The organism is Synechococcus sp. HJ21-Hayes (assembly GCF_024345835.1).
Lineage (GTDB): Bacteria > Cyanobacteriota > Cyanobacteriia > PCC-6307 > Cyanobiaceae > Vulcanococcus.
This window is the reverse complement of the sequence record NZ_JAGQBW010000001.1, coordinates 217193-271149: the sequence shown is the minus strand read 5'-3', so window position 1 is coordinate 271149 and position 53957 is coordinate 217193. Positions and strand designations below refer to the sequence as shown.

Below are 53957 nucleotides of genomic sequence, written 5' to 3'. Positions count from 1 at the left end.
CGGCGATCTCCTCCTGCTTGGCATACCCAGTCACGCCGATCACAAACTGCCGGAAAGCGTTGTGGCTCACCCCCCGTGCCAGGGCGCTCAGTGAGTCGATCGCCATGCGAGATGGCTTGAACTGGCTGATCTCAGTCTTGATGATCTGCAGGTGATCCTCCAAACCCGTGGACTCGGGATAAGCGCAGATGATCTTGAGCAGGCCATCGCGCTCCATCTGCTCGAAATCAATGCCCCAGCTGGTGGCATTGCGCAGGAGCTGAGCGCGCGATTCCTCGTAGGCGAAAAGGATCGCCCGCTCCTTGTTGGCGCAGGCGTTCTCCACGAACTTGCTCACCAACAGCGTCTTACCAGTGCCGGTGGCGCCAGTGGCCAGGATGATCGAATCCTTGAAGAAGCCACCACCGCACATCTCATCCAGCCGCGGCACACCGGAGCTCACCCGCACGTTGGAACTGCGCTGGGTGAGGCGCATCGCCCCCAGCGGGAAGATGCTGATGCCGTGGGCGCCCATTGTGAAGGGGAATTCCCCCTTCATATGCGTAGTACCCCGCAACTTGAGGATCTCGCAGGTTCGCCGCCGGCGCTCGCCCTCCAGCACATTGCGTAGGATCACCACGTTATCAGACACAAATTCCTCGACGCCATAGCGAGCAATCGGGCCGTACTCATCGATGCGCTCCGTGGTCATCAAGGTGGTAACACCGATCTCCTTGAGACGCGCAATCAACCTGAAAATTTCGCGGCGCACCACAGAAACAGCATCGTATTGCTGAAACACAGCCGTGATCGAATCGATCGCCACTCGTCGGGCCTTATATTTGCGAATAGCATAATTAATGCGTTCAATCAATCCAGACAGATCAAAGCTACCGGCCACGTCCTGCCCCTCGGGATCAGGCGAAGCGTCGAGAATAAAGAGCTTATCCTGCTCAACCATCTCCTGCAGGTTCCAGCCAAAACTGGAGGCATTGCGCAGAATATCGAGGGGAGATTCCTCGAAGGTCACGAAGATGCCCGGCTCGTCGAACTGACGAATGCCGTTGTATAGAAAATTCAGTGAGAAAACCGTTTTCCCGGTGCCGGAGGTGCCGCTGATCAGGGTTGAGCGTCCAATCGGCAAGCCGCCCTGGCAGATGTCGTCGAAGCCCTCAATCCCCGTGGGGAGCTTCTGCACGGACATCAGTGCATGGGATGGGGAGCTGGGGTCCTGCATGGATCGGATAGTCCTGAGGGGAAGTTAATCGAGATGTGGTTTTCTAACTGGATTCAGCAGGAGTTCAAGGCAACTCGCCGGCCTCCATGTCCGTGGCGAAACCTTCATCGTTCAACTCCTCGTAGAGGAGATCCAGGCCGATCAGAACGCGCTCGCGATCGGAGAGATCACCGATGATGCGGCGCACCGGCGGCGGCAGAATCTTGGCGAGGGTGGGTGTGGCCAGGATCTTGTCCTCCTCGGCCAACTGCGGGCTTTTGAGCACATCGATCACCTTCAGGGCATACACCCCCTGGAACTCGGTATCGAGGATGTTGCGCAACGTCTTGAGCGCCCGCATGGAGTTGGGGGTATTCCCCGCCACGTAGAGCTTGAGGATGTAGGTCTTGCGCGGACTCATCTAATTCACCTCCTGGGCGTAGTCCTGGTTGGCAGCGGCGGTGGCTTGGCTGGGCTCTGCCACCGATCCCGGGCCTGAAAGCGGCAGATCGGGGGGAACCGATCGGCGGTACATCTCGCAAAGATGGGCAAGCACGTCGAGCAGGGCCAGGCGGTAGTCCTGGAGAAAGTCATTCTTGTGCCCTTCCAGCTTGAGTTGCTTCCAGAAACCGTCAATCAAATCCACGTGAATCTCCACCACCTTGTTCACCGGCAGATCACTGAAGAACGCGGAATGCACAAAGCTCTCGATCGCCTGGTTGGCAGCGGCCGGATCCTTGAAGTAGCTGATCAGCAGATCGCGGTAACTGCGCTCCAGTGACGCCAGCAACTCCTGGCGCTCCCCCTGGGGAAGGCTGCGCAGAAACAGCGATGGATCGCGCTTGTAAAAAACGCCCAAGTAACCCAGCCGGCCTTTGAGGCGGTTGGGCAGCCGCCAGTTTTCCGGCGTGGCCACCCCCCCGGAGCTGGCGGCGGACTCCCCAGCCGAGCTGGCCTGGGGTCCCTGGCGCAGAAAGCGGGACACCGCGGCATCCACGCTGTAGGTGATCTGCTCGAGCTGGTCCTCGGGCAGATGCACCTCGGCCTCGTGGTACTCGATGCGGCCGCTCACCTCACCCACAACGACGGCCGGCAGGATCAAGCCCTGGCGCCGCAGTCCGTCGTAGATCTCGGGGGGATAGGCGCCCTGCTGCACCAGAACCACATCAAAGGTGTCGCGCCGCTCCTCCAACTCCTGCAGCGGAGCCAGCCGAGAGCCCAGATCTTCCAGCTGATATCGGCCGCCCTTAAGCCACTGTCGGCAGGCCCGCTCCAGGCGCGGGTCTGACAGCAACGAGGCGATGGTGAGAGCCGGCTGAGACATGCGCCGAGAGAAGGCCCCTGGCAGTGCTCACAGTGTTGACGACCAGGACCTTGAAAGGCGAGGATCCTTGTTTGTCTTTCGATTGCCGTGCGGCAGGCCGCAATGACGAGGCCACCTCGTCAGCCTGTCCACGCCCCGGACCTCCATGAGTACAGCCACCCCCACCGGCCCCTACGCGATCGTTGAAGCCTCCGGTACGCAGTTCTGGGTTCAGCCCAACCGCTACTACGACTTCGATCGTCTGAACGCCGACGTTGACAGCACGCTGACCCTGGAGAACGTGCTCCTGGTTAACGACGGCTCGGCCGCCAACGTGGGCCAGCCCTACGTGAAAGGCGCCACCGTGGAACTGCAGGTGATGGCCCATCGCCGCGGCCCCAAGCTGATCGTCTACAAGATGCGCCCCAAGAAGAAAACCCGCCGCAAGAACGGTCATCGCCAGGAACTCACCCGCGTGATGGTGAAGTCCATCACGGTGGGCGGCAAGGCCCTCGGCTGATCTCCCCAGCATTCCTTCCCACCCTTCTCCTTCTGAACCATGGCCCACAAGAAAGGCACAGGCTCCACCCGCAACGGCCGCGACTCCAACTCCAAGCGCCTCGGTGTGAAGCGCTACGGCGGTGAGAGCGTCAGCGCCGGCTCGATCCTGATCCGCCAGCGCGGCACCTCCGTGCTGCCCGGTCTGAACGTGGGTCGCGGCTCCGACGACACCCTCTTCGCCCTCAGCGACGGTGTGGTGAGCTTCGACACCATCAAGCGCGGCCTGCGCACCCGCAAGCGCATCAACATCGCCGTCGGCTGATCAGCCGCATCAACAGGTTCAAGAGCCGGCGGTACCCCCGCCGGCTTTTTTGATGAGGCCTCAGCTCAGGCGCCGATAGGCCCGGGTGGTGATCAGAAAGGGGTGGAACACCTCGAGGAAGCGGGCCTGCAGGGTGAGAAAGAAGCTCTCCACCAGCTCGGGAGCATCGAAGTGGAAGGGGTATTCGCCGTTGAAGCCCTTGAAGAAATACCAGTTGAGCAACGCGATCGCCTCGCTGCCCATGCGCCGCTCGAACAGGCCGAGCTGGGCCGCGGGATCGGCCAGGTGTTCCAACACGTCGAGGCACACGATCGTGTCGAACTGAGCCGGCAGCTGGGGGTCGTCGAGGTCGCGGAAGCAGCGCAGCCGGTCCGAGAGCCCCAGCTGCTGGGCCCGCTCCGTAACGAAGGCACGGTTGTGGGGGTTGAGGTCCACAAACCACACCGCTTCCACCTGGGGCAGAGCTGCTGCCGCCAGGGCATGGCTGCCGATGCCGCCGCCGAAATCGAGCACATGCCCTCTGGCAAACCGGGCCTGCAGCCGCAGGGTGTCGGCGATGTAATCAGCACTGCCCAGGTGCCAGGCCGCCAGTTCCAGCAGGTGGCCGGTGCCCACGGTTTCCTCGTAGAAGGCGCCAGCCTGGTCCGGATCGAAGGCACCGGGATGGATCGAAGCCAGATCGTCGGTGCTGGTGGGCAGACGCTCCGCCAGATCCTCGATGCTGAGATCCAGGAAACGGGCCAGCTGCGCCGAGAGGTCGAACCCATCCGCCAGAAAGCGTTGGGGATCGAGCACAGGAAGGGTGGTCATTCCCGCACCGTAGGCCTCAGGGCAGAGAGGCCGGCCCCGCACTTGCCTCCAGCTCGGCGCCATCGCCCGGCACCTCCAACCAGCGGCGCAGCCAGGCGGTGAGGGCATAGAAGGGCAGCGTGTCCGCTAGGGCCGCCGCCGCCTTGAACAGGTAGCCGCTGGCGATGAAGCTCAGCAACTGCGGCAACACCGGCTCCCCTGGCCGCACCGGCAGCACGTGAGCGCCGTAGTGGCTGATCAACACCACGGCACTGGTGTCCACCAACTGACTCACCAGGGTTGATCCGTTGTTGCGCAGCCATAGAGCCCGGCCAGCGGTGAGGCGTTTCCAGAAATGAAACAACCGCACATCGGTGAACTGGGCAGCCAGGTAGGCCACCATCGAGGCGCCCACGGCGCCAAAAGCCAACCGCCGCACCTCAAAGAAGGTGCCCTCGGGCGCACCGGCCAAGCCCGGCAGCACGCCCCCAAGCCACAGGATCAGCACGATCCAGCCATTAAGCAGCAGCCCCACCCACACCAGCTGGCTGGCTTTCTCCTCCCCCCAGATCTCACTGATCAGGTCGGTGCAGAGGAAAGTCACCGGGTAGGGAAGGGCCCCCACGGCCACCACCACCGGCCAGGAGCCGATGGAGCCCAGGTTCAGGAACCGAGTGAGGCCCAGGATGTTGAGCATCCCCATGGTTCCGAGGAACAGGCCAGCCAACACCAGGAAGGCCAGATCGCGGCGCTGCTGCAAACCCAAGCAAGCTGGTGCGGAGAGCCGTCCCAGGCTGGCGGGGCCGGCAGCGATTGCCAGGCCCAACGGGGTGGATGCAACAGTGCCCGCAGGCACTGCGGCGAACACAGCCATGGCGGGCGGCGGCACAGGGGGCGAACAGGGCCCGGGCGAACCCTGCGGCTTTCTGGTGCTCGACAAGCCCGCGGGCCTCACCTCCCATGGCTGCGTGAGCAAGGTGCGCCGCGCCTATGGCCTCAAGCGGGTGGGCCACGGCGGCACCCTGGATCCGGCCGTGACCGGCGTGCTACCGATCGCCGTGGGCACCGCGACCCGATTGCTGCCCTACCTGGACGGCGGCAAGACCTACCGGGGCGTGGTGCAACTGGGGGTGATCACCAGCACCGACGATCTGGCCGGTGACGTGCGGGAGCATCGGGCCATTCCGGCCCTCACCACCGCTGCGCTGGAGCAGGCCCTCGAGCCCTTCCGCGGGGCCATCCAGCAGCGGCCGCCCCAGGTGTCCGCCGTGCACGTGGACGGGGAACGGGCCTACGCCCGGGTGCGGCGCGGGGAACAACTGGCGCTGCCCCCACGGCCGGTGACGATCGAGCGGCTGGTGCTGCTGGGCTGGGATCCCAGCAGCGGCCAACTGGAGCTGGAGGTGGCCTGCTCGGCCGGTACCTACATCCGCTCCCTCGCCCGCGACCTGGGGGAAAGCCTCGGCTGCGGCGGCTGTCTAGCCCATCTGCGGCGTACCGGGGCCCTGGGGTTCGGCCTGGAGCAGGCCGTGGGCCTTGAGCAGCTGGAGCAGGCACCGCCACCACCACTGGTGGACCCCCTCGAGGCCCTGGCCGCGCTGCCGCGCCACCGGCTGGTGGAGACGGATCTGGCGGGCTGGCGCTGCGGCCAGGCCCAAGCCACGGCCCTGCAGCTGGAGCTGGACACGGCGGTGGTGGTGGTAGGGCCGGATGGCAACCTGGCGGGCATGGCCCGGGCCCTGGCAGGCAACCAGCTGCAGCCCCGCATGGTGTTGCAAGCAGCGGGCTGACCTTCCGACGAGACTTGCGAACCTCCCATGGCCGGCCACAGCAGATGGGCCCAGATCAAGCGAACCAAGGCGGTGGTGGATGCCAAGCGCGGCGCTGTGTTCACCCGCTTGGGGCGTGAGATCAGCGTGGCCGCCCGCGGCGGCGCAGATCCCGCCGCCAACTTCCAGCTGCGCACCGCGATTGAAAAGGCCAAGGCGGCGCGGGTGCCGAGCGCCAACATCGAGCGGGCCATCGCCAAGGGCTCCGGCCAAGGGGGCGGCAGCGACCAGTTCGAGGAAGTGCGCTACGAGGGCTACGGGCCGGGCGGAGTGGCCGTGCTGATCGAATCCCTCACCGATAACCGCAACCGCGCCGCCGCCGAGATCCGGCTGGCCTTCAGCAAAAACGGCGGCAACCTCGGCGAAACCGGCTGCGTGGGCTATCTGTTCGAACACCGCAGCGTGGTGCGGCTGGAGCCAGTGAACCTCTCGGAGGAGGCCCTGCTCGAGGGCCTCCTGACCCTGGAGGCCAGCGGCGGCCCCGTACCCCTGGGCTACGAGCTCGATGCTGAGGAGGCTGAGGTGCTCGGCTCTTTCGAAGCTCTGGAAGCCCTGCAGGATGGCCTGCGGGGCCTGGGCTGGCCCGTGACCAGCTGGGAGCACCGCTGGATCGCCCAAACCCCCTGCCCGGTGACCGACGGGGACACCCTGCGGGCCTGCCTGCGGATGCTCGATGTGCTCGAGGACCTGGACGACGTACGCAGCGTGACCAGCAACCTGGAGGCGGACGAGGCGCTGATGGAGGCCGCCCTCAGCTGAGCGGCAGGGCCGAGGCCGCCGCCGCATCCGCCATCACCGTGAGCCGTGGATGCCCCTGCAGCCAACTGGCCGGCACCTCCACAGAGGGAGGTTCCAGCAGAGCGCGCCGCAACATCTCGGCCTTGGCGCCGCCTGTAACCACCAGCAGAACCCGATCGGCCGCCAGGATCTCGGCCGTGCCCAGGGTGATGGCCCGGGGGGGCACGGCCTGGGGATCACCACCGAAGGCCGCGGCGTTCTGCAGACGGGTGGCATCGCTCAGCTCCAGACAGCGGCAGGGGGCCTGCGCCCCGCAGGGGGGCTCGTTGAAGCCCACATGGCCATTGCTACCCAGGCCCAGCAACTGCAGGCCGATGCCGCCGGCCGCCGCCACGGCAGTTCCATAGCGGTGGGCCTCCGCCTCGGGATCGTCCGCTTGCCCATCGGGCAGCTGCAACCGGCCCGGCACGAGATCCAGCGGCTCCCCCAGGGCCAGGGCCATGGTGGCGGAGAAGGAACCCGGGTGTTCCGGGCCCAGGCCCACGTACTCATCCAGGTTGAAGCTGCGCCACTGGGCCAATAGGACCTGGCGCTCCAGCCCAGGCAAGCCAGCGATACGGCGCCGCAGGGCTGCATACACCGGCTCCATCGTGCGGCCGGTGGCCAGCCCCAGCGGCCTGGACTCGCCCAGGGCCTCGAGCAGACGCGGCGCAACGGCCTCCGCCACGGCATCTTCATCGGGCTCAACCTGGAGGGCGTAGGGGGCGGCCGGAATGCGGAGGGTCAAGGTCCAGAGAATCAGGGTTGGGATCCGCTGGCCAGGGCCATGGAACCCACAGACCCAGAGCCTGGCTGAGGGAGCCCCGCCAGCACCAGCTCGGCGTAGGGACGCACCTGGGTACCCCGGTAGTAGTGCTCCAGGATCTGTCCGTAGCTATCTCCCCGACGGGCCATGGCATAGGCCCCCCACTGGCTCATGCCGATGCCATGGCCATAACCGCGGCCCACGGCCACCAGCTGAATCGCTGGCGGGGATGGGGAGAGCAGCGGTGGCGGTGGTGGCACCTGTAGCCCTCCGGAACCCGCCAACTCCTGGGCCATGACCTCAGCCCCCGGCAGCAGCTCCTGCTCAAAACGCACCCAGGTGCTCTTGAGCCCGAGCCGACTGCGCAGCTGGGCGCCGCTCAGCAGCAGCTGGCCGCTGGGCCCCACCACCCGAGCCTGGCGCACGCGGCCGGTGGGCGTGGTGGAGAGCACCTGGATGGTCTGAACACCGCCGATCTCGGCGAAGGCTTTGGCCAACAGCGCAGCATCGAGGGGCTGGCGCCACTGGCGCACGGGGGCGTCGTCGTCGAAATCGGGCACGCTCACCAGATAGGGCAACTGGCTGGACCAGAGGTCGCCGCTGCTCTCGGTGCTGCCGCCACTGCTGCTGTGGAACACCGCATCGATCAGGACATTGCCATGGGTGAGCACCAAGCCGCGGGTGCCGGCCACCGCCGCGCGGGTGGAGGGGGTTTCCGCCTCCACACCCTTGTACACCTGGCTGGCCACGGTGGCCTTGAGATCGAATGGAGCCGCGGGCTTGCGCCCCTTGAGGGCATAGGTGCGGGCAGCCACCGCCTGAGCGCGCAGAGCCTCAATTGGCCAGCTGGCGGGCATCTCACTGCCCACCACGCTGGGCAGATAACTCTCCAACGGCACATGGTTCACCGCCTGCAGCCGTTCGGCCTTGGGCAGGATCTGGAGCTGACCGCGGTAGCGCCGTTGCTGCAGCCACAGGCTGGGCTCGGCACCTGGGGGCGCCACCGGCTCGATCCACAGTTCCACCCCTGCGTTGATGGCGGGAGCATCGGCTCCACCCGCCGCGGCGAGCGGCTCCGGATCAGCCTCCACCCAGCCACCGTTGAAGCGCAGGCGCAGCACCTGATCCGCCCCCAACTCCTGCAACACCCGACCCTGCCGATCCCGCAACCGCAGCCCGCCGCTGGCGGGGGCCCGCACCGTGAGGTCTGGGGCCTCCTGCAGCAGCACCCTCAACCGCGGTTCGGCCACAGCCTGCGCCTGGCTCTGGGCCCGCAGCTCCGCCGCCAGCGGGGCCAGCAGGCACAGCCCCAGGGTGAGCGAGCGAAGGGGGGAGGGCATCGCGGCGGGGCGGGCACGGCAGGCCATTGTGACGAGCTCACCCCACCCCCGCCAGCCCCGGCGTGGGAGCATCAAGTCAGTGAGCCCTGGGAGACCCACCGGCCGTGCAGGTCACCTTCCTGGGCACCAGCTCCGGGGTTCCCACCCGAGCCCGCAATGTGTCAGCGGTGGCCCTGCGGCTGCCCCAGCGGGCTGAGCTGTGGCTGTTCGACTGCGGCGAGGGCACCCAGCACCAGTTCCTGCGCAGTGACCTGCGGGTGAGCCAGCTGAGCCGAATCTTCGTGACGCACATGCACGGCGACCACGTGTTCGGCCTGCCGGGGCTGCTGGCCAGCCTGGGCCTGGCGGGCACCTGCAGCGGCATCGACCTCTATGGCCCCGATCCCCTGCGGGACTACCTGGAGGGTGTGCTGCGCACCTCCTCCACCCGGATCGGCTACCCCCTGCGCAGTCACCGGGTGAAGGAGGCCGCCCGCACGGGCACCCTGCTGCTGGACGACGACGACCTCACCGTGCGCTGCACGCCCCTCACCCACCGGGTGCCCGCCTACGCCTACCGGGTGGATCAGAAACCGCGCGCCGGCCGCTTCGATGTGGACAAGGCTCGCGACCTAGGCATCCCCCCCGGACCCATCTATGCCGAACTGAAGGCCGGCCACACGGTGACACTGGACGACGGCCGCATCATCAACGGCGCCAGCCTCTGCGGGCCGGAGCGGCCGGGCTGCAGCGTGGTGTACTGCACCGACACGGTGTTCTGCGAGGCGGCAGTGGAGCTGGCGGCCGGGGCCGACCTGCTGATCCACGAGAGCACCTTCGCCCATGCCGAGGCGGAGATGGCCTTCCAACGCCAGCACTCCACCAGCACCATGGCCGCCCAAACCGCCCTGGCCGCCGGAGCCAAGCAATTGGTGCTCACCCACCTGAGCCCCCGCTACATGCCAGGCAACCCCGTGACCCCGGACGATCTGCTGGAGGAGGCCCGGGCGATCTTCCCCAACACGCTGATCGCCAAGGACTTCCTCACCCTCGAGGTGGCCGCGGGCGGGGCCTGAGGCTGCAACAGTTCGTGAGTGCCGCGGCCATTCGCAACCGGCGGGCCCATTGGCCGTGATACAAGGGCTCTGGTGCGGTCTCAGCCGCCACATTGCCGGCTTTTTCAATGGCCTCTTTCTTCTCCTCTGCGCTCCGGACCCTGGCCCGGCTGCTGGTTCTCCCCCTGGCGCTGCTGGTGGGCTTCGCCGGCCCTGCCAACGCCGCTCAGTGGACTGCTGAACAGCTCACCGTGCCCGCCAACGCCGATGGCACAGCGGTGACCTTTAGCGAACAGGAAGTGAAGGCTGGTCGCAAGGTGTTCAACTCCAGCTGTGGCGAATGCCATGCCGGTGGCATCACCAAGACCAACCAAAACGTGGGCCTCGACCCTGAAACCCTTTCCCTGGCCACACCACCCCGCGACAACGTGGAGGCCCTGGTGGACTACATGAAGGACCCCACCAGCTACGACGGCGAGTACAGCATCGCCGACCTGCACCCAAGCATGCGCAGCAGCGACGTGTTCGTGAAAATGCGCGACCTCACCGACGAAGACCTGCGTCTCATGGCCGGTTTCATCCTGGTGGCCCCCAAGGTGCAAGGGCAGCAGTGGGGCGGCGGCAAGATCTACTTCTGATCTCCCCCTCCCACAAGCAAACCGAGAGCCGCGGCCACCACCGCGGCTTTTTTGTGCCCAGATCTCTCAGGCTGGCGGCGGTGCCGTGTTGCCAGGATCCAGGGAGGTGGGCTGCTTGCTGTACCACCACTCCTGCAGGGGGCCTTTGAGCCGCAAGGGGAACAGCGTCAGCACCGTCTGGGTGGGCCTGGAACCCGGCTGCAGCAGCTCCACGGCATAGGAGGGGCAGCGGCGGGAGGCCAGATCGGCCACAAAGCGACGACCGACCCGGCGCCAGCTGGGCTCCTTGCTGCGCCAGGCGAGGCGGCAGCAGGGCCACGGCAGCTCCTCGCGGTCAAACAGGCGACAGCAGGGCCCCAGCACGCGAAAGCTGTACTGGCCACCGGGGCTGGTGTGCTCGCTGCCATGGGCATAGAGCTGATCAACCTGGGGGGCAGCCACGGACACGGGAACGCTGAAAGAGCGGTGGGAGCGACGCGGAGGGAGCGTTGAGTGACAAAAAAGCCACCCCGAAGGGTGGCCGGAAAAACACAGAGGGGAGAGGGATGCACCAGGGCCTCCCGAACCCCGGCTCAATAGAGCTCTTCTTCGGCGTGGGTCTTGATGGTGCAGTCGCTGGTGGGGTAAGCCACGCAGGTGAGCACGAAACCGGCTTCGATCTGGTCGTCGTCCAGGAAGCTCTGGTCGGACTGGTCCACGGTGCCAGCGGTGATCTTGCCGGCGCAGGTGCTGCAGGCACCGGCACGACAGGAGTAGGGGAGGTCGATGCCCTGCTCTTCAGCAGCGTCGAGGATGTACTGATCGTCAGGTACCTCGATGGTCTTGTTGAGGCCTTCGCTCTCGCTGATGAGGGTGACCTTGTAGGAAGCCATGGAAGGGATTGGGGCTCACAGACGCCTGAGGGTTCAGCCCCGGGCCTGTAGGACCGCACCTTCCTACATCCTCCAGGGGGGGTTCCTGTGGATCTGCGGGCTCGACGCCGTGAAGGCCAATCAAAGCCAAGGCACAGATCAGCGTGCCTTATGCAACATCAGACGGACTGGGGCTAGGCACCGGCCCAGTGGATCGTCATCAGGCCCCATTGGCTTTGCTGGGTCGTGAGCTCGGCTCGCCAGCCGTTCTCCGCCAACACCTGGGTGAGCCGTGGGGCCTGATCCACCAGCAAGCCACTCAGCAGGCCAACCCCACGGGCCGCGAGCACCGTGTGAAAAGCCGGGCACAAGGCCTCGATCACCGGCGCCAAGATGTTGCAGAGCAGCAGCTCCGCCGGCTCACCGCCCAGCAGCTCCGAGAGGGTTTCCACCGAGCCCAACTGCACCTGTAGCCGCTCCTTGAAGCCACTCACCATGGCGTTATCGCGGGTGGCCCGCACGGCCAGGGAATCGGTGTCAGCCGCCGCCACCGACGTGGCACCCTCAAGCAGGGCCGCAATGCCGAGGATGCCGCTGCCGCAACCCAGATCCGCCACCCGCTGCCCCTTCAGGTCGAGGGTCTCGAGCGCTTCGAGGCAGAGGCGGGTGGTGGGATGGCTGCCAGTACCAAAGGCGCTGCCGGGATCCATCCGGATCACCAGGCGATCGGCGTGCTCAGCCGGCAACTCCAACCAGGCCGGCAAAATCAGGAGCCGTTCACCCACCGGATCGGCCTGCCAGTGCTGCTTCCAGCTGAGGCTCCAGTCCTCGTCGTCCTGGTGCAGCCAGTGGATCGGGGGCAGGGCAAGGCCAAAGGTGGCGGCCAAGGGGGCCAGAGCCGCCTCCAGCTGGCGCCGCTCGGCCTCGGGCCAATCCGCCTCGGGTAGCCAGGCCACCAGTTGGCGCTGAGCCGGCAGCTCAGGCCTGTGGTGAACGGCCACCCGGGGAATACCGAGGGCATTCAGCTTCCAGATCAGCGATTCCTCCAGCTCAGGCAGGGAGGGAATCTCGAGCCGCCACCAGGAGAGGGTCATCGTGCCAGCACTGCGGATGCCCGCGTCAGAGGGTCACGGGGTGGGCTTCCTGGATGCCGTTGATGGCATGGATGTTGGCCAAGAGACTGGGGGGAATGGGGTCATCCACGCTCAGCACCATCACGGCGTCGCCCCGCACGATGCGCCGGCCCACCTGCATCGAGGCGATGTTCACGTTGTGCTCGCCCAGCACCGAGCCCAGGTGGCCAATGATGCCAGGCATGTCGCGGTGGCGGGTGAACAGCATGTGACGACTGGGTGCCACATTCACCGGGAACTCGTCGATGGTGGTGATGCGCAGTTCGCCATCGGCGAACACGGCACCGGTCACGGTGTGGTTGCCGTTGGCGCCCTTGGAGCTCAGCTGCAGGGAGCCGCCTGCAAAGTCGCGGGCGGCATCATCCTTCACCTCGAGCACATGGATGCCCCGCTCCTTGGCCTCCAGGCCGGCATTCACATAGTTGATGCTGTCGCCGAGGGCGGTGGAGAGCAGGCCCTTGAGTGCCGCGATCACCAGGGGCTGGGCCGGGTGCGTGGCGAACTCGCCCTGGAGGCGCACCTCCAGCTCACTGATCTGGCCGCCCGCCAACTGGCTGAGTAGCTGGCCCAGGGTTTCAGCCAATTGCAGGTGGGGCTTGAGCTGCTCCATCACCTCGGCATTGAGGCCGGGGATGTTCACGGCACTGCGGGCCGGCAGCCCCAGCAACACGTCGCGGATCTGCTCGGCTACGTCGATGGCCACATTCTCTTGGGCCTCTTCGGTGGATGCACCGAGGTGGGGAGTGAGGATCAGCCGCTCGCTGACATTGCGCAGGGGGGAACCGGCCTCGAGGGGCTCGTTGGCGTATACATCGAGGGCAGCGCCTCCGATGGTGCCGTTCTCCACCGCCTCGGCCAGGGCCGCCTCATCGAGGATGCCGCCACGGGCGCAGTTCACGATGCGGGCCGTGGGCTTCATGGTGCGTAGCAGCTCCGCATTCACCAGGTTCTCGGTGTCGGGGGTGCGGGGCAGGTGCAGGCTCACGTAGTCCGCCTCGGCGAACAGGGCCGGCAGCTGCATCAGCCGCACCTGCATCTGCTGGGCCCGCTCCGCCGACACGAACGGGTCGTAGGCCATCACATCCATGCCCATGGCCTTGGCCACGCGGGCCACGTGGGAGCCGATCTTGCCCAGGCCCACCACACCGAGCTTCTTCTTGTAGAGCTCGTTACCCACATATTTCTTGCGGTCCCAGCCGCCGGCCATGGTGCTCACGTGAGCGTGGGGCACGTGGCGCGACAGCGACAGCATCAGTGCCAGGGCATGCTCCGCCGCGGCGATGGTGTTCCCCTCAGGGGAGTTCACCACGATCACGCCCCGCTTGGTGGCGGCAGGTACGTCGACGTTATCGACACCCACACCAGCGCGGCCAATGATGCGCAGCTTGGTAGCGGCCTCAATGATCTCGGCCGTCACCTGGGTGCCGGAGCGAATCATCAAGGCGTCGTAGTCGCCGATGATCTGCTTGAGCTGTTCGGGCGGCAAGCTCGTACGCACATCCACCTGGGCCACCTGCGACAGGATGTCGATCCCTGTCTGGTCAATGGGATCGGAAACCAGAACCTTCGTCATGACCCGGCGGGGGTGGGGGCGGCCGAAGGTGAAGTGTAGAGAGGGGGCCTTCAGCCTCCCCACCGATGCCCAGCCGGCCCCATGGAGAATCAGTGCATTCCGAGCCCGGTGGCCAGTGGGAAGCAGCGTTGTGGTGGTGCTCTCGGAGCGCAAGCGGCTGCGTCAGCTGCAGGAGCAGCTAGCGACCCTCACTCCGCCGCCCATGCGGTTGCTGGCCATCGGTCGTGGGGAAACCGACATCGCCACGGTGGCGGACCTCAACCCAGCCCTGGCCCGCCAGCTGAGGCAACGCAGCATGGCCCGCTGGCTGGTGCCCTTCGGATTCTTCGCCGGACTCACCTTCACCTTCATCACCGACCTCGACACCTTTGCCTTTGCCGGCCCGGTGGGCTCCCACCTGATCGGTGGACTGCTGGGTCTGGGTTCGGGGTTCATGGGCAGCTTTGCTGCGGCCGCCAGCGTGACCTCCGAAGCCGACGACCGCATCCGCACCCTGCGCAACCGCCTGGAGGAGGGCAACTGGCTACTGCTGGTGGAAATGCCCTCCGGCATCGAGATGCCCTGGACACGGCTGAAGGAAGGCAATCCGAAAGCCGTGGTGCGACTCAACGAGAGCTGAGGGACCGATGGTGCTGCCGCGCGAGGAGCTGCTCAGGGGGTGCCGCCACCCCCACAACCTGGACATGCTGATTGAGCTGGCCGAGCAGGCCATCCGCACCTGGGAGCCGGTATGGAGCGGCTTTGTGGCGGCCGATGTGCGCGAGGAGTCGGTGCAGCGCCTTGGGAGCCTCACCGAACTGCAACTCAGCGCGGCAGGGGGCTGGCCCCAGGCCGAGCGCTGCCGGCTGCTGCTGCGTCGCCCAGAGCTGGATCAGGCAGCCGGCGAGGCAGCGCCTCTGATGGGCCTGATGCTGAGCGGAAATTTCCTATTCGACCCTGCCGAACCCCGGGATGTGCTCCAGGGACTGCTAGCCGCTGGTGCCACAGAGGAGGCCATCGGCGACATCTGGATGCGGGGCGACCGCGGCGCCCAACTGGTGGTGACCCCCGCGTTGGCCCAGGTGCTCCACGGCCAGAGTGCCCAGGTGCGCACGGTGAGCGTGCGGCTGGAGGCGGCCAACCTCGAGCAACTGCAGCTGCCAGCCCAGCGGGTACCGAAACAATTGAGCAGCGTGGAGGCTTCCCTCCGGCTCGATGCCGTGGCCTCCGCGGGGTTCGGCCTGCCGCGCAGCCGCATGGCCGAACTCGTACGCGCCGGTGCCGTGCGCATCAACTGGCAACCGGCGCAAAGCCCCAGCAAGGAACTCGCCGCCGGCGACCGGGTCCGCCTGGACGGCCGAGGCGAGCTGGAGATCCTGGAGATCCAGCCCACCAAAAGGGATCGCTGGCGGCTGGTGATGCGCCGCAGCTGAGCCAGAAACACGCCCAACTGCTAAGTTCGGCTTGCCGAAAGGCCCCTGAGGGCGATTAGCTCAGAGGTAGAGCACTACCTTGACACGGTAGGAGTCACTGGTTCGATTCCAGTATCGCCCACTCGCAGAATTCAGATTGGTGCCCGTCAGAGGCACCCAATCAAGCGCTGGATCCAGCCCTTTCCAAGCCTTCCTGCTCAGCCCCAGCCATGCAGCCCCCGGGACAGCCTTTCACCGTTGTCCTCGGCCTGGGGCGTTCGGGAATAGGGGCGGCGCGCCTCCTGCATCGGCAGGGTCACGCCGTGCTGGTGCTCGAGAGCGGCAAGGGCCAGGCCCTTGAGCAGAAGGCGGAGAGCCTTCGCCGGGAGGGCATCGCCGTGGCCCTGGGGGCTCCCCTCAGCTCAGCCAGTTTTGAAGCCCTGACTGGCGCCCCAGAGCGGGTGATCGTGAGCCCGGGCATCCGCTGGGACCATCCCACCCTCGAAGAGCTGCGCCGCCGTGGGATCCCCACCGACGGGGAAATCACCATCGCGTGGGAGGCCCTGCAAGCGGTGCCCTGGATCGGCATCACCGGCACCAATGGCAAAACCACCGTGACCCACCTGGTGGCGCACCTGTTGGCCAGCGCCGGCATTGATGCCCCCATGTGCGGCAACGTGGGCTTTTCCGCTGCTGAACTGGCCCTCGAGCGCCAGGGCAACGGTCAGTCCCTGCCCGCCTGGCTGGTGGTGGAATTAAGCAGCTACCAGATCGAATCGGCCCCCGTCCTGGCGCCGCGCATCGGCCTGTGGACCACCCTCACCCCCGATCATCTCGAGCGCCACGGCAACCTGAATCACTACCGGGCGATCAAGCGCAGCCTGCTGGAGCACTCCCAGGTGCGGATCCTCAACGGCGATGACCCCGACCTGCGCAGCCATGCCGCCAGCTGGGACCACGCCCTCTGGGTCACCGCCGGCAGCCAGCAGCAGGCTCGGGCTGCGGGCCTCGATCCCCATCTCTGGATCGACAACGACCAGGTGCAGGCCAGCGGAGGTGCGGTGCTCGATGCCCGTGCCCTAGCCATGCCTGGCCAACACAACCGCCAGAACCTATTGATGGCCGTGGCCGTTGGGCTACAGCTCGGCCTGAGTGGCACCACCATGGAAGCGGCCTTCCAGGGCTTTCCCGGCGTGCCCCACCGGCTGGAACGCATCCGCAGCCTGGATGGAGTTACCTATTTCAACGACAGCAAAGCCACCAACTACGACGCTGCTGAAGTGGCCCTGCGGGCCGTGGACGGTCCGCTAGTGGCATTGGCGGGCGGTGAAGCGAAGCTGGGGGATGCCACGGCCTGGCTCGAGCAGCTGCAGCGCCAGGCGCCAGCGGTGGTGCTGTTTGGGGCTGCCCAGGAGCCGTTCAAGGCTTTGCTGGAGCAGGCCCACTACAACGGCCAGATCCACACCGTGGCAGGGCTTACGGAGGCGGTGCCGCTGGCCCATGCCCTGGCCGGGCGCCTGGGCTGCCGGGCCGTGCTGCTCTCACCGGCCTGTGCCAGCTTTGACCAGTACCGCGACTTTGAAGCCCGCGGCGATCACTTCCGCCAGCTCACGCTGGCCCTGTAGGACAGAGCCGCTAGCCTCACGGCCAATGCTGGATGTGGAATGGCCTACTGGCTGATGAAGAGCGAGCCCGACGTGTACGGGATTGACCATCTTCAGCAAGACGGCACAACCCTCTGGGACGGCATTCGCAACTACCAGGCTCGCAATTTCATGCGCAGTATGGCCCTGGGTGATCGGGCATTCTTCTACCACTCCAATGCCAAACCGCCCGGCATCGTGGGGATGATGGAGGTGATCGAAATCGGCATCACCGACCCTAGCCAGTTCGATCCAGCCAACAAATATTTCGATCCGAAATCGACACCGCAGGCGCCCCGCTGGGACTGCGTGCGACTGAGCTACCTCGGGCACTTCACCCAGCTACTCAGCCTCGATGCGCTGCGGGAGCACTTCAGCGTGGAGGAGCTGCCAGTGGTGCGCAACGGCAACCGCCTCTCCATCCTGCCGGTGCCTGAGGCCAGCGCGGCTCGGTTACTCGAGATGCTGGGGCCACTCTGAGGCCATGGCGCCGCGCACCCTGCCGATCTACCCAGTGAACCTGGGGCTAGCCCTCCAGCAGGGCTGGCAGGGACTGTGGGCCAACCGCTGGGACCTGGTGGGCTTCAGCCTCACCGCCACCGCCCTGCACCTGCTGGGCTGGGCCCTATTCGCCGCAGGCCACGACACCGGCAGCGGCATCCTCAACGCACTGCTGCGGCTGGTGGGGGTGCCGCTCTACTTCCTCAGTCTGCTGTGGCTGATCCAGGGGCTAACCCGAGGTGGGCTGGATGCCGCAGCGGGCCATCGCCCCCGCTGGCGCGAGCTCTGCCGCTGGTCAGCCAGCGATGGTCTGAGGCTGGGGCTGAGCTTGCTCACCGCCGCCGCCGGCCTGGCTCTAGCGGCACTGATCGGTTTTGTGGGCTGGTCGCTGGTGATCTTCCTGGCCCCGGCCCTGAGCGTGGTAACGATCCTGCTGGCCCTGGTGCTGCTGGGGGGGGTGGCCCTCAGCCAGGTATTCAATGCCTGCCTGGTGCTGGCGGCCGATCAAAGCCCATCAGGGGCCTTCCGCATCGGCCTACGCACCCTCGAGCGGCGCTGGCCCACCCTGCTGGGTCTGGGGGCGGCCTGCAGCGGCCTGGCGCTGGTGCCCCTGGGCCTGGGCCTGCTCGCCGAGGCCCTGGTGCAGGGGCAAGGCGTGCTGGCCACGGGGATTGCCCTGCTGGTGGTGATCCCCTGGATCAGCGGCATGGTCACCGCCACCTACCGGCAGCTGTTCAGCCCAGTGGTTCCGAGAAGCGAGGTTGCTGCGGGAACAGGTTGGCCAGGTAACAACGGGTGATCTCCCGGTTCTGCATCCCGTTCTGCACCAGGAAACCGGCCAAGGCGGCCTGGAACAGGCGGTATTGATCCCAATTGGGATGCGCCTCAATGAAGCCTTGCATCGAATGCAGGAGGCCCTCAGGCACCTCGGCCCGCATGCTCACCATGCCCGCCATCTCCATCAAACCCGCTGCATCTGCGCACCAGTTCCCCACAGCACCCGCGCGAGGTCAAGCGAACCTCCACACACCGTCTCTCAACCTGTCTCACGGCGCGATTACCGGCGAAGACGGGCGAATAGGCCACAGGGCCCACGGCGAAGCAGACGGCCCTAAAAGGCGGGACAGGCCTGTCAATAGGACCACGGCAGCAGGCACCGTTATCCCCATGGTCCCCGCCACCGCAGGCGACTGGCACCCTCCCCTGGGGAAAACCCTGGGCAGCCTGGGGGAGCATCCGGGAGAACAGCTGCGATCAGCAGCGCTGATCAGAGGGGCAATCTCGTGGCCAATCTCAGGGAGAGCACTCAGTCCCTCACGGCTGACCGTGCAACTGCTGCAGAGCAGCCATGAACGCCCTGCTGGCCGCCACCGACCAGGAACCCTCCATGGCCCGCTGGCCTGGTTCGGGGGTCAGCACCACCCGCAGGGACAAACCGGCGCGATCGCCATCCAGACCGATCCACCAAGGCTGCCGTTCGAGCTCGAGGCTGATGGCCTCTTCCGCCATCAATTGATCCACCAAATCGGCGTGCTGGGCTGCCAGGAGGCTCACCCCATCCCGCAGGGCTTCGGCCTCGCTGAGACTGAGCTCCGCGGCCCAGCCATCACCTCCGATCAACACGGGAAAGGGCTGGCGGCCTGCATCCCATGCCAACCGCCAGCCCTCGCCCTCTCGTTGCACCACGCCGACTTCAATCACGCCAGCAGACACCGTGGCTCAGCCCGGCAGCAGATCGGGCTGGTCCTGCTCGTCGCTGAGCTCCACGATGGCGCGCTGCACGGGCTTGATCATGGAATCCTCGAGCAGTCCATCGAAGTCGTCGAAGCGGCGCTGCTTGGCCCGGAAGGCAATCCGCACGGTGGTGAGGTAACGGTTGCTGGAGTGGCGCACCAGACTCTCGGCTCGCTGAGCCAACTCCTTGGGGCTGATATCGACGCCTAGATACATGAAACACTCACCGTTGACTTGAGTCTAGGCCAGCAGGCTGCTGGGCAAGGGCACCGTGACCGGATAGGTGAGGGGCTCATGGCCCTGCACCACCAGCGTGATCTGACGGGCCAGCCGCAGGGCCTCCAGGGGCGGGCGCAGCAGGGCGATCACCCCATTCACCTTCTCGCGATGGGCCAGATCACGGCATTCGATCCGCAGCGCCCCCCAGCCGCGGGAGAGCCGGCAGGCACACAGGGGATCCAACTGGCGACACAGCTCCGGATCCTCCCTGTAGAAGGACAACAGCGCGTGAGAGACCCGATCCATGCTCCTCCCTGGACCCACCGGTCTCACCATGGCGTCGCCGCCGGCGCCAGCCTTAGGGACGGTGTTTTCCCTTCAGCTTTGAAGGCCATGGCCGGCACCCTCGCCATCGACCTGGGCAGCAGCACCACCGTGGTGGCCTTCCAGCCTGCGGCGGGTGGCCCGGCCCAGCTGCTGGAGCTGCCCCCTTACAGCTGCGGGGCTCCCAGCGTGATCCCCAGCCTGCTGTGGCTGCAGCAGGCTGACAGTGAGCGCCCCCTGGTCGGGCGCCAAGTGCTCGAGGCGGGCCTGGTGGAGCAAGGCGGCCCGCAACTGCAGCGCGACTTCAAGCGCTGGATCGGCGCCAGCCCACCACGGGCAGGCGAGGCCCTGCTCAGCCCGGAGCAGGCCGGCACCCTGCTGATGGAACGCATCTGGCAGCAGCTACCCGCACACCTGGCCCCCAGCCGGCTGGTGCTCACCGCGCCGATCGACAGCTACCGCGGGTATCGCCGCTGGCTCACCGAAGTAACGAGCGGCCTCGCAGTGCCGGAGGTGGCACTGGTGGATGAACCCACCGCCGCGGCCATCGGCGCCGGACTCCCGGCCGGCAGCAAGGTGCTAGTGGTGGACCTGGGCGGCGGCACCATCGACCTCTCCCTGGTGGCCCTTGAAGGCGGAGAAGGCAAAGCCGCACCCATTGCCCAGCTGCTGCGCTTCGGCGGGCGTGACCTCGATGGCAGCCGCCAGGCCTTGCGCACCGCCCGGGTGCTGGGCAAAGCAGGACTGGCCCTGGGGGGACGCGACATCGACCGCTGGATCGCCGCCGCCCTCTGCCCCGACCTGGACGTCACGGGGCAGAGCCATGCCGCTGGACTCCTGGCCGTTTGCGAGCGGCTCAAGTGCCAGCTCAGCGAGCAGCAGGAGGCTCTTGGCCTCTGGAGCCCAGGGCCCGGTACAGCCCCGCGGGAACTGCGCCTCAGTCGCCCACAACTGGAGACGCTGCTGCGGGAGAACGGTCTGTTGAACCTACTCGACACCCTGCTGGCGAGCGTGGTGGCCTCCGCCCGCGCTGCGGGCGTCCAGCTGTGTGATTTGGACGCGGTGCTGCCCGTGGGGGGCAGCAGCCGGCTGCCCTTGATCCGCCAATGGCTGCAGGAGCGCTGCGGCGGCATTCCCCTGCGGGATGAGCGGCCGATCGCGGCGGTGGCCCTGGGGGCCCTGGCCCTCACCCCCGGGGTCGCCGTGAGAGACATACTCAGTCGGGGCGTCTCCATTCGCTGCTGGGACCAGCGGAGTGGCGAGCACCGCTGGCATCCGCTGTTTCAGGCGGGACAGGCCTGGCCCAGTGAACGTCCCTTGGAACTGGTGCTGGCCTGCAGCCGTGAACACCAGGAGGCCCTGGAGTTGGTGCTGGGGGAACCCAGCGATGAAGAGCGCAGCGAAGTGGTGTTCGTGGATGGGCTGCCGCGGCTACGGCGCCGGCCCGCCGGCATGGCCGCGGTGTGCCCCTGGGAGCAGCAACCCAAGCCGTTACAGCTGGATCCCCCGGGCCAGCAAGGCCAGGATCGCCTGCGGCTGCGCTTCAACATCCAGGCCACTGGGGAGCTGGTGCTGGAGGGCGACGACCTGGCCACGGGCCAGGCCCTACCGGTCCAGGTCCTCGGCCCCGTGCGCTGAAGCCAGGTGGCTTGGTGTTGCCGGCCCTGCAGTGGACGCCACAGGCGCTGCCCCTGAACCCGTGAAGCTGGGCCCATCAATCCATAGAACAGGGCCCATCAGCACCCTCCTTCCTTGGCCATCCGCCGGCACCGGCTCCCGCGCTTCTGGCTGGTGATCACCCTTGGCCTGGTGGCAGGGGGCGTAGGGGCGGCCTACTGGTGGGAGAAGCAACTGCCCAACCAGCTGGAACGGGCCGCCCAGGCCGGGCGGCTGGACGACTGCCTGCGCTTTAGCGAACAGCTGGCGGCCCTGCGATGGCTGGGGGGCAAGGCACCGATGGAACAGGGCCGCTGCCGTCGCCTCAAGGCCACCGAGCTCTGGCGCCAGGGGCAATGGGCCGAGGCCCTGCGCTTGCAGCTGCAACTGGTGAACTCCGGAGCCAGCAGCGCCGGGGATCAACGGCTGCTGGTGGCGTGGCAACAAGAGCTGGAGGCCCGGGCCCTGCAGCTCTATGCCCAGGGAGATCTCAGCGGCGCTCTGAAGGTACTGGCCAACCTCCATGCCGATCGCAATGCCGAGGGCACAGCCCTCGGCGACAACCTGCGCGAGAGCTGGAACCGCAACAAGCTCCAGAAGGAACGGGCGGTGGCACTGATCGCCCAGCAGCGCTGGTGGGAAGCCTTGGATGCGCTCAACCGCATCGATCACCCCTGGTGGAAGCGCCACACCCAGGCCCAACGCCAGCAGGTCACCAAGGGCATCGAGGGCCTGCGCAGCGCCGATGAGCGGCAACACAATTCCCATGGGGGTGAGCTCGAGTCGAACGTGCCGGCCGATCAGCTCGATGCCCTGGTGAACCAGAAGATCGCCCAGGGCATGGACGACTGGAAGGCCTTCACCTCCGCCTGCCGCGACCTGGGCGGCAAGGTGGTGGAAGCCGGCCCGGAAAGTGCCTGCCGCCGCTGAGGGCCCGTGACAAGATGGCTCCACTTGCGCCACGCTCTTCATGCAAACGGGAGATCAGGTGAGGGTTTGCCAGAGCGTGGTGGTGTTCCACCATCCCGAGCACCGCGGCAAGGCCTTTGATCTCCAGGGCCAGCAGGGAGAGGTGTTCCAGGTGCTGAACGACTACAAGGGTCGCACCATCAGCCCCACCCTGCCGGTGATCGTGGCCTTTGGCCGGTTCCGGGCCCACTTCCGCTCCGATGAACTTGAGGCGGTGGCCTGAGCGCTATTCCCCCTTGAGCAGGAACACCCCCTCCTCGCCATCAATGGCCTGAAGGCAGAGGGCAATCACTTCCTGGCGGCTCGTGGGCACCACCCGCCCGCAGAAATCGGGCTGAATCGGCAGTTCACGATGGCCGCGGTCCACCATCGCCAACAAGGTCACCCGATGCGGACGCCCCCAGGCCTGCAAGGCTTCCAAAGCCGCCCGCACGGTGCGTCCCGTGAAGATCACGTCGTCCACCAACACCACCTCCCGGCCGTCCACGGCGGTGGGTAGCTCTGTGGGGGCCGACAGACGCGTGCCAACCCGATCGAGATCGTCGCGGTGGAAGGTGGGATCCAGGCTGCCCTGATCCACCGGATGGCCGCACAGCACTTCCAGCTTGGCGGCGAGCACCTGGGCTAGGGCCACCCCACGGGTGGGGATCCCGAGCAACAGCAGCTCACGGCTGTCAGCCACGCTCTCCAGGACCTGGGATGCCAGTCGGTTGAGAGTTCGGCTCAGTTCCTGGGCCGAAAGAATCTCCACGCGATTGGCAGACATGACAGCGAGCCGGGGCGTGATGGTACTGGGGATCATCGATCAGCTCGACACCCAAAGCTCTCACCCAGGCAAGGCTGATCCCCGTGTCGACAAAAGCTGACGCAACCAGGCTCCAGAGAGGTGCCGTCTGGGGGGGGAGGTAAGTTAGAGGGAGCGCGCGTTGCAGAGAAGAGCAGGAAAGAAGGGGTGACAACAATTCCGTCCTCTGATCGTGAATCCAATAGCGCCGGTCCCTCGAGCGGTGCTTTCTCCACTCGCAACCCCGTTTCACCCGTCGTTCTCTGCATCCTCGACGGCTGGGGTTACCGCCACGACGATGCCCACAACGCCATCCGCTCGGCCGAGACGCCGGTGATGGATGCCCTCTGGCACGCCTACCCCCACACCCTGATCCAGGCCAGCGGTGGGGAGGTGGGCCTGCCCGACAACCAGATGGGCAACTCGGAGGTGGGCCATCTCACGATCGGTGCCGGTCGGGTCATCCGCCAGGAACTGGTGCGGATCGGCCAGGCCGTGCGCGACGGCAGCATTGCCGACAACCCAGCCATCAATGCCCTCGCGGACCAATTGCTAGCCAGTGGCAGAACGCTGCATCTGATCGGCCTGTGTTCCGATGGCGGCGTCCACAGCCACGTGGATCACCTGGGGGGCCTGTTGCACTGGGCCGCCGGCCGAGGACTGAAGGATGTCTGCATCCACGTGGTCACCGACGGGCGTGACACCCCAACCCAAAGTGCCCCGCGGTTTCTGGCCACGATCGAGCAGCAGATCGCCGCGGCTGGGGTTGGTCGGATCAGCACCATCTGCGGGCGCTACTGGTCGATGGACCGGGACAACCGCTGGGAACGCACTGAAAAGGCCTACCGCCTCCTCACCGAAACGGGAGAGGTCACAGCCCTCAGCCCCCAAGAGGTGCTGGATGCCTCCTACGCCGAGGCGGTCACCGATGAGTTCATCGAACCCACTCGTCTGGCCCCAGGTCAGATCAGCAGTGGCGATGGCCTGATCTGCTTCAACTTCCGTCCCGACCGAGTGCGGCAGCTGGTGCGCGCTCTGGTGCTGCCGGAGTTCGACAGCTTCGAGCGCACCCGCATCCAGGGGCTGCAGGTGGTCACCTTCACCCAGTACGAGGCCGGCCTCCCCGTGGCCGTGGCATTCCCGCCGGAATCCCTCGATGGCCTGCTGGGCCAGGTGGTGTCCGAATCGGGCCTGCGTCAATTCCGCACGGCTGAAACCGAAAAATATCCGCATGTCACCTATTTCATGAACGGTGGCATCGAGCAGCCCTATCCCGGCGAAGACCGCCATCTGGTGCCATCCCCCCGCGTGGCCACCTACGACGAGGCCCCGGCCATGTCAGCCGAGCAACTCACCGAGGACTGCATCAGCGCCATCAACAAGGGGATCTATTCCCTGGTGGTGATCAACTACGCCAACCCGGACATGGTGGGGCACACCGGTCAGATGGGCCCCACCATGGAGGCCATTGCCACCGTGGATCGCAGTGTTGGTCGTTTGCTGGAGGCCACCAACCGCATGGGCGGCACCCTCCTAGTGACCGCTGACCACGGCAATGCCGAGATGATGGAAGGCCCCGATGGCCGCCCCTGGACCGCCCACACCACCAACCCCGTGCCGGTGATTCTGGTGGAGGGCGAGAAACGCAAACTGCCGGGCCATGGCAACGCCGTGCAGCTCCGCGAGGGTGGAGGCCTGGCCGACATCGCTCCCACCTTGCTGGAAATCCTGGGCCTGCCCCAGCCGACCCGGATGACCGGCCAGACCCTGATCGTTCCCGCCGGCAGCCCCGCCGTACCCAACCGCATCCCCCAGACCCTGGGGGTCTGAGCTCCCCTGACCACCCCCTAGGCTGCCGCCATGATTCAAACCATTTTCACCTGGATCTGGCTGGGCAGCGGCATGCTGCTGGTGATCAGCGTGCTGTTGCACAGCCCCAAAGGCGACGGCATGGGCGGCCTGGCCAGCAGCGGCGGCTCGATGTTTAGCAGCGCCCGCAGTGCCGAGGCCACGCTGAACCGCATCAGCTGGACCTTGCTGGCCATCTTCCTGGGTCTGGCCACCGCCTTGAGTGCCGGCTGGCTCAAGGGCTTCTGAAATGACCCGTCGTGGCTTGCTAGCAACCCTGGGGGCTCTGTTCTCTCCGGTGATGGGTGGCCGCGCGGCTGAAGCGGCCTCAAAGGCCGCGGATCCAGCGTGGCAACTGAGTGAGGCGGAGTGGAAGAAGCGCCTCAGCCCGGCCGCTTACAACGTGCTGCGCCAAGAGGGCACCGAACGCCCCTTCTCCAGTGCGCTGAACAATGAGAAGCGGCCAGGCACGTTTGCCTGCGCAGGCTGCAACTTGCCCCTGTTCAGCTCCAAGGCCAAATACGAGAGCGGCACCGGTTGGCCCAGCTTCTGGCAACCCCTGCCCAAGGCGGTGGTAACCAAGCTGGATTTCAAGCTGATCGTGCCCCGCACGGAATACCACTGCCGCCGCTGCGGCGGCCACCAGGGGCACGTGTTCGACGACGGCCCCAAACCCACCGGCAAGCGCTACTGCAACAACGGCGTAGCCCTCAAATTCATCCCTGATTAACCGGTGAATTCGCCGTTATAGGCCTCTTCGCCGTGGGCATTGATATCGAGGCCCTGCTGTTCCTGAATGTCGTTCACCCGCAGGGGCATCACCATGCGAATCAGTCGAAGGATCACGAACGTGCCCACTCCAACAAACAGGATCGTGAACCCTGCGGCCTTGAGCTGAATCCAGAGCTGGCCGGCCTGGCCCACCAGCAGTCCGTCGGCACCAGCGGGATTGAGGCTTTTCAACGTGAACACGCCCGTGAGCAGAGTGCCGAGCAACCCGGCCACGCCATGCACCGGCAGCACATCGAGGCTGTCGTCAAGACGCCAGCGGTTCTTGAGTTGCAGGGCATAGCTGCACACCAGGGCTGCCGCAAAGCCGATCAACACAGCCGCCAGAGGGCTCACATAGCCGGCCGCTGGGGTAATCGCCACCAAGCCGGCCACCGCACCAGTGGCCACACCCACCGCGGTGGGCTTGCCGCGCTGCCAGGTTTCCAACAGCATCCAGCCCAGGGCCGCAGCAGCAGCAGCGGTGTTGGTGGTGAGGCAGGCCAGGGAGGCCAGATTGCCGGCCACCAGGCCACTGCCACCGTTGAAGCCAAACCAGCCGAACCAGAGCAGGCCTGCCCCCAGAAGGATGAAGGGCACGTTATGGGGTGGGGCGGCATGGCCCGTGCCGACACTGCGGCGCCGGCCCACCACTAGGGCGGCAACGGCGGCGGCCACACCGGAGGCCAGCTCCACCACCAGGCCACCGGCGAAGTCGATGGCACCGAGGCCGGAGCTGCCCAGGAACCCATCTGGGCCCCACACCATGTGAGCCAGGGGCAGATAAATGAAGGTGCTCCAGAGCAGCAGGAACACCATCCAGGCGCGGAAATGCATCCGCTCCACCACCGCACCGGAAATCAAGGCCGGCGTGATGATCGCGAAGGTGGCCTGGAACAGGGCCACCGCTCCATGGCTGAGTTGACCATCGCCATAGGGAGCCGACCAATTGCTAAGGCCCGCCCACTGCAACCCGCCGATGAACGGAGCCAGGGGACCGCTGCCGGGAGAGAAGGCCAGGCTGTAGCCGAACAACACCCAGAGCACACTCACCAAGGCCATGGCGGTGAAACTCATCACCATGGTGTTGAGCACGTTGCGGCTACGCACAAAGCCCGCATAAAAAAGGGCCAGTGCTGGCGTCATCATCAGCACCAGAGCCGCACTCACCAGCACAAAGCCGTTATTGGCACTGCGAAGTGCCAGATCAGTTGCAAACAGCAGCGGCACAGCTAAGTCAAAGGCAGATGCCACCCTGAAGACCAAGGGACCTCTAGTTGGTAGCCGTTGCTACCAAAAGAGCATTTCAGGGTGTCAACCGATACAGCTGGGACAAATGGGCCAGGTTGGGTGTACGGACAACAAAAAAGGGCAGAAGGAAAACCCTTCTGCCCTCACTGCACATGATGGAGAGGGACCGCGAAGGCCCCCATCATGCGATCAATAGTCGAAGTCGCCGCCGCCCATGCCACCGCCGGCAGGAGCTGCATCCTTCTTCTCGGGCATGTCCGCCACGATGCACTCGGTGGTGAGCACCATGCCGGCGATAGAGGCGGCATTCTGCAGACCGGAGCGGGTCACCTTGGCGGGGTCCACGATGCCGGCAGCCAACATGTCGACATACTCACCGGTGGCGGCGTTGTAGCCCTCACTGAAGGGCTTGTTCTTCACGTGCTCGGCAACCACGGCGCCGTTCACACCGGCGTTCTCGGCGATGCGCTTGAGGGGCGCGGTGAGGGCGGAAGCCACGATCTGAGCGCCGATCAGCTCTTCGCCGGAGAGGTTGGCCGCAGCCCACTCCTCAAGGGCAGGAGCCAGGTGGGCCAGGGTGGTGCCACCACCAGGAACGATGCCTTCCTCAACGGCCGCCTTGGTGGCGTTGATGGCGTCTTCCAGGCGCAGCTTCTTGTCCTTCATCTCGGTCTCGGTGGCAGCGCCCACCTTGACCACGGCCACACCGCCGCTCAGCTTGGCCAGACGCTCCTGCAGCTTCTCCTTGTCGTAGGAGGAGTCGGTTTCGTCCATCTGCTTGCGGATCTGCTCGCAGCGGGCCTTCACAGCCACCTCGTTGCCTTCGGCCACGATGGTGGTGGTGTCCTTGTTGATGGTGATGCGGCGGGCAGTGCCCAGCATCTCCAGCTTGGCGTTCTCCAGCTTGAGGCCGGCGTCCTCGGTGATCAGCTGACCGTTGGTGAGAACGGCGATGTCCTCGAGCATGGCCTTGCGGCGATCGCCGAAACCGGGAGCCTTGACGGCAGCCACGTTCAGCACACCGCGCAAGCGGTTCACCACGAGGGTGGCGAGGGCTTCCTTCTCGATGTCCTCAGCAATGATCAGCAGAGGCTTGCCGGTGCGGGCAATCTGCTCGAGCACGGGCACCAGGTCCTGCACCAGGCCGATCTTCTTGTCGGTGAGCAGGATGTAGGGCTCCTCGAGCACCGCTTCCATGCGCTCGGTGTCGGTAGCGAAGTAGGGCGAGATGTAGCCCTTGTCGAAGCGCATACCCTCGGTGACCTCCAGCTCGGTGGTCATCGATTTGCCTTCTTCCAGGGAGATCACGCCCTCCTGGCCCACCTTGTCCATGGCATCGGCAATCATCTGGCCGACTTCTTCGTCGTTACCGGCCGAGATGGTGCCCACTTGGGCGATGGCGCTGCTGCCGGTGATGGGCTTGGCGTGCTCCTTGATCTTGCCGACCAGGAATTCGGAGGCCTTATCGATGCCCTTCTTCAGGGTGATGGCGTTGGCGCCGGCGGCCACGTTGCGCAGACCCGCCTTCACCATGGCGTGGGCCAGCACGGTGGCGGTGGTGGTGCCGTCGCCGGCGGCGTCGTTGGTCTTGGAGGCGGCTTGGCGGATCAGGGCCACACCGGTGTTCTCGATGTGGTCTTCCAGCTCAATTTCCTTGGCGATGGTGACGCCGTCATTGATGATCTGGGGAGCGCCGAACTTCTTCTCCAGCACCACGTTGCGGCCCTTGGGACCCAGCGTCACGGCAACGGCTTCAGCCAGGGTGTCGATGCCTTTCTCGAGGGCGCGACGGGCTTGCTCGTTATAAATAATGCGCTTAGCCATTAGCGTTTCTGGTGAGGATGAATGGAGTCAATGAACTAAAAACCTGGGCGCTGCGCGTCAGTTGACGACGGCCAGGATGTCCTTCTCGGAGAGCAGCACGTACTCGTCGCTGCCGAGCTTGATGTCGGTACCGGCGTACTTGCTGTACAGCACCTTGTCGCCGATGCTCACTTCAGGAGCCTGACGGGTGCCGTCGTCGTTGCGCTTGCCAGGGCCGATCTGCACCACCTCACCCACCTGGGGCTTTTCCTTGGCGGTGTCGGGCAGCAGGATGCCGCCGGCGGTTTTTTCTTCAGACTCGGAGACCTTGATGAAGATGCGGTCGCCGAGGGGCTTGACGGTGGAAACGCTGAGGGAAACAGCAGCCATGGATGGATTGCGATGAGGGTTGCGAAACCAGGTTGCGAAACCATTGGCATGGCGCCAATGACGCCACAGTTGGCAACGAGTTAGCACTCGCGTGCCTTGAGTGCCAACCTATGGGGGCGGCCACCCCCCGGGCAAGGTGCTGCCGGGGCGGTTGACCGAACTCGCGGTGGCGCGGAACCGAACAGGGCTGAACGGACCGGCGGGGCCGGTCCCCTGACGACAGGCGCAGTGGTAAGGTTGCGCCGCTTCGAGCGGGATTGGTTCCCGCTGCGCGCTCCCCGCGACTTCCTTACATATGGCTGCTGCTACTGCCACCGGCACCAAAGGCATCGTCCGGCAGGTGATTGGACCGGTTCTCGACGTCGAATTCCCGGCCGGCAAGCTGCCCAAGATTTACAGCGCTCTCCGTATTGAGGGCAAAAATTCCGCCGGTCAGCAGGTGGCCCTGACCGCCGAGGTGCAGCAGCTACTGGGTGACCACCGCGTGCGTGCTGTGGCCATGAGCACCACCGATGGCCTGGTGCGTGGCATGGAAGCCACCGACACCGGCGCTCCCATCTCGGTGCCCGTGGGTGAGGCCACCCTTGGCCGCATCTTCAACGTGCTCGGCGAGCCCGTGGACGAGCAGGGCCCTGTGGCCACCACCACCACCGCTCCCATCCACCGCGAAGCTCCCAAGCTCACCGAGCTGGAAACCAAGCCCAAGGTGTTCGAGACCGGCATCAAGGTGATCGACCTGCTGGCTCCCTACCGCCAAGGCGGCAAGGTGGGCCTGTTCGGTGGCGCCGGCGTGGGCAAAACCGTGTTGATCCAGGAGCTGATCAACAACATCGCCAAGGAGCACGGCGGTGTGTCCGTATTCGCCGGCGTGGGCGAGCGCACCCGTGAGGGCAACGACCTCTACGAGGAGTTCAAGGAGTCCGGAGTGATCAACTCCGACGACCTCTCCAAGTCGAAGGTGGCCCTTTGCTACGGCCAGATGAACGAGCCCCCCGGCGCCCGCATGCGCGTGGGCCTGTCGGCTCTCACCATGGCCGAGCACTTCCGTGACGTGAACAAGCAGGACGTGCTGCTGTTCGTGGACAACATCTTCCGCTTCGTGCAGGCCGGATCCGAAGTGTCCGCTCTGCTGGGCCGCATGCCCTCCGCCGTGGGCTACCAGCCCACCCTCGGCACCGACGTGGGCGCCCTGCAGGAGCGCATCACCTCCACCCTGGAAGGTTCGATCACCTCGATCCAGGCCGTCTACGTGCCCGCAGACGACCTGACCGACCCCGCTCCGGCCACCACCTTCGCCCACTTGGACGCCACCACCGTGCTCAGCCGCGGCCTGGCCTCCAAAGGCATCTACCCGGCTGTGGACCCCCTGGATTCCACCAGCACCATGCTCCAGCCCGCCGTGGTGGGTGATGAGCACTACCGCACCGCCCGTGCCGTGCAGTCCACCCTGCAGCGCTACAAGGAGCTCCAGGACATCATCGCGATTCTGGGTCTGGACGAACTGTCCGAAGACGACCGTCGCACCGTCGACCGCGCCCGCAAGATCGAGAAGTTCCTCTCCCAGCCCTTCTTTGTGGCCGAGATCTTCACCGGTCAGAAGGGTGAGTACGTGAAGCTGGAAGAAACCATCGCTGGCTTCAACCAGATTCTCGCCGGCGAACTGGATGATCTGCCTGAAGCCGCCTTCTACCTGGTGGGCAACATCGACCAGGTGAAGGCCAAGGCCGCCAAGATCCTCGCTGAAGCCAAGGGCTGATCCTGATGTCCTTGACTCTTCGCATCCTCGCTCCTGACCAGAGCGTCTTCGACGGCAATGCCGACGAAGTGATCCTGCCCAGCACCACCGGTCAGCTCGGCATCCTGCCCGGCCACGTGTCCCTACTCACCGCCCTGGATACGGGCGTGCTGCGGGTCCGTGATGCTGGTGGCTGGAAAGCGATTGCCCTACTCGGCGGTTTTGCCGAAGTGGAATCCGACGAGGTGACGGTGCTGGTGAACGGCGCCGAGCTTGGTTCGGCCATCAACGCCGAATCAGCTGCCCAGGAGCTGGAAACAGCCAAGGGTGCCGCTGCCAAGTTCGAAGGCCAAGCCCCCAGCACCGAGAAGGTGAAGGCCCAGCAAGAGCTAGCCCGCGCTCGCGCTCGCCTGCAGGCCACCAAGGCCAACTGATTCCACGATCGAAGCACCGACCCACGCAGTCCTTGCCCCCTGGTCTCTGGCCAGGGGGTTCTTCGTGAGAACGCTGCCGAGCCCATCGATAGATTCGCGAGCAATGGCGCACAACAGCCAGTGGTGAAGGGCACCGGGCAACGGCTGGGACTCCAGCTCAAGAGCTGGCTGGAGGGAGGCGGCGCTGGGCTCGAGAGCGGCCAGGCTCTGGGCAATCGCCTGGTAGATGCCCTTGGAGCTGACGACAGCCTGAAGGGGCCGGTTCGGGATCTCGCTAGCCAACGCCTGCTGCTCCAGGCTCTGCACCAGAAAGGCGCCGCCCAGCGCTCGGCCCTCACCAGCCTGGCTGAGCAGCTCGCCAGCACCTACGCCCCCGCCGTACTGCAGGAACTGCTCAACCTGCTGGAAGCCGCCACGGGCGTGGCCATACCGCGGCAGCCAGCCCAGCCCACCCCCATGCCCAAACCCACGCGGGCGACCCGGCGATGGGAAGGCATCGTCCAGGAGCTGAGGCCCTTCGCCCCAGGCCTGGGCCTTGCGGCAGGGGGAGCCCTGGTGCTCAGCTGGGCCAGCCGCGAGCTGGATCGCGAACTGTTTGAAGGCCTGGGCTGGAGCGGCGGCGTAGTGCTGGTGGTTGTGCTGGGCCTGCTGCAGGCCCTGGCCCTGGGGCCGCTGAAACGGTGGCGGAGGAGCTGGATTCTCAACGAGCAATCCGCTGGTGACCCCAGGCAGGCCTGGCGCTGGCTAGCGGCTCCATGGGTGCATGCCAATAGAGCCGAGGCAGCGGTGAACCTGGTGGCCCTGCTGATCCTGCTGGGCTCTTCAGCCCTGCAGCTGGGCGATGTGGTGCTGCGCTACAGCCTCACAGCCCTGGCCACCCTGACGCTCTCCACCGTCATGGCCCAGCGCTTCGCCATAGCAAGAACCTGGTCGGGCGCCTCAGGATCCATCAGCGCACTCATCGCCCTGGGCGCAAGCCTGAGCATGCTGCACTGGCGGCAGCTCAGCTTCAACGTGGGGCCAATCGCCATTCCTGCCTGGGTGCTGCTCATGGTATACGGGGCCCTGCAACTGGGCTGGCAGCTACCCCGTCAGGACAATGCCGATGCCAGTGGCCCCCTGGAGCGCCTGCTCTGCTGCCAGTGGTGGTGGGGTTTCGTACTGGGCGTGTTGTGGGGCCTGATCAGCTGGGGCCAGAACTTGCTGAAGGCGTCAGCCGGCTGACGCCGCAGCCACAGCCTGCATGTAGCGGCCCCACAGCTCCGCCACCAAGGCACCACTAGCCGCCTCAGCCGGGCGATTGTCGTCATTGCCCATCCAGATCGCGGTGAGGATCTTCATAGCCGGGGAATAGCCGATGAAGAGCACATCCACCCCGTTGTTGGTGGTGCCAGTCTTGCCGCGGGCATCCGCCACCACCGCCGCGGGCTTGCCGGTGCCTCGTTGCACCACCCCCGCCAGGAGCCCATCGAGACTCGCTGCCACCTCGGGGCTGATCAGTTGGCGCGGAGTTTCGCCAATGGGAGTGGTGATGCCGCGCTCCGGGCAGGTGCTGAGGCTGAGGATCGACTGACAGACACCGAGGTCGTAGATCTTGTCGACGCCGTGCATGGGCACGGAACGGCCGCCATTGGCCACCACCGCATAAGCACGCGCCATCTCGTAGAGGTAGGTTTCCCGGCCGCCGAGCATGGCACTGGCATCGGCATCCAGGGGAGTGCTGATACCCAGCTGGCGGGCCTTGCGCACCACCTGGTTGAAGCCGGCCTTCTCCGACAGCCGCAGGGCCACCACGTTTTCCGAGAGGGCAAAACCATCGGCCACGCTGACGCTACCGGCCCCGTGGCGACAGCCGGCCACATAGCTGAAGGGGGCGCAGGAGATCGGATCACTGGGCTTCACCCCAGACTCGAGAGCCGCCAGGAAGGGAAACAACTTGAAGGTGGAGCCCGGCTGGCGCAGGGCCTGCACCCGATCGAAGCTGGAGCGCGAATAGTCGCCGCCACCCACGTAGGCGAGGATGTCGCCGCTCTCGATCTGGAGCGAGATCAGGGCCCCCTGGGTGAGCCCCACGGAAGCCGCCGGCCCCTCCAGAAAACGCTGCAGTTGCTGCTGCGCCAACTGCTGCATCCGGGGATCGATCGTGCTCACCACCATGTAGTTTCCCCCGGCCTCCTGCTCGGAGAGGTTGAGGCCGAAGCGGGTGCCCTCCAACTCGCCGCGGACGTAGTCGCTGAAGAACGGATAGCTGGAGAAAATGGTTTCCCGGCAAGCCGAGGCATCGATGTTAAGCGGCCGGCGCCGGGCATCGATCAGGGCCTGATCACTCAGATAGCCCTGCTCATGCATCAGCTTGAGCACCAAATTGCGGCGGTCACGGCCAGCCTCGGGATCCTCGCGGTTGCAGGGGCTATAGCCATTGGGACTGGGCAGCAGACCCACCAGGAAAGCCGCCTGGGCCACATCCAGATCAGCGGCAGACTTGTGGAAATAGAGGCGTGAGGCCTGCTCAAAGCCCTCGGTGCCAAGCCCCAGATAGGCCCGATCCAGATACATCTTGAGGATCTGGTTCTTGCTGAAGCCCACCTCCAACTGGAGCGCCACCCACAGCTCCCGCACCTTGCGGGTGAGGCTCACATCGCGGCCCACATCTGGGTAATAGAGGCGCGCCACCTGCTGGGTGAGGCCACTGCCACCGCCACTGCCCAGCAGGGCCGAGCGCAGGGTGCCGAACAAATCAAGCCCGCTGTTCCAGCCGAACCGTGCCTCCTCTGAGGCCAGCAGGGCCTGGCGCAGGTGCCGCGGATAAGCCTGCAGGGTGGGCAGGGCCGTGGCCGAACCCTCCTTGGCATCGATCTGCTGCCCGTTGGCCGCGTAGATCTTCACCGGACCGGCGATGGCACGGATCTTGGAGCCGCCGCCGATGCTGGCGGCCAGCAGCATGCCGCTCACCAGCAGGCCCGAGCCCGCCAGCGCCGCCAGACCGAGCAGATGGACAGCCTGCTCTAGGGCGCTACGAGGGTGGATGTAGCGCAGCACAGGCGCTTCACCCTTCAGCGGCGAGCCGAACTGAATGGCATCGCCATCGCGCAGCTGGATAGCGCGAATGCGCCGGTCGCGATGAAACAGACCATTGGCGGAATTGAAATCCTCCAGGGTGAAGTCGCGATCGGCATCGCGTGGCTTCTCGAGGATGGCGTGCACCCGGCTCAGCCCCAGTGCCTCCACGGGCAGCTCACAGGCGGGATCACGGCCGATGCGGTAGCGCCGGTTTTCGAGGGTTAGGTCGTGCAGCTTCTGGCCTGCGGACCACAGTTCCAGCCGAGCCTCCCGATGGCGCAGCGACATCCACGCAGCCCGGATGGCGGCTGGGCGACGGCGCCAGGGCCCCTGCAGGCACGCCGCAGCGAACTGGCGCCAGGCCTGGCGGACGTCCGAGCTGGCCAGCGTGGAGGTGAGGCGGTGCAGCGGCATCTTCATCGGCCCGGCCATAGGCTAGAGCCAGCAACCCCCTTCCCCTTCGGTGCAGCGCCAGCGGGACCCCTGGGAACCTTTCCGGCTGTGGCTGGCGCTCACCATTGGCGTGTACGCCACCCGCGCCTTCTTCGCCGCCACCTGGGTGGGAGCCATCCCGGGCTGGGTGCTGCTGGCGATGGTGCTGATCGCCCTGGCCTTGGCCAGTAAGGCCTTGCTGTTCCCTGGCCGGGTGGTGGCGTTACGGGAGGGCGATGGCGGCTGGTGGGCCGATCTGCGCGATGACTGGCGCCTTTGGTGGCGGCGGCGCAAGGGGGATCCATGAGCCCGATCCAGGCGCAGCTGGTGCTGCGCAGCGACACCGCCAAGGTGGCGTCCCTCGATGCCGCCATACCCCTCACCATCGGCAAGGCCAAGGGCAACCAGCTGTGCCTGGCGAGCAGCGCAGGCGTCTCGGATCACCATGCCGTGGTGCGCCATTCCCGCAGCCACGGCTGGGTGGTGTGCGACTGGCAAAGCCAGGACGGCACTTACCTGGAGGGTCAGCAGATTCACCAGTGCCGGCCCGTGGCCGATGGCGATGAAATCCAGCTGGGGCGCCAAGGGCCGGTGCTCGTGTTCCAGCTGACGGCCCCCAAGCCAGCCACGCGTCAGGCCCCCTCGCCAACGGCCGGATCGATCGACTTTGAAGGCTGCACGCTCGCGGTGGATCAGATCCGCTCCGCCGTAGTGCGCAGCCAGCCCCTCTATCCCCACATCTTCAGCTGGTGGCTGCTTCTCTGCTTAGGGGGGCTGCTGCTGCTGCCGTTTCCGCTGCTGTTCTGGCCCCTGGAAATCGCGGCCCTGGTGGGCTGGATTCTGCTGGGCTCACGCAAGCAGCACACCCTGGTGGTGGTGCTGCGGGACGGCCAAGCCATGCGCCACAGCTTCGCCAATCGACTCACCGCCCTGGCTCACCGCAACGGCATCCGCAAGGTCATCGAGCAGGCCGGCCGCCCCCAGCCATGACCTGGATCCTGCCGGAGGGTGCCACGCTTCGCTTCGAAGGCCTCAAGGAACCGATTCAGATCCAGGGAGGCCTGGGGGGCGGCACCCAGGGCCAGGTGTACGCGGTGGCAATCGGAGGCGAACAGCTAGCTCTGAAGTGGTATTTCCCGGCCTGCATCGCCCGCGACCCTCACCTGGAGCACCGGCTGGGGGAGAGCATTCGCCTGGGGGCTCCCAATGGCGATTTCCTCTGGCCAATCGCCCTGCTGCGGCCTACCCCTGAAGCCCGCCAGCAGATCCAGCTGGCCGAGGTTGGCTTCGGCTATCTGATGGCCCTGCGCCCCCCTGGGTTCATCGGGGCCCATGTCCATGCAGCCGGCAACCTGGAGATCAGCCTGCGGAACGTGCTGCGGGCCAGCTTCTTCCTAGCGACCAGCTTCCACGAGCTGCACCTCAAAGGGCTCTGCTACAAGGACATCTCCCTAGGCAACCTGTTCCTGGAGCCCGCCAGCGGCCGGGTACTGATCTGCGACAACGACAACGTGGACGTGGACGGCCGCGATCTCGGCAGCGTGCTGGGAACCCCCGGATTCATGGCCCCCGAGATCCTGCTGGGGAAGGCCAGGCCGGGAGCCAGCAGCGATCTCTTCTCCCTGGCCGTGCTGATCTTCCGGCTGCTGACCCGCCACGATCCACTCAAGGGGCAACTGGAGCTGGCGATCCGCTGCCTGGATGAACCTGCCCGCCGCCGCCTCTACGGCGAAGACCCGGTATTCATCTTCGATCCCCAGGATCCCCGCAATCGCCCCGACCCCATCGAACACGCTGCCGCACTGATCACCTGGCCCATCTACCCGGAACGGCTGAAGGCCCTGTTTGAGCAAACCTTCTGCAGTGGCCTGCACCAGCCCAACCGCCGGGCCCTCACAGGCCAATGGATGCAGGCCATCGCCCAGTGCCTGGACCAGCGGGTGCTGTGCCCCCACTGCCAGCAGGAAAACTTTCCGGAACCGGGCACCCCTGGACGCTGCTGGGCCTGCGGCAGTGCCCTGCCCACCGCCGTGATGCTGCAGACGCCCGCAGGCCGGGTGGCCGCCGCGGCCGACAACAGCCTGCAGCCGCACCACTTCGATCCCCTGCTTAGCCACGACCTGCACCATCCCCTGGCCCAGGTGGTGGCACACCCCACGGATACCGCCATCCTGGGCCTCACCAACCTCAGCGGTGCCCCCTGGAGCGCCGAACTCAGCGACGGCCAGAGGGTAACCGTGCCCCCTGGCAAAACCTGTAACCTCTCGGCCCTGCAACGTCTCCGCACCGCTGCCGGCCCGGTGGAGGTGATCCGCTAACCCACCATGCCCTTCCCCAACGTTCGGCTCAGCAACCGGCCCCTGCATTTCATCTATCTCTGTGATTGCTCCGGCTCCATGGCGGCCCAGGGCAAGATGCAGGCCCTCAACCAGGCGATTCGTCAGTCGCTGCCAGGCATGGCCGAGGTGGCGCGCCAGAATCCCGAGGCCCGAGTGCTGGTGCGGGCGGTGAGCTTCGCCGACCGGGCCAACTGGCACCTGGCCGAGCCCACGCCGGTGGACCAACTGGAGTGGCGCGACCTCCAGGCCGGCGGCATCACCGCCATGGGCGAAGCCCTGGAGCTGGTGGCGGGTCAGATGCAATCGCCACCGATGGAGGAGCGGGCCCTCCCGCCGGTGCTGGTGCTGATCTCGGACGGCCAGCCCACCGACGACTTCTCGGCAGGCCTGGGGGCCCTGATGTGCCAACCCTGGGCCCAGAAGGCCGTGCGACTGGCGATCGCCATGGGGCATGACGCCGATCTGGAGGTGCTGCAACAGTTCATCGGCCCCGACCCCCTGGCCAACCTGCCGGCAGGGGAGGTACCAGGTGCCAGCGGTCAGATGCCTCGAGGCATGGGCAAATCGCCGCGGCGACCCCTACAAGCCAGCAATGCCACAGCCCTGGCTCAATACATCCAGTGGGCCTCCACCGCCGTGGTGGGTGCTGCCTCCATGCCCACCAGCCGGATAGCCGGCTCCAGCCGGGACGGCAACATCCCCCTGCCGGACCTGCCGCCCACGCTCATGGATCCCACCGACGACGTCGGCCCACTGGTGTGGTGACCGGGGCGCTCACGGGCAGCTGGGACACACCCCAGTGCTGCACGGTGATCGGAGCCGCCCACCGGCGCCTGGGCAAGCCCTGCCAGGACGCCTCCGTGGCCTGCTCCCTGCTGGGTCCGGGCGGCACGACGGTGCAGCTGATGGCCGTGGCCGATGGCCATGGCGGCGAGCGCTACTGGCTCAGCGACGTGGGCAGCCAACTGGCCTGCGACCAGGCAGTTCTGGCGGTGGAGCGGGCCCTGCAGCAGCACCCACTCACGGACCAGCGCCACTGGCTGGAGCTGCTGGCGGGCGCACTGCCCGCAACGATTCAGGCCGCGTGGTTGGAGGCGGCCGCGGGCCACTGGCGCCAGCGGCCTGAGAGCGGCGATCAGCCGTTCTCGCCGCTCACCTACGGCTGCACGCTGGGGGTGGTGCTGCTGGCACCGGAGTGGTGGGGCCACACGGGCCTGGGCGACTGGGACCTGGTGCGCAGAACCGCTGACGGCAACCTGGACCTGATCAGCGAGGAACAGGACATCTGCGCCAGCGGAGAAGCCACCGCCAGCCTCTGCATGGGCGGCGCCGCATCCCTGTGCGCCCAGCGGGCGGCCCTGCATCCCCTCACGCCGGGGAGCGCCCCCTTCGCCCTCGTGCTGAGCACCGATGGCGTCCGCAAATCGTGCACCACCGATGGCGACTTTCTGGCCCTGGGCCATCACCTGGCGGAACTGCGTCAACGGGATGAGCTGGACACGGCGCTCGCGCAGATCACCAGCCAGGGCAGCGGTGACGATGTGTCCGTGGCGATCGGCCGCTGGGGAGCACTCGCCAACCCTCCCCCGCTCCCCGTGCCGCCACAACGCCGGCCGGTGGCCCTGCTGATACTCCTGGGCATCGGGGCCGCGGCCCTGGGAACCGGGCTTTGGTGGCTGCAGCCGTGGCAACGCTGGATCACAGCACCGAAGCCGGCCGCGTCTCCCGCGACCAGCCTGAGCGCCGAGGTGCAGCGGTTGTGCGCCAGCCCAGATCGCATCCCGAGTGCCCTCAGCCAACGGCAGGCCCAGTTCGACCAGCTGCTGCAAGGCCAACGCCAGCGGCAGACCTTGATCCAGCAAGCGACGCTGGATCCCTTGGGGGCCGTGATCGCGGCGAGTTGGCCCGTGCCCGCGACTGCCAGCCCAGCCATCACCCCAGCACTGGTGGAGCTGAACGCCTGCCCAGCGTTGCTGAGCGCCCTTGATCAGCAATGGAAGCAGCGCCGTGCGGCAGCGGCCAAGATGCCAGCAGCCGGGAATGCGTCCATTCAGCCGCCGTCAGCCCCATGAACGACTACCAGCTCGGAGCCAACCTGCGCCGGCAGATCCTGGCCGACCTGCAACGGGGCCAATTCAGCGATGGCAGGCGCCTACAGGCCCTCGTGGGGGATTTCTGCGGTGAGTCGCAGAGCAACCTGTTACCGGCACTGAAGTATCTGGTGCTCACCCCCGCCTTCAGCCACGCCGTGGGTCAGACCCCAGCCCTGGAGGCTGATGCTCGCCTGCAATTACGCCTGAACCAGGAGCTGCAGGAGCTGTTCGCCCCCGCCATCTGCCAGCGGATGGCGGCAGTGGTGAGCGGACTGCTGAATCTCGGTGAAGGCAGCACAGCCACAGCGACAGTCAGCGCAGCCTTAGCCCCCAGCGCCGGCAGCAGCCGCGGTCTCGTCGCCGTGCTCAGCTTCATCGCCGGCGTGCTGCTGGTGGGCGTGGTAGGGGGGCTCATGTGGCTGCTGCTGCTCAGTCGCCAGCAGCAGGCCCTCGCCCCTCCAACCGGGGGCACCCCCCTCCAGGAGGCTCCAGCGCTGCGCGAACAGCCCAGGGAAAGCGCCCTGCCGCCGCCGGCACCAGACCTCGAACAGCCCCTGGATCCAGCAGCGGTGGATCTAGCCATCACCACCGTGCAGCAGCTCTACAGCGCACTCTCAAGCCGCAATAGCGAAGCGGCACGCCAGCTGTTTGGCGCCGCGGCCGCCGATCAGTTCGATCCCAGCTTCTTCGAGCAATTCGAGCGGGTGAGCGTGGCCGACCTGCGGGAGACCAACCGAACAGGCTCCACCGTGAACCTGAAGGGGGTGGTGACCTTCCTCTACCCGGATGGCAGCAGCCAGAGTGAAACCCGCAACTTCAGCGTGGATACTGGCGCGTCTCCTGCCGTGATCACCGCCAGTGCGTTCGGCCAGGTGGTGAAGCCCCGCAACTGACCACAGCCTTGGCATAGGCCTGATCAAAGCGATCCCAACGGAAACTGCGCGGGTCATAGCGGCTGTGGCTGCGGTCGATGGCCGCATGGCTGGTGACCCGACTCATGGGGATGCCGTAACGGTGCTGCCACAGCAGAACCTGGGAGGCCAGTGCACGGTATTGCTCAGGCGTGTAACCGGAATGGCCGTCGCTGGTGTCGGCCCCACGACCATCGGCAGGCGTGACCAAGCTGACGTGGAGCGCAATGTTGTTGACCGAACCACGGCTACTGGGCTTGGCCTGCAGGGTGAAATCGCCAAAGGCCGATTGCCCGGCGCCGTAGGCACGGTTGGCATCGGGCACCACGCGGTGACGATCCCCATTGGGTCCAATCACAAGGTGGTAACTCACCTGATCGGCATCTGCCGGGTGGGGAGTGCGGAACAGGTTGAGGGTGCTGGCCTGATCCATCACGGTCTCGTGCAGCACGATCAGGCTGGGCTGATGGGGCAGGGGGCGGCCGCGCCAATCCCGGCGCTGCCGCTCGCCGAAATTGGTGGGATCCGCGAGAGCCGCCAATTCCGGATTCAAACCAAGCCCCCGCGCACAGGAGCTGAGCTCATCCGGCGAGAGCTGGGCCGCCGGGATGAACACCGGGTCGGGGACGACAGCGCCCGTTGAGGGCTGCCACCACCAACGCATCCCGCACAGCGCGGCTCCCCCCAGCACCGCCACGGATATGGCACCGCTGAGAGCACCCAGCAACCAACTGCGCTGGTAGAAGTGGGCCATGGCAGGCAACGCGTCGATACAGACAAAAAAAGCGCCCCTACTGGGGCGCTGAACCTGGGGAGACGCCGATTCAGGCGGTACCGCAGAAGGTGACATCGGGGAACTTGAGCTTGGCCTCGTCGAGGCTCTTGCCCTTGCCCTCCTCCTGCCAGTAGTTGATCACCTCGGTGGCCTTGTTGAGGATCTCAACGCGCTCGTTGTCGGTGATCCAGCTCTTGCCTTCCAGTTCGGTCTTAAGGGTTTCCCAGGCATCCTCACGGGGCCAGAAGAAGTAAGCCGTGAGGGGGCTGGGACCGCCGCCCACGATCTGATCCACAGCCAGGGCCACGTTGTCGGGCAGCCATAGGATCTTCAGCAGAAAACGGCCCTCATCCGCCTTGGGGGTACGCCCCGAGGGAACGCCGTTCTCGTCGATGGTGGCGGTGGCCAGGGCAGCACTGGCACCACGCAGCACCGGACGGCCCTCGGTGGTGTCCTCAGCGGAAACCTCAGGTGCGGCAGTCGCCACGGCGCTTTCAGCGCTCTCGGTGCTCATGGTGTCAGCGCTCAAGGCTTAATCACAAACAACTAACCTACCAGCCGCCGTGGCCCCACCCCTGAAACCTAGAGCCATCCTGCTGTTCGATATCGATGGCGTGATCAGGGACGTGGGCGGCAGCTACCGCCGGGCCATCGTGGAGACGGTGCATCACTACAGCGCCGCGCGGCCTAATCCAGAGACGATCGACCATCTCAAGGCCGAGGGCTGCTGGAACAACGACTGGGAGGCCTCCCTGGAACTGCTGCGGCGGATAGGCCAGAGTTCATTGCCGCCCCTCGAGGCCCTGGTGGAGGTGTTCAACGGCTTCTATTTCGGCGGCGACCCCGAGGGCAATCCAGCCAGCTGGCAAGGGTTCATCGGCCATGAGCCCCTGTTGGTGGAGCGCCCCTTCTTTGAGGCCCTCACGGGTGCCGGGGTGGACTGGGGCTTCGTGAGCGGCGCCGAGCCGCCATCGGCGCGCTTCGTACTGGAAGCCCGGCTGGGCCTGGCCAATCCACCCCTGATCGCCATGGGGGATGCCCCCGATAAACCCGATCCCACTGGATTGCTGCGCCTGGCGGCGGAGCTCGCCGGCGGCCTAGGGCTGGGCACTGCACCAGTGGCCTACCTGGGCGACACCGTGGCCGACGTACTCACCGTGCAACGCGCCCGCGAGCAGCAGCCCGAACAGCGCTTCCTGAGCCTGGCCGTGGCTCCCCCTCACCTCCAGGCCCAGGGCCAGGAAGAGGCGCGCTGGCACTACGAGCAGCAGCTGCACCAGGCCGGTGCCGACGTGGTGATCCCCGCCACCAGCCAGGTGCTGGTGGCCTTGGAGCAAGCCCTGGAGGAGAGCTGAGCCCTCAGCGCTCGAGCGCCGCCGGCGTCTTCAAGGCCGCGGCTGTGAGGGTCTCATAGCCGCGGTCGGTCACGGCCACGTCGTCCTCAATCCGAATGCCAATGCCCTTCCAGCGCTCGGCAATGGCGGGCTGGCCCTCGGGCACGGGCAGGCGATCGCTCACATAGAGGCCAGGCTCCACCGTCAGCACCATGCCCGGCTCCAAGGCCACAGGGTGCTCACCCAGGCGGTAAGCGCCCACATCGTGCACATCGAGGCCCAGCCAGTGACCGGTGCGATGCATATAGAGATGGCGGTAGGCCCCCTGCTCGATCACCCCATCCACCGAGCCGGCCAACAGGCCCAGATCCAACAGCCCCTCCACCAGCACCCGCACGGCCGTGTCATGCACGCCCTCGGCCGTGTGGCCCGGAGCCACCGCCGCCACCGCCGCTTCCTGGGCCGCGAGCACCAGCTCGTAGAGGGCCCGCTGTTCACCGGTGAAGCGGCCGTTGATCGGGAAGGTGCGGGTGATGTCGCCGTTGTAGTAGTCGCCCAGGGAGCAACCCGCATCGATCAGCAGCAGGTCGCCATCGTTCAGCACGGCGCTGTTGGCGGTGTAGTGCAGCACGCAGGCGTTATCCCCACCCGCGACGATCGAGCCATAGGCGGGTCCCCGGGCCCCCTGCTCCAGAAAGTGCTGCTCGATCACGGCCTGCACCTGGCGCTCATTCAGCCCTGGCCGCGCCACCTGGCGGGCCAGCTCATGGGCCTCCGCCGAGATCCGCGCCGCTTCGCGCAGGCGCACCAGCTCCTCAGGCGCCTTGCGCAGGCGTAACTCATGCAGCAGCGGGCAGGGCGCCACGAGCCCCAGGGCCGCCACACCACTGCGGGGGGCACGATCCAGCTGAGCCGCCCAGGCCTGCAGCACCAAGGGCTCCACCTCGGGGTGACGCCCCACCCGGAAGGCAATGCCCTCAGCGCCCTTGAGGTAGTCGGCCAGGAGCTGGGGCAGCTCCGCGTGTGGATGGGCCAGGTCGGCGCCGAACTGGGTCACCGCCCCCTCACAGCCCCAACGGAAACCAGTCCACACCTCGGCACTGGGCTCCTTGGGCTGCACAAACAGCACAAAGCGTTCCCCCTCCGGCCGGTGGGGCAGGAACAGGGCCACGGCATCGGGCTCATCGAAGCCGGTGAGATACCAGAAATCACTGTTCTGGCGAAAGGGCCATTCGCAATCAGCGTGGTGGGTGGCCAGGGGCGCCGCCGGAATCACCGCCGCTGCGCCGCCAAGGGCCTCCAGGAAGCGAGCACGGCGCGCGGCATAGATCTCGGGACCGATCAGCATGGGCTCCGGCGCAGGGGCTGAGCGCGACGATGGCACAGCCGATTAAATGAGGGCCGGTGACCCCGCTGCCGCCATGACCGCCACCGCGCCCTCTGCAGCCCAGCGCTGCGAGCTGCTACTGGCGCAGTGGCGCTCCGAACTGGCGCTGAGCGCGCGCGAACGGGCCGTGCTCGCCCCGGAGCTGCAAGCCCTCGATCGACAACTCCAGGCCCTCGACCAGCGCCGCCTACGGGTGGCCGTATTCGGCCGGGTGGGCGTGGGCAAATCCAGCCTGCTCAATGCCCTACTGGGCCAGTCCACCTTTGCCACCGATGTGGCCCACGGCTGCACCCGCACCCAGGAGCGGGCCGCCTGGCCTGTGACCATCCCTGGCCTGAGGGCCGTGGAGCTGGTGGACACCCCCGGCATCGACGAGATCGCCGCCAGGGCCCGGCAGCGACTGGCGGCGCGGGTGGCCCTGGGGGCCGATCTGGTGCTGCTGGTGCTCGATGGCGACCTCACCACCCCGGAAGCGGAAGCCCTGGAACAGCTCCTGGCGGGGGGCAAACCGGTGCTGCTGGTGCTCAACCGCCTCGACTGCTGGCCGCAGGACGAGCGCGACGCACTGATGGGGAGCATTCGCCGCCGCCTGCCTGCCACTGCCCGAGCGCTGAAGCTGCTAGCCGTGGCCTCAGCCCCGCGCCAGGCCCAATGGCTGGCCGATGGGCGCGTACGCAGCGAGCGCTTGCCTCCACAGATTGAGCCCCTGCGCCAGGCCCTCACCGCCCTGCTCGCCAGCAGCGGTGAGCTACTGCTGGGGCTGAACGGTCTGCGGGCCGCAGACCGCTTCACCCAGTTGCTGCAGCGCTGGCGCCTGCGCCAGGGCCGTGCCGCAGCCCAGGGCCTGATCGGCCGCTTTGCCGCCCTCAAGGCCACCGGCGTGGCCGCCAACCCCCTGATGCTGCTGGATCTCGCCGGCGGCTTAGCCCTGGACACGGCCCTGGTGCTACAGCTCTGCCAGCTCTACGGCCTGCCGATGGGCGGTGCCGGCGCCCGCCAGCTACTGGGCAGGCTCTCGGCCCAGAACGCCCTGCTGGGGGGCACCCAACTAGGCATTCAGCTACTGCTGGGGGGCATCCGTCAGCTGCTGCTGCTGGCGGCCCCCCTCAGTGCCGGGCTGAGCCTGGCTCCCGCCGCGCCAGTGGCTCTGGCCCAGGCCGCCCTGGCGGTGCACACCACCCGGCTCACCGGAAAACTGGCCGCCGCCGAATTGCTGCGCAGCGCGCAGCGGGGCGGGCGGCACCCGGCCTCCCTACTCAGGCGCCTGGCCCAGCAGGATCCGCAGGTGCGCGCCTGGCTGCAGCAGTGGCAGAGCCGCGAACCCATACCGGCGGCCGTGCAAATCCTGCTGCCATGAGCGCGCCATCGGCCCGCAGCCTGGCCCTGTTCGGCACCAGTGCCGATCCCCCCACCCCCGGCCACCGGGCACTGCTGGCCGGCCTGGCCCGCCGCTACGGGCAAGTGGCCACCTGGGCCAGCGACAACCCCTGCAAACAGCACGGCGCCCCCCTAACGCTGCGGGCGGCACTGCTGCAGGCGGTGGTGGACGACCTGGATGATCCCCGCGTGGTGCTCGAGCAGCGGCTGAGCAGCCCCCGGGCCCTCGACACCCTGGATCGCGCAGCGGCGCTCTGGCCCAATCAGCCACTGGTGTTCGTGGTGGGCAGCGATCTGGCTCCACAGATCCCGAGTTGGTACAGGGCCTCGGAGCTACTGGCCCGGTGCCAACTAGCGGTGGTGCCGCGCCAGGGCTGGCCCCTTGAGCCTGGGGATCTCGAGCAGCTGCAGCAGCTGGGGGGGCAGGCGGAGGTGCTTGAGCTGCCCGTGCCCGCCACGGCCAGTTCCGCCATCCGCCAACAGCCCAGCCCGGAGCTGGTGCCAGCGGCCCTGTGGCCGGAACTGCTCAAGCACAATCTCTACGGCCTCGGGCACAAGCCCGCCTCCCCCCAGCCCTGATGCGTGTTGCCCTGGCTCAGATGAACCCCCTGGTGGGGGACCTGCGGGGTAACGGGCAACGGCTGCTGGCGGCGTGCCATCAGGCCGCCGCCCAGGGCGCCGAGCTGGTGGTGGCCGCGGAGCTGGCCCTGTGGGGCTACCCGGCCCGTGACCTGCTGCTGCGACCCTCCCTACGACTCCTGCAGCAGCAGGTACTGGATCAGCTGGCGGCCGAGCTGCCGGCGGGCCTCAGACTGCTGCTGGGGGTGAGCGAGCAGACCCCCTGGGAGCAGCAGCCCAACCTGTTCAATGCCGCCGCCCTGGTGGAACCAGGCCAGTGGCGGGTGGTGGCACGCAAACGACTGCTGCCCAGTTACGACGTGTTCGATGAGCGGCGCTACTTCCGCCCGGCCGATCAGCCCTGCCTGCTGCAGCTGGAGCGCGGCGGACGCTCCTGGCGCCTGGGGCTCACCATCTGCGAAGACCTCTGGGTGGACCACAGCCTCCAGGGACAGCGGCTGGCGGGCTCCGATCCCATCGGCGACCTCCAGCCGCTACAGCCCGATCTGTTGATCAACCTCTCGGCCTCGCCCTATGCCCAGGGCAAGGGCCAGCAACGCCGCGATCTGGTGGCCGCCGCGGCCCGGCGGCTGGGCTGCGGCGTGGTGTACGTGAACCAGGTGGGAGGCAACGACGAGCTGGTGTTTGACGGCGGCAGTTTCGTGATGGACGCCACGGGCTCCATTGCGGCCCAACTGCCCTGGGCCGAGACCGCCCTGGCCTGCTGGAATGCCTCGGCCGCCGTGACAGCCGGCGGCCGAGGCACGGGCTTTCCTCTTCCCTCGAACGACGACCTGCTGCTGCGAACACTGGTGCTGGGAGTGCGGGACTACGCCCGCAAGTGCGGCTTCCGCAAGGCCCTGCTGGGCCTGAGTGGCGGCATCGATTCCGCCCTGGTGGCCGTGATCGCCGCGGCGGCCCTGGGTCCGGAGAACGTGCATGGCCTGCTGATGCCCTCGCCCTGGAGCTCCGGCGGCTCGATCAGCGATGCCCTAGCGCTCGCCGATCGACTCGGCATCACCACCCAGACGGTGCCGATCGCCCCGCTAATGGCGAGTTTTGATGCCGCCCTCATGGCTCCCCTAGAGGGTGCGCCCAGCGGCCTCACCGCCGAAAATCTGCAATCGCGTATCCGCGGCACCCTTCTGATGGCCGTAGCCAACCAGCAGGGACAGCTGCTGCTCTCCACCGGCAACAAATCCGAACTGGCGGTGGGGTATTGCACCCTCTATGGCGACATGAACGGCGGGCTGGCCGTGATCGGCGACCTCTACAAAACCACGGTATTTCGCCTCTGCGCCTGGATCGATTCAGCAGCTGCTGCCGGCTGCCGCCAACACCTGGGCCTGCCCTGCACGGGCGAACTGGTGGGCAGTGCCATCCGCACCAAACCCCCCAGCGCCGAACTGCGCCCAGACCAGCGCGATAGCGACTCTCTGCCCGACTACGCCGTGCTGGACCCCCTGCTCAAGGCGTTGATCGAAGAACTGCGCAGCCCCGAGGAACTCATCGCCAGCGGCACGGATGCCGCCCTCGCCCAACGGATACACCAACTGCTGCAGCGCGCCGAGTTCAAGCGGCGCCAGGCGGCCCCACTGCTGAAGGTGAGCAACCGCGCCTTCGGCAGCGGCTGGCGCATGCCGATTGCCAGCGGCGCCTGAGAACGGCGTACTGGCGCCGCCTCCAGGCCGTGGCCATGGTGGGGGCATCGAGAGCGCAACCATGGCGGGCCCCGTGGCCCCGATCGCCAGCATCGGGGTACCCACCGAGATCAAACGCGATGAACAGCGGGTGGCCCTCACCCCCGATGGCGTCAGGGAACTGGTGAGCCATGGCTTTGCGGTGCGGGTGCAGGCCGGCGCCGGCGCCGGCGCCGGGATCGACGACCAGGCCTTCCAGGCGGCCGGGGCGAGCCTTGTGGACCGGGAGGACGCCTGGGCCGCCCACCTCGTGGTGAAGGTAAAGGAACCCCAATCGGAGGAATTCGCCTTCCTCCGCCCCGACCTGGTGCTGTTCACCTACCTGCATCTGGCCGCCTACCCGCAGGTGGGCCGCGCGCTGCTAACTGCCGGCACCACGGCCATCGCCTACGAAACTGTCCAGCTCGACGACAACAGCCTGCCGCTGCTGGCGCCCATGAGTGAGATCGCCGGGCGACTGGCCGCCCAGGTGGGGGCCCATTTGCTGGAGAAGCCCCACGGTGGTCGCGGGGTGCTGATGGGAGGCTGCACCGGGGTGCGGCCAGCGCGGGTGGTGGTGCTGGGGGCCGGCACGGTGGGCTGGAACGCCGCCCGGGTGGCGGCCGCCATGGATGCGGAGGTGTTTCTACTGGACCACTCCCCCCAGCGCCTGCGCCGGCTGGAGAGCGACCGCCGTGGTCGGCTGGTGAGCCTGGTGAGCAGCCGCGGCCTGCTGGAGCGCCTGCTGCCCAGCGCCGATCTGCTGATCGGCGCGGTGCTGCTGCCAGGAGACAGGGCCCCCACCCTGGTGGAGGAGGCGTTGGTGCAGCAGATGCAACCCGGATCGGTGATTGTGGACGTGGCCATTGACCAGGGCGGCTGCATCGCCACCAGCCGGGAGACCACCCACACGGATCCGGTGCTCACCATCCACGGGGTACAGCACTACGCCGTTGGCAACATGCCGGGGGCTGTGCCTTTCACCTCAACCGAGGCGCTGGTGAGTGTCACCTTGCCCTACATCCTGGCGATCGCGGGGCGGGGGCTGGTGGAGGCCGTCACCGAGCGGCCTGAGCTCGTGTCCGGTCTCAACACGATCAATGGCTCGGTGTGCCACCCCGGCGTCGCCAAGGCCCTGGGGCTGCCCAACCGCCATCCCATGGCCTGCCTGCACTGAGCGGCCCAAGGATCGCCGGCTTCAAGAGAGCTCCAGAGCCTCCAGATAGAGCCAGCGACCATCGGGGCACTGGCCTTCCCGCCCGAAACGGGAGCACTCCCGCATCACCCCGATCTGGTCCGCGGCGACGTAGTGAGCCGCGAAGGTCACAGTGCCAGTGGTGTCGTCCGGGCCGCCGGCGGTGACCTCAAGGATCTCCAGCCGGCGCCAGCGCACCTGCATGAGGCTGGCCTGCAGGGCACGGCGGCGGCGCGCCAGGGGTTCCGGCGAGGGGTGGGTCGTGAGCAGATACTCCACCTCCCCCAGGGCATAGGCCGCATAGCGCGAGCGCATCAGCTGCTCGGCCGTGGTGGCCTGCAGCAGGCCGCGGTGCAGGGGGCTGCAACAGGAGCCATAGCTGAGGCCCCCACAGGGACAGGGCTGTTCCATCGCTCAGACCAACGGCGGCAGGGGACGGCACAGAGCGGCCGGGCTGATGCCCTCCCGCAGCGCCACGAGCAAACCGGCGGCCTCCGCATAGCTGACCGCCTTCAGCACCGGCAATCCCAGCGCCTCCGCCGACACGTTGAGCACCGAGGGGTTATGCACCGCAATCAGGGGGATGCCCCGATCTGCGCACGCCAGCACGGCCGCCCCCCCGAGGGCCCCGGCGGGAGCCACCACAGCACCCAGATCCGCCACCTGGAGACAATCAGCGGCACCGCCGCCCAGCGGCAGCGGCACCAGATCCGGCGCCCGACTCAGGCCCACCAACACACAGGCCAGAAACGTGTAGCCCAATTCCTCACCGGCCGCGCGCGGGTCCAGGCCTGGGTCGAGCGGCAAGGGGCTGAGGGCCGGAGCATGGGCGCAGGGAAGCCCCAGCTCCCGGCTGAGCAGGTGGCTGATCACCGCCTCGGCACCGGCCAGGACATCCACCCCAGAGCCCTGGCGGTAGGCGGCCAGGGCCTCACTGGTGGGATCCTCTGGGAAGCGGGCCACCACCGCGATGGCGGTGGCGCCAGCCGCCTTGAGCTGGTGGCCAGCTCGCAGCAGGGCATCGGGGCGACCCAACCGGCCCCAGCTCGCCCCACTGGCGCCCTGGCTCAGACTGACCTCAAGCGGCTCATCGGTGCAGACCACCGGACCAATCTCGAGGCCCAGGCTGGCCCGGCAGCCATCCGCCACCTGCAGATGGCGCCAGCGCAACTCCTCCTCGATGCCGGCATCGAGCAGCAGCCCCACCCGCTGGCGGCGCACCGACCGCAGGGCAATCGCCCCGGAGGCGAAGCGATCCAGGGCCGAACCCTCCACATAGTGGATGCGGGGATCACTCCAATAGAGAGCCGCCCCATTCATCACGTTGGGATGGGTGATCAGGCAGCCACTGGCCGCCGCCAGCACCCGGGCCGAGGGCAGGGCGTCGCCGGCATAACCACCGATGGCGCAACCGATCCCGGTGGGAATCACCAACAGGGTGGGCAGGGGCCTGGCCGCCGTCATGCGAGAACCACCGCTTCAATCGTGAGCAGCGATCCCGCCAGGCCAGCCATGGGATCGGCTGGCGGCTCCACAGCGGTGACGGCCCAGCGCAGCGGCTGGCCGTGACAGGCCAGGGCCGCCTCGATCTGGGGCAGCAGGGGGCCGGCAGCCCGGCTCATCCGCAGGCTGACGGGCTGCAACGTGGCAGCCGGGCGGCTCACTTCTGGAATTGGCCGAACTGGGCCTCGTAGAGGGCGTCTTCCTGCCCCGCCACCAGCTTCAGGTTGCTGAGGGGAAACGCCACGCACAGCAGGGTGAACCCCTGCTCCTGCAGATCGGCCCGCACGCCCATGGCATCCGGTTGATGCACGCTGCCCTCGGTGACCCGCGCCGCGCAGGTGGTGCACACACCCGAACAGCAAGAACTGGGCAGATCCACCCCGGCGGCCTCAGCCGCCGCCAGCACGGTCTGATCGGCGCGGCAGGTGAAGGTGTGCGGCGTGCCGTTCAGTTCAGCGACAACGGTGAAGGTTTCGCTCATGGCTGGGGCAAAGGGCCTCCCATCTTCGCGGACGGCTGGTGGTCAGACGTCGAGGGTTGTCCACTGGGCCGGATGGGGCGCCAGATACTCCGGAGGAGCAGGGTCATCGGCCTGGGCTAGGGGTGCCGTAAGGGCCAGATCAAAGGCCACCGAGAGGCGCACCTCGTCTGCGTCCTCATTGGCCGTCACGGCGTGGTCGGTGCTGGCGGGGAACAGCACCAACAAGCCGGCCTGCGGCGCCACATCCAGCCAGGGGGCATTCCAGAGCTGGGCGGCGGGGGTATCCGGCCGGAGCGGCCCCCCATGGCCCACCGCCAACCCCGGCACCAGCTCATTGGCCTGCTGGCGCGGGAAGAGGCGCAGGCAACCACTGCGACCCGATCCATCGCCATTGAGGTAATAGATCGCACTGAGGTGGGCATTGGGATGGTGATGGCGCCCCACCACCTGGCCCACGTCGCTCACCACGGGCCAGGAGCGTTGGATGTGTAGGGCGATGCGAGCCGACTCGAAGCCAAGGGCCTCGAGATAGAGCCAGGCCTGCTGTTCCACCTGGTGGCGCAACCACTGGAAAGGCTCCTGGCGGTGCAGCTGCCAGATGCCGTTGAGATCGCCTGTCCAGGCGCAACCGGGCTCCGGATTACCTTCGGCGTCACCGCGGAGGCTCAATACCTCCTGCATGAGGATCGCCGAATCCCAGGGATCCGGGCGCAACTGCACCCGGGCCAGGGCCAGGGGAAACAACGGCTCCAGCCTCAGCTGGACGGAGTTGGTGCTGTCCATCGGAAGGCGCGGAGCAGGGGAGAGCCGCAAGGCGGGTATCTCCCCAGCCTGCAACCTCAGCGGCTCGCTACTTAGCCACTACGGCCGAGAGGTGCACCATCAGGACCTGAATGGCGGTGCCGGCAGCGGTCACGGGGGTGTGCCGTTGGCGAACGCCGCAATAGACCCGCCGTGGCCAGGGTCCACAGCACAAAACCCCAGTCCAGGTGGCTCTTGTGCGATGGGCACAGGAAATCCACAGGAACCAGGGCTCGATGAGGCGTGAGACGGTAAAGGCTCAGGCCATGGCAGCCGCACCGCCCACCACTTCCAGGATCTCCTGGGTAATGGCGGCCTGGCGGGCCTTGTTGTAGTCGAGGGTGAGCGACTTTGCCAAGGCCTTAGCGTTATCGCTGGCGTTGTTCATGGCGGTCATCCGGCTGGCCAGCTCAGAAGCGGCAGCTTCCTGCAAAGAACGCAGCAATTGGTTCTGCAGATAGAGGGGCAGCAAGGCATTGAGCAGTTGCTCGGGGCTCTGCTCGAACACCAAATCAGAGGGAAGAGCCGGTTGCTGGTTCTGCACCTTGCCGGTTTCCACACCTAGTTGACCGTCCCGGGTAGTGAGACGGAAAATCTCGTCGTCAGGAATAGCAATACCCTGAGGATCCAGAGGCAAAAGGGTTTGGATCACGGGCTTCGAGCTCACCAGGTTGATGAACTTGGTGAAGATAATCTCTACGCGATCCGTGCTGGCGGAGATGAACTCGGCCAGCACCTCGTTGGCGATTTCAGCCGCTTCAGAGGCGTTGGGCACCTGCTCCAGACCGGTGAAGGTGGCGCGAATCTTGTAAAGGCTGGCGCGATTCTGGAAGTAGGTGATCGCCTTGCGGCCAATCAACACCAGATCCACGTCGTAGCCCTGGCCCTTGAGCTCGGCCACGCGCAATTCCGTGCGCTTGATGATGTTGGCGTTGTAGCCACCGCACAAGCCGCGGTCGCCGGTCACGGCGAGCAGGGTGATGGTACGAACGTCGCGATCCTCCAGCAGGGGAGCATCGGCATCTTCGAAGCGCATGCGCGACTGAAGATTCTCCAGTACGCGGGCCAGACGGTCAGCAAAGGGGCGGCTACGCAGCACCTGTTCCTGAGCTCGGCGCACCTTCGCTGCGGCCACCAGGCGCATGGCCTCGGTGATCTTGCGGGTGTTCTTGACCGAACTGATTCGGTCGCGGATGTCCTTGAGGTTCGCCATGGAATCGGATCTCTGGGTTAACCGTCAGGATCAGGCCGCAGCCAGCATCGACGACTTGACTTCGTTGATGGCGGCCTTCAGCAGGGCTTCAGAGGCCTCACTGAGTTGCTTCTCGGTCTGCACGCTGGTGATGTACTCGGGCTTGTTGCTCTTGAGGTACTCGCGCAGCTCGCGGCAGAACTGAACCACCGACTCCACGGGGACTTCGTCGATCAGGCCCTTGACGCCGGCGTAGACCACAGCCACCTGCTCGGCCAGGATCAGGGGGCTGAACTGGGGCTGCTTGAGGATTTCGCGCAGACGCTTACCGCGAGCCAGCTGCTGCTGGGTGGCGGCATCCAGGTCGGAGGCGAACTGGGAGAAGGCGGCCAGCTCGTCGAACTGAGCCAGCTCCAGTTTCAGGGTGCCGGCGATCTTCTTGATGGCCTTGGTCTGGGCAGCACCACCCACCCGACTCACGGAAATACCCACGTTGATGGCGGGGCGCAGACCGGAGTTGAAGAGGTCCGAGCTAAGGAACACCTGACCATCGGTGATCGAAATCACGTTGGTGGGGATGTAGGCCGACACGTCGCCAGCTTGGGTCTCGATGATCGGCAGAGCGGTCATGGACCCCTTGCCCATGGCATCGCTCAGCTTGGCGGCACGCTCGAGCAGGCGGCTGTGGCAATAGAACACGTCGCCGGGGTAAGCCTCACGGCCGGGGGGACGACGCAGTAGCAGCGACATCTGGCGATAGGCCTGAGCCTGCTTGGTGAGGTCGTCATAGATGACGAGGGTGGCTTTGCCCTTGTACATGAAGGACTCAGCGATGGCCGCGCCGGTGTAGGGCGCCAGGTACTGGAGGGCCGCCGATTCGGAAGCGTTGGCCGCCACCACGATCGTGTAGTCGAGGGCGCCCTTCTCGCGCAGCACTTCCACCACGTTGGCCACGGAGGCAGCCTTCTGGCCCACGGCCACATACACACAGACGACGTCTTCGCCCTTCTGGTTGATGATGGTGTCGATCGCGATGGCGGTCTTGCCGGTCTGGCGGTCGCCGATGATCAGCTCGCGCTGGCCACGACCGATGGGAATCATCGCGTCGATCGCGGTGATGCCGGTCTGCATGGGCTCATGCACCGACTTGCGCTGAATGATGCCGGGCGCCATCGATTCGATCAGGCGCGTCTCGGTGGTAGCGATGTCGCCCTTGCCATCAATCGCCTGACCCAGGGAGTTCACCACGCGGCCGAGCATGGCGTCACCCACGGGCACC

The 53957-nt window shown here is 66.8% G+C and carries 61 protein-coding genes and 1 tRNA gene (2 of these 62 running past the window's edge); 32 read left to right on the top strand and 30 right to left on the bottom strand.

Going from position 1 to position 53957, the window contains the following annotated elements:
* The 3 genes from kaiC to KBZ14_RS01515 form a co-directional block, all read right to left on the bottom strand.
* Window positions 1-1216, bottom strand: partial view of a circadian clock protein KaiC gene (gene kaiC, locus KBZ14_RS01525; protein ID WP_255116508.1) — the 5' portion only. It extends 329 nt beyond the left edge of the window; the window shows 1216 of its 1545 coding nt (coding positions 1-1216); it begins with the start codon at window positions 1214-1216; its stop codon lies beyond the left edge, outside the window.
* A gap of 64 nt (window positions 1217-1280) precedes the next feature.
* Window positions 1281-1616, bottom strand: a complete 336-nt coding sequence (gene kaiB / locus KBZ14_RS01520) for a circadian clock protein KaiB (RefSeq protein ID WP_255116507.1) — start codon at window positions 1614-1616, stop codon at window positions 1281-1283.
* On the bottom strand, window positions 1617-2519 hold the full coding sequence (locus tag KBZ14_RS01515) for a circadian clock protein KaiA (protein ID WP_255116506.1): 903 nt from the start codon (window positions 2517-2519) through the stop codon (window positions 1617-1619).
* Window positions 2520-2664: 145 nt separating this feature from the next.
* Between KBZ14_RS01515 and rplU the strand changes: the two genes are divergently transcribed.
* Both rplU and rpmA read left to right on the top strand, forming a co-directional pair.
* Window positions 2665-3018 (top strand): 50S ribosomal protein L21, encoded by a 354-nt coding sequence (gene rplU, locus KBZ14_RS01510; protein WP_255116505.1) that lies wholly within the window; start codon window positions 2665-2667, stop codon window positions 3016-3018.
* 39 nt (window positions 3019-3057) lie between these two features.
* Window positions 3058-3321, top strand: a complete 264-nt coding sequence (rpmA, locus tag KBZ14_RS01505) for a 50S ribosomal protein L27 (protein WP_255116504.1) — start codon at window positions 3058-3060, stop codon at window positions 3319-3321.
* A 60-nt stretch (window positions 3322-3381) separates the two neighbouring features.
* On the opposite strand, the gene KBZ14_RS01500 is transcribed toward rpmA, so the two are convergent.
* Window positions 3382-4131 carry a class I SAM-dependent methyltransferase gene (locus tag KBZ14_RS01500; protein WP_255116503.1) on the bottom strand — a complete coding sequence of 250 codons (750 nt, stop codon included), beginning with the start codon at window positions 4129-4131 and terminating at the stop codon, window positions 3382-3384.
* 16 nt (window positions 4132-4147) lie between these two features.
* On the bottom strand, window positions 4148-4876 hold the full coding sequence (locus KBZ14_RS01495) for a queuosine precursor transporter (protein WP_255116592.1): 729 nt from the start codon (window positions 4874-4876) through the stop codon (window positions 4148-4150).
* Window positions 4877-4982: 106 nt separating this feature from the next.
* Between KBZ14_RS01495 and truB the strand changes: the two genes are divergently transcribed.
* A complete protein-coding gene (gene truB, locus KBZ14_RS01490) occupies window positions 4983-5900 on the top strand; it encodes a tRNA pseudouridine(55) synthase TruB (RefSeq protein WP_255116502.1) in 918 nt (305 codons plus the stop codon).
* A gap of 27 nt (window positions 5901-5927) precedes the next feature.
* A complete protein-coding gene (locus tag KBZ14_RS01485; RefSeq protein WP_255116501.1) occupies window positions 5928-6698 on the top strand; it encodes a YebC/PmpR family DNA-binding transcriptional regulator in 771 nt (256 codons plus the stop codon).
* Here the strand turns inward: KBZ14_RS01485 and KBZ14_RS01480 are convergent.
* Both KBZ14_RS01480 and KBZ14_RS01475 read right to left on the bottom strand, forming a co-directional pair.
* Complete coding sequence (locus KBZ14_RS01480) at window positions 6691-7464, bottom strand: glucosamine-6-phosphate deaminase (protein WP_255116500.1); 774 nt, start codon at window positions 7462-7464, stop codon at window positions 6691-6693. The two genes, KBZ14_RS01485 and KBZ14_RS01480, sit on opposite strands and share 8 nt — an antisense overlap.
* A gap of 11 nt (window positions 7465-7475) precedes the next feature.
* Window positions 7476-8822 (bottom strand): SpoIID/LytB domain-containing protein, encoded by a 1347-nt coding sequence (locus KBZ14_RS01475; RefSeq protein ID WP_255116499.1) that lies wholly within the window; start codon window positions 8820-8822, stop codon window positions 7476-7478.
* Window positions 8823-8926: 104 nt separating this feature from the next.
* On the opposite strand from KBZ14_RS01475, the gene KBZ14_RS01470 reads away from it, so the two are divergent.
* Window positions 8927-9877 carry a ribonuclease Z gene (locus tag KBZ14_RS01470; RefSeq protein WP_255116498.1) on the top strand — a complete coding sequence of 317 codons (951 nt, stop codon included), beginning with the start codon at window positions 8927-8929 and terminating at the stop codon, window positions 9875-9877.
* Between the two features lie 107 nt (window positions 9878-9984).
* On the top strand, window positions 9985-10494 hold the full coding sequence (gene psbV / locus KBZ14_RS01465) for a photosystem II cytochrome c-550 (protein WP_255116497.1): 510 nt from the start codon (window positions 9985-9987) through the stop codon (window positions 10492-10494).
* 66 nt (window positions 10495-10560) lie between these two features.
* Here the strand turns inward: psbV and KBZ14_RS01460 are convergent, their stop codons facing one another.
* The 4 genes from KBZ14_RS01460 to serA all read right to left on the bottom strand — a co-directional run bounded on the left by KBZ14_RS01460 (window position 10561) and on the right by serA (window position 14051).
* A complete protein-coding gene (locus KBZ14_RS01460; protein WP_255116496.1) occupies window positions 10561-10941 on the bottom strand; it encodes a DUF8632 family protein in 381 nt (126 codons plus the stop codon).
* Window positions 10942-11066: 125 nt separating this feature from the next.
* A complete protein-coding gene (locus KBZ14_RS01455) occupies window positions 11067-11366 on the bottom strand; it encodes a ferredoxin (RefSeq protein ID WP_131454703.1) in 300 nt (99 codons plus the stop codon).
* 173 nt (window positions 11367-11539) lie between these two features.
* Window positions 11540-12439 (bottom strand): 50S ribosomal protein L11 methyltransferase, encoded by a 900-nt coding sequence (gene prmA, locus KBZ14_RS01450; protein WP_255116495.1) that lies wholly within the window; start codon window positions 12437-12439, stop codon window positions 11540-11542.
* A gap of 25 nt (window positions 12440-12464) precedes the next feature.
* A complete protein-coding gene (gene serA, locus KBZ14_RS01445; RefSeq protein WP_255116494.1) occupies window positions 12465-14051 on the bottom strand; it encodes a phosphoglycerate dehydrogenase in 1587 nt (528 codons plus the stop codon).
* Window positions 14052-14166: 115 nt separating this feature from the next.
* On the opposite strand from serA, the gene KBZ14_RS01440 reads away from it, so the two are divergent.
* The 6 genes from KBZ14_RS01440 to KBZ14_RS01415 all read left to right on the top strand — a co-directional run bounded on the left by KBZ14_RS01440 (window position 14167) and on the right by KBZ14_RS01415 (window position 18385).
* A complete protein-coding gene (locus KBZ14_RS01440; protein ID WP_255116493.1) occupies window positions 14167-14670 on the top strand; it encodes a hypothetical protein in 504 nt (167 codons plus the stop codon).
* Window positions 14671-14677: 7 nt separating this feature from the next.
* Window positions 14678-15463, top strand: a complete 786-nt coding sequence (locus KBZ14_RS01435) for a photosystem II electron transport protein, Sll1252 family (protein WP_261348537.1) — start codon at window positions 14678-14680, stop codon at window positions 15461-15463.
* Window positions 15464-15512: 49 nt separating this feature from the next.
* Window positions 15513-15584 (top strand) — tRNA-Val (locus tag KBZ14_RS01430).
* A gap of 88 nt (window positions 15585-15672) precedes the next feature.
* Window positions 15673-17067 (top strand): UDP-N-acetylmuramoyl-L-alanine--D-glutamate ligase, encoded by a 1395-nt coding sequence (gene murD, locus KBZ14_RS01425; protein WP_255116492.1) that lies wholly within the window; start codon window positions 15673-15675, stop codon window positions 17065-17067.
* Window positions 17068-17106: 39 nt separating this feature from the next.
* A complete protein-coding gene (locus KBZ14_RS01420) occupies window positions 17107-17565 on the top strand; it encodes an EVE domain-containing protein (protein WP_255116491.1) in 459 nt (152 codons plus the stop codon).
* 4 nt (window positions 17566-17569) lie between these two features.
* Window positions 17570-18385 (top strand): hypothetical protein, encoded by an 816-nt coding sequence (locus KBZ14_RS01415; protein ID WP_255116490.1) that lies wholly within the window; start codon window positions 17570-17572, stop codon window positions 18383-18385.
* On the opposite strand, the gene KBZ14_RS01410 is transcribed toward KBZ14_RS01415, so the two are convergent.
* The 4 genes from KBZ14_RS01410 to KBZ14_RS01395 form a co-directional block, all read right to left on the bottom strand.
* On the bottom strand, window positions 18321-18488 hold the full coding sequence (locus tag KBZ14_RS01410; protein ID WP_315856114.1) for a DUF2811 domain-containing protein: 168 nt from the start codon (window positions 18486-18488) through the stop codon (window positions 18321-18323). The genes KBZ14_RS01415 and KBZ14_RS01410 overlap by 65 nt on opposite strands.
* Before the next feature lie 412 nt (window positions 18489-18900).
* Window positions 18901-19299, bottom strand: coding sequence for a DUF1818 family protein (locus tag KBZ14_RS01405; RefSeq protein WP_255116488.1), 399 nt, complete (start codon window positions 19297-19299; stop codon window positions 18901-18903).
* Window positions 19300-19305: 6 nt separating this feature from the next.
* Complete coding sequence (locus tag KBZ14_RS01400; protein ID WP_255116487.1) at window positions 19306-19536, bottom strand: DNA-directed RNA polymerase subunit omega; 231 nt, start codon at window positions 19534-19536, stop codon at window positions 19306-19308.
* Window positions 19537-19560: 24 nt separating this feature from the next.
* Window positions 19561-19845 carry a hypothetical protein gene (locus KBZ14_RS01395; RefSeq protein WP_255116486.1) on the bottom strand — a complete coding sequence of 95 codons (285 nt, stop codon included), beginning with the start codon at window positions 19843-19845 and terminating at the stop codon, window positions 19561-19563.
* An 87-nt stretch (window positions 19846-19932) separates the two neighbouring features.
* On the opposite strand from KBZ14_RS01395, the gene KBZ14_RS01390 reads away from it, so the two are divergent.
* From KBZ14_RS01390 to KBZ14_RS01380, 3 genes are all read left to right on the top strand, one after another.
* A complete protein-coding gene (locus KBZ14_RS01390; protein ID WP_255116485.1) occupies window positions 19933-21501 on the top strand; it encodes an Hsp70 family protein in 1569 nt (522 codons plus the stop codon).
* 114 nt (window positions 21502-21615) lie between these two features.
* Window positions 21616-22449, top strand: coding sequence for a hypothetical protein (locus KBZ14_RS01385; RefSeq protein WP_255116484.1), 834 nt, complete (start codon window positions 21616-21618; stop codon window positions 22447-22449).
* A gap of 40 nt (window positions 22450-22489) precedes the next feature.
* On the top strand, window positions 22490-22711 hold the full coding sequence (locus KBZ14_RS01380; protein WP_255116483.1) for a ferredoxin-thioredoxin reductase variable chain: 222 nt from the start codon (window positions 22490-22492) through the stop codon (window positions 22709-22711).
* Between the two features lie 3 nt (window positions 22712-22714).
* On the opposite strand, the gene pyrR is transcribed toward KBZ14_RS01380, so the two are convergent.
* Entirely contained in the window at window positions 22715-23254 is a 540-nt protein-coding gene (gene pyrR, locus KBZ14_RS01375; protein ID WP_255116482.1) for a bifunctional pyr operon transcriptional regulator/uracil phosphoribosyltransferase PyrR, read from the bottom strand.
* Window positions 23255-23449: 195 nt separating this feature from the next.
* Between pyrR and gpmI the strand changes: the two genes are divergently transcribed.
* The 3 genes from gpmI to msrB are packed head-to-tail and all read left to right on the top strand — an operon-like array spanning window position 23450 to window position 25850.
* Window positions 23450-25102 (top strand): 2,3-bisphosphoglycerate-independent phosphoglycerate mutase, encoded by a 1653-nt coding sequence (gpmI, locus tag KBZ14_RS01370; RefSeq protein ID WP_399210281.1) that lies wholly within the window; start codon window positions 23450-23452, stop codon window positions 25100-25102.
* Window positions 25103-25132: 30 nt separating this feature from the next.
* Complete coding sequence (secG, locus tag KBZ14_RS01365) at window positions 25133-25369, top strand: preprotein translocase subunit SecG (protein WP_255116480.1); 237 nt, start codon at window positions 25133-25135, stop codon at window positions 25367-25369.
* 1 nt (window position 25370) lies between these two features.
* Complete coding sequence (gene msrB, locus KBZ14_RS01360; protein ID WP_255116479.1) at window positions 25371-25850, top strand: peptide-methionine (R)-S-oxide reductase MsrB; 480 nt, start codon at window positions 25371-25373, stop codon at window positions 25848-25850.
* Here the strand turns inward: msrB and KBZ14_RS01355 are convergent.
* The 3 genes from KBZ14_RS01355 to groES all read right to left on the bottom strand — a co-directional run bounded on the left by KBZ14_RS01355 (window position 25847) and on the right by groES (window position 29332).
* A complete protein-coding gene (locus KBZ14_RS01355; protein ID WP_255116478.1) occupies window positions 25847-27142 on the bottom strand; it encodes an ammonium transporter in 1296 nt (431 codons plus the stop codon). The two genes, msrB and KBZ14_RS01355, sit on opposite strands and share 4 nt — an antisense overlap.
* A 186-nt stretch (window positions 27143-27328) precedes the next feature.
* Window positions 27329-28963, bottom strand: coding sequence for a chaperonin GroEL (groL, locus tag KBZ14_RS01350; RefSeq protein ID WP_255116477.1), 1635 nt, complete (start codon window positions 28961-28963; stop codon window positions 27329-27331).
* A 57-nt stretch (window positions 28964-29020) separates the two neighbouring features.
* Window positions 29021-29332, bottom strand: coding sequence for a co-chaperone GroES (groES, locus tag KBZ14_RS01345; protein ID WP_094588579.1), 312 nt, complete (start codon window positions 29330-29332; stop codon window positions 29021-29023).
* Between the two features lie 295 nt (window positions 29333-29627).
* Between groES and atpD the strand changes: the two genes are divergently transcribed.
* From atpD to KBZ14_RS01330, 3 genes are all read left to right on the top strand, one after another.
* Window positions 29628-31088, top strand: a complete 1461-nt coding sequence (gene atpD / locus KBZ14_RS01340) for a F0F1 ATP synthase subunit beta (protein ID WP_255116476.1) — start codon at window positions 29628-29630, stop codon at window positions 31086-31088.
* Window positions 31089-31093: 5 nt separating this feature from the next.
* Window positions 31094-31501, top strand: coding sequence for an ATP synthase F1 subunit epsilon (atpC, locus tag KBZ14_RS01335; protein ID WP_255116475.1), 408 nt, complete (start codon window positions 31094-31096; stop codon window positions 31499-31501).
* A gap of 120 nt (window positions 31502-31621) precedes the next feature.
* On the top strand, window positions 31622-32725 hold the full coding sequence (locus tag KBZ14_RS01330; protein WP_255116474.1) for a rhomboid family intramembrane serine protease: 1104 nt from the start codon (window positions 31622-31624) through the stop codon (window positions 32723-32725).
* Here the strand turns inward: KBZ14_RS01330 and KBZ14_RS01325 are convergent.
* Window positions 32714-34975 carry a transglycosylase domain-containing protein gene (locus KBZ14_RS01325; RefSeq protein WP_255116473.1) on the bottom strand — a complete coding sequence of 754 codons (2262 nt, stop codon included), beginning with the start codon at window positions 34973-34975 and terminating at the stop codon, window positions 32714-32716. The two genes, KBZ14_RS01330 and KBZ14_RS01325, sit on opposite strands and share 12 nt — an antisense overlap.
* 49 nt (window positions 34976-35024) lie before the next feature.
* Between KBZ14_RS01325 and KBZ14_RS01320 the strand changes: the two genes are divergently transcribed.
* From KBZ14_RS01320 to KBZ14_RS01295, 6 genes are read left to right on the top strand one after another with little or no spacing between them, the layout of a single operon-like run.
* The gene (locus KBZ14_RS01320; protein WP_255116472.1) at window positions 35025-35300 is read left to right on the top strand and encodes a hypothetical protein; all 276 of its coding nucleotides are present in this window, start codon (window positions 35025-35027) and stop codon (window positions 35298-35300) included.
* Window positions 35297-35983 carry an FHA domain-containing protein gene (locus KBZ14_RS01315; protein WP_255116471.1) on the top strand — a complete coding sequence of 229 codons (687 nt, stop codon included), beginning with the start codon at window positions 35297-35299 and terminating at the stop codon, window positions 35981-35983. Before KBZ14_RS01320 ends, KBZ14_RS01315 begins: the two co-directional genes overlap by 4 nt.
* Window positions 35980-37311, top strand: a complete 1332-nt coding sequence (locus KBZ14_RS01310) for a protein kinase domain-containing protein (protein ID WP_255116470.1) — start codon at window positions 35980-35982, stop codon at window positions 37309-37311. The genes KBZ14_RS01315 and KBZ14_RS01310 overlap by 4 nt, the downstream gene beginning before the upstream one ends.
* Window positions 37312-37317: 6 nt before the next feature.
* Window positions 37318-38097, top strand: coding sequence for a vWA domain-containing protein (locus tag KBZ14_RS01305; RefSeq protein WP_255116469.1), 780 nt, complete (start codon window positions 37318-37320; stop codon window positions 38095-38097).
* Complete coding sequence (locus KBZ14_RS01300; protein WP_255116468.1) at window positions 38094-39404, top strand: protein phosphatase 2C domain-containing protein; 1311 nt, start codon at window positions 38094-38096, stop codon at window positions 39402-39404. Before KBZ14_RS01305 ends, KBZ14_RS01300 begins: the two co-directional genes overlap by 4 nt.
* Complete coding sequence (locus KBZ14_RS01295; protein WP_255116467.1) at window positions 39401-40318, top strand: DUF2486 family protein; 918 nt, start codon at window positions 39401-39403, stop codon at window positions 40316-40318. Before KBZ14_RS01300 ends, KBZ14_RS01295 begins: the two co-directional genes overlap by 4 nt.
* Here KBZ14_RS01295 and KBZ14_RS01290 read toward each other — a convergent pair.
* Window positions 40275-41090, bottom strand: a complete 816-nt coding sequence (locus tag KBZ14_RS01290; RefSeq protein ID WP_255116466.1) for an N-acetylmuramoyl-L-alanine amidase — start codon at window positions 41088-41090, stop codon at window positions 40275-40277. The two genes, KBZ14_RS01295 and KBZ14_RS01290, sit on opposite strands and share 44 nt — an antisense overlap.
* A 70-nt stretch (window positions 41091-41160) precedes the next feature.
* On the bottom strand, window positions 41161-41625 hold the full coding sequence (locus KBZ14_RS01285) for a 30S ribosomal protein PSRP-3 (protein WP_399210231.1): 465 nt from the start codon (window positions 41623-41625) through the stop codon (window positions 41161-41163).
* A gap of 49 nt (window positions 41626-41674) precedes the next feature.
* On the opposite strand from KBZ14_RS01285, the gene KBZ14_RS01280 reads away from it, so the two are divergent.
* Window positions 41675-42466, top strand: coding sequence for a TIGR01548 family HAD-type hydrolase (locus KBZ14_RS01280; protein WP_255116464.1), 792 nt, complete (start codon window positions 41675-41677; stop codon window positions 42464-42466).
* A gap of 4 nt (window positions 42467-42470) precedes the next feature.
* Here the strand turns inward: KBZ14_RS01280 and KBZ14_RS01275 are convergent, their stop codons facing one another.
* Window positions 42471-43793 (bottom strand): aminopeptidase P N-terminal domain-containing protein, encoded by a 1323-nt coding sequence (locus KBZ14_RS01275; RefSeq protein ID WP_255116463.1) that lies wholly within the window; start codon window positions 43791-43793, stop codon window positions 42471-42473.
* Window positions 43794-43866: 73 nt separating this feature from the next.
* On the opposite strand from KBZ14_RS01275, the gene KBZ14_RS01270 reads away from it, so the two are divergent.
* The 4 genes from KBZ14_RS01270 to ald all read left to right on the top strand — a co-directional run bounded on the left by KBZ14_RS01270 (window position 43867) and on the right by ald (window position 48683).
* The gene (locus KBZ14_RS01270) at window positions 43867-45189 is read left to right on the top strand and encodes a GTP-binding protein (RefSeq protein WP_255116462.1); all 1323 of its coding nucleotides are present in this window, start codon (window positions 43867-43869) and stop codon (window positions 45187-45189) included.
* Window positions 45186-45788 carry a nicotinate-nucleotide adenylyltransferase gene (locus KBZ14_RS01265; protein ID WP_255116461.1) on the top strand — a complete coding sequence of 201 codons (603 nt, stop codon included), beginning with the start codon at window positions 45186-45188 and terminating at the stop codon, window positions 45786-45788. The genes KBZ14_RS01270 and KBZ14_RS01265 overlap by 4 nt, the downstream gene beginning before the upstream one ends.
* Complete coding sequence (locus KBZ14_RS01260; RefSeq protein ID WP_255116460.1) at window positions 45788-47488, top strand: NAD+ synthase; 1701 nt, start codon at window positions 45788-45790, stop codon at window positions 47486-47488. Before KBZ14_RS01265 ends, KBZ14_RS01260 begins: the two co-directional genes overlap by 1 nt.
* Before the next feature lie 61 nt (window positions 47489-47549).
* The gene (gene ald / locus KBZ14_RS01255) at window positions 47550-48683 is read left to right on the top strand and encodes an alanine dehydrogenase (protein ID WP_255116459.1); all 1134 of its coding nucleotides are present in this window, start codon (window positions 47550-47552) and stop codon (window positions 48681-48683) included.
* 21 nt (window positions 48684-48704) lie between these two features.
* On the opposite strand, the gene KBZ14_RS01250 is transcribed toward ald, so the two are convergent.
* The 7 genes from KBZ14_RS01250 to atpA all read right to left on the bottom strand — a co-directional run.
* Window positions 48705-49112, bottom strand: coding sequence for a YchJ family protein (locus KBZ14_RS01250; protein ID WP_255116458.1), 408 nt, complete (start codon window positions 49110-49112; stop codon window positions 48705-48707).
* A 3-nt stretch (window positions 49113-49115) separates the two neighbouring features.
* On the bottom strand, window positions 49116-50165 hold the full coding sequence (locus KBZ14_RS01245) for a DUF3326 domain-containing protein (protein WP_255116457.1): 1050 nt from the start codon (window positions 50163-50165) through the stop codon (window positions 49116-49118).
* Window positions 50162-50365, bottom strand: coding sequence for a DUF8621 family protein (locus KBZ14_RS01240; RefSeq protein ID WP_255116456.1), 204 nt, complete (start codon window positions 50363-50365; stop codon window positions 50162-50164). The genes KBZ14_RS01245 and KBZ14_RS01240 overlap by 4 nt, the downstream gene beginning before the upstream one ends.
* The gene (locus KBZ14_RS01235) at window positions 50362-50685 is read right to left on the bottom strand and encodes a 2Fe-2S iron-sulfur cluster-binding protein (protein ID WP_255116455.1); all 324 of its coding nucleotides are present in this window, start codon (window positions 50683-50685) and stop codon (window positions 50362-50364) included. Before KBZ14_RS01235 ends, KBZ14_RS01240 begins: the two co-directional genes overlap by 4 nt.
* A gap of 42 nt (window positions 50686-50727) precedes the next feature.
* Window positions 50728-51468, bottom strand: coding sequence for a TIGR02466 family protein (locus KBZ14_RS01230; protein WP_255116454.1), 741 nt, complete (start codon window positions 51466-51468; stop codon window positions 50728-50730).
* Between the two features lie 277 nt (window positions 51469-51745).
* Window positions 51746-52699: a F0F1 ATP synthase subunit gamma gene (locus KBZ14_RS01225; RefSeq protein WP_255116453.1), complete on the bottom strand. Its 954-nt coding sequence runs from the start codon at window positions 52697-52699 to the stop codon at window positions 51746-51748.
* Window positions 52700-52729: 30 nt separating this feature from the next.
* Window positions 52730-53957, bottom strand: partial view of a F0F1 ATP synthase subunit alpha gene (gene atpA / locus KBZ14_RS01220; protein ID WP_255116452.1) — the 3' portion only. The gene runs 290 nt beyond the window's last position; the window shows 1228 of its 1518 coding nt (coding positions 291-1518); the start codon falls outside the window, past its right edge; the stop codon is at window positions 52730-52732.

What these genes read in the sequence shown, in the direction of transcription:
- KBZ14_RS01245 (WP_255116457.1), bottom strand. Translation starts at nt 50,165, where the DNA reads ATGACGGCGGCCAGGCCCCTGCCCACCCTGTTGGTGATTCCCACCGGG.
- KBZ14_RS01475 (WP_255116499.1), bottom strand. Translation starts at nt 8,822, where the DNA reads ATGCCCTCCCCCCTTCGCTCGCTCACCCTGGGGCTGTGCCTGCTGGCC.
- KBZ14_RS01515 (WP_255116506.1), bottom strand. Translation starts at nt 2,519, where the DNA reads ATGTCTCAGCCGGCTCTCACCATCGCCTCGTTGCTGTCAGACCCGCGC.
- groL (WP_255116477.1), bottom strand. Translation starts at nt 28,963, where the DNA reads ATGGCTAAGCGCATTATTTATAACGAGCAAGCCCGTCGCGCCCTCGAG.
- KBZ14_RS01275 (WP_255116463.1), bottom strand. Translation starts at nt 43,793, where the DNA reads ATGCTGATCGGTCCCGAGATCTATGCCGCGCGCCGTGCTCGCTTCCTG.
- ald (WP_255116459.1), top strand. Translation starts at nt 47,550, where the DNA reads ATGGCGGGCCCCGTGGCCCCGATCGCCAGCATCGGGGTACCCACCGAG.
- rpmA (WP_255116504.1), top strand. Translation starts at nt 3,058, where the DNA reads ATGGCCCACAAGAAAGGCACAGGCTCCACCCGCAACGGCCGCGACTCC.
- atpC (WP_255116475.1), top strand. Translation starts at nt 31,094, where the DNA reads ATGTCCTTGACTCTTCGCATCCTCGCTCCTGACCAGAGCGTCTTCGAC.
- KBZ14_RS01225 (WP_255116453.1), bottom strand. Translation starts at nt 52,699, where the DNA reads ATGGCGAACCTCAAGGACATCCGCGACCGAATCAGTTCGGTCAAGAAC.
- secG (WP_255116480.1), top strand. Translation starts at nt 25,133, where the DNA reads ATGATTCAAACCATTTTCACCTGGATCTGGCTGGGCAGCGGCATGCTG.
- KBZ14_RS01400 (WP_255116487.1), bottom strand. Translation starts at nt 19,536, where the DNA reads ATGTATCTAGGCGTCGATATCAGCCCCAAGGAGTTGGCTCAGCGAGCC.
- KBZ14_RS01485 (WP_255116501.1), top strand. Translation starts at nt 5,928, where the DNA reads ATGGCCGGCCACAGCAGATGGGCCCAGATCAAGCGAACCAAGGCGGTG.
- kaiB (WP_255116507.1), bottom strand. Translation starts at nt 1,616, where the DNA reads ATGAGTCCGCGCAAGACCTACATCCTCAAGCTCTACGTGGCGGGGAAT.
- KBZ14_RS01380 (WP_255116483.1), top strand. Translation starts at nt 22,490, where the DNA reads ATGCAAACGGGAGATCAGGTGAGGGTTTGCCAGAGCGTGGTGGTGTTC.
- KBZ14_RS01305 (WP_255116469.1), top strand. Translation starts at nt 37,318, where the DNA reads ATGCCCTTCCCCAACGTTCGGCTCAGCAACCGGCCCCTGCATTTCATC.
- KBZ14_RS01310 (WP_255116470.1), top strand. Translation starts at nt 35,980, where the DNA reads ATGACCTGGATCCTGCCGGAGGGTGCCACGCTTCGCTTCGAAGGCCTC.
- KBZ14_RS01270 (WP_255116462.1), top strand. Translation starts at nt 43,867, where the DNA reads ATGACCGCCACCGCGCCCTCTGCAGCCCAGCGCTGCGAGCTGCTACTG.
- KBZ14_RS01455 (WP_131454703.1), bottom strand. Translation starts at nt 11,366, where the DNA reads ATGGCTTCCTACAAGGTCACCCTCATCAGCGAGAGCGAAGGCCTCAAC.
- KBZ14_RS01415 (WP_255116490.1), top strand. Translation starts at nt 17,570, where the DNA reads ATGGCGCCGCGCACCCTGCCGATCTACCCAGTGAACCTGGGGCTAGCC.
- KBZ14_RS01230 (WP_255116454.1), bottom strand. Translation starts at nt 51,468, where the DNA reads ATGGACAGCACCAACTCCGTCCAGCTGAGGCTGGAGCCGTTGTTTCCC.
- psbV (WP_255116497.1), top strand. Translation starts at nt 9,985, where the DNA reads ATGGCCTCTTTCTTCTCCTCTGCGCTCCGGACCCTGGCCCGGCTGCTG.
- KBZ14_RS01395 (WP_255116486.1), bottom strand. Translation starts at nt 19,845, where the DNA reads ATGGATCGGGTCTCTCACGCGCTGTTGTCCTTCTACAGGGAGGATCCG.
- KBZ14_RS01265 (WP_255116461.1), top strand. Translation starts at nt 45,186, where the DNA reads ATGAGCGCGCCATCGGCCCGCAGCCTGGCCCTGTTCGGCACCAGTGCC.
- KBZ14_RS01260 (WP_255116460.1), top strand. Translation starts at nt 45,788, where the DNA reads ATGCGTGTTGCCCTGGCTCAGATGAACCCCCTGGTGGGGGACCTGCGG.
- KBZ14_RS01250 (WP_255116458.1), bottom strand. Translation starts at nt 49,112, where the DNA reads ATGGAACAGCCCTGTCCCTGTGGGGGCCTCAGCTATGGCTCCTGTTGC.
- prmA (WP_255116495.1), bottom strand. Translation starts at nt 12,439, where the DNA reads ATGACCCTCTCCTGGTGGCGGCTCGAGATTCCCTCCCTGCCTGAGCTG.
- msrB (WP_255116479.1), top strand. Translation starts at nt 25,371, where the DNA reads ATGACCCGTCGTGGCTTGCTAGCAACCCTGGGGGCTCTGTTCTCTCCG.
- KBZ14_RS01500 (WP_255116503.1), bottom strand. Translation starts at nt 4,131, where the DNA reads ATGACCACCCTTCCTGTGCTCGATCCCCAACGCTTTCTGGCGGATGGG.
- pyrR (WP_255116482.1), bottom strand. Translation starts at nt 23,254, where the DNA reads ATGTCTGCCAATCGCGTGGAGATTCTTTCGGCCCAGGAACTGAGCCGA.
- KBZ14_RS01235 (WP_255116455.1), bottom strand. Translation starts at nt 50,685, where the DNA reads ATGAGCGAAACCTTCACCGTTGTCGCTGAACTGAACGGCACGCCGCAC.
- KBZ14_RS01410 (WP_315856114.1), bottom strand. Translation starts at nt 18,488, where the DNA reads ATGCAAGGCTTCATTGAGGCGCATCCCAATTGGGATCAATACCGCCTG.
- KBZ14_RS01315 (WP_255116471.1), top strand. Translation starts at nt 35,297, where the DNA reads ATGAGCCCGATCCAGGCGCAGCTGGTGCTGCGCAGCGACACCGCCAAG.
- groES (WP_094588579.1), bottom strand. Translation starts at nt 29,332, where the DNA reads ATGGCTGCTGTTTCCCTCAGCGTTTCCACCGTCAAGCCCCTCGGCGAC.
- KBZ14_RS01435 (WP_261348537.1), top strand. Translation starts at nt 14,678, where the DNA reads ATGGTGCTGCCGCGCGAGGAGCTGCTCAGGGGGTGCCGCCACCCCCAC.
- KBZ14_RS01390 (WP_255116485.1), top strand. Translation starts at nt 19,933, where the DNA reads ATGGCCGGCACCCTCGCCATCGACCTGGGCAGCAGCACCACCGTGGTG.
- serA (WP_255116494.1), bottom strand. Translation starts at nt 14,051, where the DNA reads ATGACGAAGGTTCTGGTTTCCGATCCCATTGACCAGACAGGGATCGAC.
- KBZ14_RS01420 (WP_255116491.1), top strand. Translation starts at nt 17,107, where the DNA reads ATGGCCTACTGGCTGATGAAGAGCGAGCCCGACGTGTACGGGATTGAC.
- KBZ14_RS01290 (WP_255116466.1), bottom strand. Translation starts at nt 41,090, where the DNA reads ATGGCCCACTTCTACCAGCGCAGTTGGTTGCTGGGTGCTCTCAGCGGT.
- rplU (WP_255116505.1), top strand. Translation starts at nt 2,665, where the DNA reads ATGAGTACAGCCACCCCCACCGGCCCCTACGCGATCGTTGAAGCCTCC.
- truB (WP_255116502.1), top strand. Translation starts at nt 4,983, where the DNA reads ATGGCGGGCGGCGGCACAGGGGGCGAACAGGGCCCGGGCGAACCCTGC.
- KBZ14_RS01325 (WP_255116473.1), bottom strand. Translation starts at nt 34,975, where the DNA reads ATGCCGCTGCACCGCCTCACCTCCACGCTGGCCAGCTCGGACGTCCGC.
- murD (WP_255116492.1), top strand. Translation starts at nt 15,673, where the DNA reads ATGCAGCCCCCGGGACAGCCTTTCACCGTTGTCCTCGGCCTGGGGCGT.
- KBZ14_RS01295 (WP_255116467.1), top strand. Translation starts at nt 39,401, where the DNA reads ATGAACGACTACCAGCTCGGAGCCAACCTGCGCCGGCAGATCCTGGCC.
- atpD (WP_255116476.1), top strand. Translation starts at nt 29,628, where the DNA reads ATGGCTGCTGCTACTGCCACCGGCACCAAAGGCATCGTCCGGCAGGTG.
- KBZ14_RS01285 (WP_399210231.1), bottom strand. Translation starts at nt 41,625, where the DNA reads ATGAGCACCGAGAGCGCTGAAAGCGCCGTGGCGACTGCCGCACCTGAG.